Source organism: Pseudomonas sp. S3_B11 (genome assembly GCF_054667715.1).
This window is the reverse complement of record NZ_CP162749.1, coordinates 6,075,239-6,132,909: the sequence shown is the minus strand read 5'-3', so window position 1 is coordinate 6,132,909 and position 57,671 is coordinate 6,075,239. Positions and strand designations below refer to the sequence as shown.

The following is a 57,671-nucleotide window of genomic DNA, read 5'->3' as shown; positions in this document are numbered from 1 at the left end:
CGGCTCTTTCCACGTAGGCCTTCAACACATCATTTATCACTCAGAGATTGGCCGGCACGAAGTCAGGCCCGCCCAGCTTATCCCGAACGACCAGGGCGGTGCGCATCAGAGGCCCCCACAGGCCGTTCTGGCTGTTCCAGGTGCCGCCCGCCCACCGCGTGTCCTGAACAAGCTCAGCCTTGTTGAGCTCAAGCTGCTGCTGAAGGGCCAGCGCCACGGCGCCCATATCGATCTCGAACAGGTCGGCATAAAGCCCCTCGGGTTGTGCCTGCTTTTTGCTCAGGCAAAACCGGTAGTACCAGACCCACACCGCTGCGACATAAATCGCCCGATTGCGATCAGGGTAGGTTGCGAGAATCTTGAGCAAAGCCGCCACGAAGCGCCCAGGAAACTGAGGGTCGCGGGTCTGTTGCCAGTAACGCAGCACCAGCAAATCGAAAGCCGCGACGATGTTCTGCGGCTCTTCGTTATCGTTCTTGGCTTCTTGGAAGTAGAACGGCTCGCCGACAAGGAATTTATCCAGCTCGTCATTGGCCAGGGCCAGCAGCAATACATTATCTAGGTTGGCACTCATTGGACTCTCACTACATCCGGGTTCGCGAGCAGGAAATTGATGTCGTTATTGTGTGGGATGCCCACATTGTCCATGACCGCTTCGCGCATACCACCGGGGTGGGTCAAGCCGCCAGGACGCCACAGCGGGTTCGCCCCATATTCATTGCCGGTTGGCATGACCACCTTGGGGTTACTCAAGTCCATCATGTAGATCTCCTTGCCGGCCAGACTGCCCGGGTCATAGCCCAAGGCAGACTCCAACAGCGAAACGTCGCCGGTCTTTTTGAATTCAGCCACCACACCATGCAAATCTGACTTTGCCATGACGTATTTATTAGGGCTAAAAGTCTGGTACATAGGGTTGGCGATATCATCAGGCGTAAATAGAAACGCGCCGCCTTCATCCTGGAAAACTTTGAGATGCTTGTCGATATAGGACGCCTCGAGGTAATCGGCAGGATCCTTCGGGCGGCTGAACTTGGGCATCGAAGCGATATCGTCCGATGTGTGGCCCGGTTTGAAGGTCACCGAACGGGGCTTGGGCGCCGTACCGAGTTTCGCCATTTTCGGGCCCAGGCCCAAAAGCACCATCCCCGCCACGCCCTGGAGCAGGTCCCGGTAACCCGGCCCCAAGCGATCCCCTAAATCCCCCAGCAACGCCATGCCAGCCATCATCGTGCCGCCGATCACCACAAAACCGACCAAAGCGGCGACACCCGCCATGGCCGCGAGAATCGCGGCGCCCCCCATGGCCAATAATCCCAATGCTTCCAACCCGGTGTGCATCCAGCCTTCGATGTCCAGGACAAACGCCACCGAAACCGTCGGCCCCCCAATAAACGTATTCGGGCTGCCGGTCTTGATGTGAGCGCCGCACACCATTTTGCTGTGCAAGCGCGCCGCCGGCTTTCCGTTGATGAAGACCGTGGCGCTGCCTTCGGCGATCAGCACCGGGAAAGGCCAGATCGGGTGGTTCATCGGCAGCCCGGTGCAGGAAGACGAAACGTCTTCGCCCGCCCGCATGGCATTGCGGTCGTTGATGTAGACGTTGAAGCTGCCCATTATCAACGCCCCCGTGGTCGGCTCAGGCAGGTTGAAGATGGTGGAGAGGCCCTTGACGATCTGGAACATCGACAAGCCGCCAGCCGCAATCGAGCCGGCCATGATCGCCAGGGCCACGCCGCCCGTGGCGACAGTCGCGGCAACGACCGCAGCGCCGATCAAGGCACCGGCCACGGCTCCGGCGACCATCGCGGCCAACCCGAACCCGTGGGCTATTTCGTCACCCAGACGTGCCGCTGCCTGTGCATCCATTGCGCGCATCTACCTTACTGATTCGTATGACTGCTCAGTGGGACGTATCGATGCTCAGATGATCGGAGGCTGTGGCTTGAACGAATGCATCGCCACCTTCCAGGCCGGCTCATGGTAGGCGAAATCATTGGGTGTCGTGGTCAAGGTGGTGATCAGCACGGCTGGCTTACGCTCGATGAACACCTGGCGCAGCATCAGGTCGCGCCCCTCGCGTTGCCAGGTGTAATCCAGCAATGTGGCGGTATGCCCTTGCAGCACCGTGTCCCAGCGCTGGACCAGCTTGAAGCCCGGCAGTTGCTGCTCCGCGCTTTTGAGTTGGCGATCCACGTACTCGGCAAAAGGAGCGTCGCCCTGGCTGGCATCGCGGCTGATGACGAAACTGGCTTCTTTAGCGGGACCGACTGCCGGCAGCTTGAAAATATTGATGCTCTGGTCCTGCCAGGTATCGGGGATTTCGAGATCGGCTTCTTGAATGCGGTAAGAGGTCACAGTAATCGCTTTCCATGGACGTGAGGTGACGCGCGAAGGAGCAGATATTCAAGTAATGCCTGGTAACAATCAAGAACCGGGTTCCTCTGCCCCAAGTAACGAACTACATTATGCGATCAGCGTCACTACTCTAGCGATCAAGCGCCCCGTAGGAGCTGCCGAAGGCTGCGATCTTTTGATCTTTCGCTTTAGACTCAAGGGTCTGGGCAAAGATCGCAGCCTCGCGTTGCTCGACAGCTCCTACGGGAATGCAAGGCATCAACAAGGGATAATTGATGTTATTCAACCAAGCCTCACGCCTGGCCAAGATCACCAGCCCCCTCGGACCTGAGGTGCTGTTGCTCAAGGACATGGGCGGCGGTGAAGAATTGGGGCGGCTGTTCAACTACGAGTTGCAGCTGCACTCGCTGGACAACGCCATCGACTTGAATCAACTGCTCGGCAAGCCCATGTGCGTGAGCCTGCAGCTCGATGGCGGTGGCGAGCGCTACTTCCATGGCATCGTTGCCCGTTGCAGCCAGAACGTCGACCAGGGCCAGTTCGCCAGTTACCAGGCCACCCTGCGCCCGTGGTTTTGGCTGCTGACTCGTACCTCCGATTGCCGGATTTTCCAGAACCTCACCATCCCGCAGATCATCAAGCAGGTGTTCCGCGACTTGGGCTTTTCCGATTTCGAAGACGCCCTGAGCCGGCCTTATCGCGAGTGGGAATACTGCGTGCAGTATCGCGAGACCAGTTTCGACTTCGTCAGCCGCTTGATGGAGCAGGAAGGGATCTACTACTTCTTCCGCCATGAGCAAGGTCGACATGTGCTGGTGCTGGCCGACGCTTATGGAGCCCACACCACGGCGCCCGGCTACGGCTCGGTGCCCTACTACCCCAAGAACGAGCAGCAGCGCGAGCGTGACCACATACACGACTGGCACCTGGCCCAGGAAGTCCAGCCCGGCTCGCTGGAGCTCAACGACTACGACTTCCAACGCCCCAGCGCACGCATCGACGTACGCTCGGCCATGCCCCGCCCACACACTGCCGGCGACTATCCCCTGTACGACTACCCTGGCACCTACGTGCAGAGCCAGGACGGCGAACACTACGCCCGCACCCGCATCGAAGCCTTGCAGACCCAGCACGAACAGGTCGAACTGGCCGGCAACGCCCGCGGCTTGGGTTCGGGGCACCTGTTCAGCCTCACCGGCTTCAGCCGCCAGGACCAGAACCGCGAATACCTGATCGTCGGCGCCCGCTACTACCTCTCCCAGGAAAGCGGCGAAACCGGCGGCGGCGCGCCGACAGCACAGTTCGAAAGCAGCCTGACTTGCATCGACGCCCAACAGAGTTATCGCCCGCTGGCGACTACCCACCGCCCCATCGTCAAGGGGCCGCAGACCGCATTGGTGGTCGGCCCCAAAGGCGAGGAAATCTGGACCGACCAATTCGGCCGGGTAAAGGTGCATTTCTACTGGGACCGTCACGACCAATCCAACGAAAACAGCTCGTGCTGGATTCGTGTATCGCAGGCTTGGGCCGGCAAGAATTGGGGCTCGGTGCAGATCCCGCGCATTGGCCAAGAAGTGATCGTCAGCTTCCTTGAAGGCGACCCGGACCGGCCAATCGTCACCGGTCGCGTGTACAACGCCGAGCAGACCGTGCCTTACGACCTGCCTGAGAACGCGACCCAGAGCGGCATGAAAAGCCGTTCGAGCAAGGGCGGCACGCCAGCGAACTTCAACGAAATCCGCATGGAAGACAAGAAAGGCGCCGAGCAGCTGTACATCCACGCCGAGCGCAACCAGGACATCGTGGTCGAGGTGGACGAGAGCCATTCGGTGGGCCATGACCGCAACAAGAGCATCGGCCACAACGAAACGGTGACCATCGGCAACAACCGCCTGCGCATCGTCAAGCAGGAGGACATCCTCTCGGTGGGCCAGCGCAAGACCGACAGCATCAGCCAGAGCTACGTCATCGAAGTGGGCGAGAACCTGCGCCTGGTGTGCGGTGAAAGCATCCTGGAACTCAACGCCAGCGGCCAGATCAACCTGACCGGCGTGCAGATCAGCTTCTACGCCAGCGGCGACGCCGAGTTCAACACTGGCGGCGTGCTGCACCTGAACAACGGCGGCGGCCCCGGTGCCACGCCGGACGGCCAGGGCGTCAAGGGCAGCATCGACGCCAACATCAGCGCCGCGTTCCCCAAGGGCTAACTTCGAGATTTATGCGCCATGACTTACCGCCTCAATGAATTCCAGCTCCAACTGCCGCCAAGCGAGTTGCTGGACGCGACGATCAACATCCTCAAGTTCCCTGAGCTGGGCACCTCCTTGATCGTCAGCCGCAGCCTGCTGGCCGAGGGCGAGACCCTGCAAAGCAACCTCGACGACCAGCTCAAGCGCCTGGAAAAACAGGTCCAGCAACTGCGCTGCCAACCGGGCGCCACCGTGCGCGTGGGCGCCAGCCAGGAAGTCGAGGCCATCGAATTGCGCAGCCAGTTCAACAAGGGCAACGAAAAGGTCTTCCAATATCAGCTCGCACTGGTACTGCCCGGCACCCGCAAGATGCTTGCCCTGAGCTATGTGAAAGCCGAGAAGCTGGGCGATGCCGAAGCGGCGCATTGGGCGACGATCAAGGGGTCGCTGGTGTTCGACACCCAACCCTGACCCTTGCTCGCGATAGCAGTGGACCAGTCACTGATGAGGTTGACTGAAAGGGCCTCATCGCGAGCAAGCTCGCTCCCACAGGGGATTGGCGGCGGCCAGGGAGTTCGATCTCACCACTGATCAAATGTGGGAGCGAGCTTGCTCGCGATAGCGGTGGGTCAGCTTGCATGGATGCCGGATAACGATGATGCAGCCCCGGCTGCCGTCGACGTACAACCCTACCGACAACACACTGATTCCTTTGGCAGGTTTCAACATGGGACTGGAAGACGAATACGTGGGCGATGACGGTTGGCGAAGTTTTGTACGCTTGTATGAAGAGGATTATCTCGATGACAACGCGCGTACGTTGGCCAAGGTCATGGATGAGCACCTTGATTTGGCCGTCGTGCTTTATGGTAAAAGAGGGCTCAAAGAAGGGTTGTGGTGGATGGAGCAAAAAGTGCCCGCGCTAGGTGATCTACGCCCCACCGATTGTCTCAAGAAACCAAAGCTGATCAAGCGCCTGAAAATGGCATTAATGAGCATGCCATAACCCACAAGGACACCGGCGCAATGGAAGGCATCAAATTGCTTGAACCCACGGTCATCAGCCCCCCTACCCGCCTGAGCAACGTACATGTCTGACGCGCTCTGGGCCGCCCGCCTGGGCGATGCACTCAACCACACCTCGATGATGGCCGACATCCTTGGCGGCGTATTGGAGGTGGCGGCCAACATCGCGATCACCGCCCTGGCGACCGCCGCCGTGGTCGCGGCCACGGGCATCACCGTGGTTACCGGCGGCCTGGGTTGCTTCGTCCTGGGCCTGGTGGTGGGCACCATCGTCGGCCTGGCCATGAGCAAGACCGGGGCCGACAAAGGCCTGAGCAATTTATGCGAGGGCATCGGCAACGCCCTCTTTCCGCCCACGGTGCAGGCCAACATCCTCACCGGCTCCAAGGACACCTTCACCAACAACATCCCCTCGGCCCGCGCCGCCGGCGCTGTTGTTTCCCATGTCGCACCGGCCGGCACCGAACTGGAAATGCCCGAGCCGGAAGAAGAACCCAGTTACCTGGACATGGCCGGGAATTTCTTCTCGCAGATGTGGCGCCCCACTGTCGCCTCGCCCGCCCCCGGTACGGAGACCCGGCCGGAAGACCTGGTGATCTGCACCAAGCACCCACCCATGCCACCGCAGTTCATGGCCGAAGGTTCGGACAAGGTCACCATCAACGGCCAGCCCGCCGTGCGCAGCGGCGACCGCAGTACCTGCGATGCGACCGTGGTGTCGGCCGGGCTGATTTCCCCTGACGTGACCATTGGCGGCGGTTCGGTGGTGGTGCGCGAGATCCGCAGCGGCAAGACCCCGGGCGTAGGCCTGGCGGTCACCGCGCTGCTGATGCTCAAGGGCGGCAAGGGCAAATTTTTCAGCAAACTGCCGTGCATGCTGGTGGGCGGCGCGGTGTCCATGGCCGTCAGCAGCGCGGCGAACGCGGCCGCCAACGCCGCCCTGGGTTCGTCGAACCCGGTGCATGCCGCTACCGGGGCCAAGGTGCTAGGCGGTGACGAGGACCTGGATTTCGTCTTGCCCGGCATCCTGCCGATTGACTGGCAACGCGTGTACAACAGCCGCGACGAACGCCAAGACAGCCTGTTCGGCGCCGGCTGGAGCGTCGCCTACGAAGTCCAGGTAGAAATCCTGCCCCACCCCGAGGGCGGCGAAACCCTGGTCTACACCGACGAACAAGGCCGGCCCATCGACATGGGTTCCATCCCGTTGGGCGGCGCGGTGTTCAGCGCCGGCGAAGGCCTGGCCGTGCGCCGTCATGTGAACGGGCAATTGCTGATCGAAAGCGACGACGGCCTGTACCGCTTGTTCGAACCTTCACCAGCCAACCCTTCGCACCTGCGCCTGAGCCAACTGGGCGACCGCAACGACAACCGCATCCACCTCGACTACGACGACGCCGGACGCCTGGTGCGACTGCGCGACACCTTCGACCTGGTGCAAGTCGAGCTGATCCGCGCAGGCGAACGCGTCACCCACATCGAACGCCTCTACCCCGACCAATCGCGGGAAGTGCTGGTCAGCTACGCCCACGACGCGGCCAACACCCTCGCCGAAGTGCGCGACGCCACCGGCCAGGTGCAACGGCGCTTCAGCTACGACGCCGGGCAGCGGATGGTCGAGCACCAGTTGCCCAGCGGCCTGCACTGCTTCTACGAATGGGCCCTGATCGACGACCAGGAATGGCGCGTGGTCCGGCACTGGACCGACGAAGGCGACGCCTACCAGTTCGACTATGACCTCAAGGCGGGCATCACCCGCATCAGCGACAGCCTGCAACGCGTCAGCACCCGGCACTGGAACAGCCAGCACCAGATCACCCAGTTCACTGACAACCTCGGCCAGACCTGGCTGTTCGAATGGAACGATGAGCGCCAGTTGCTCAGCGCCACCGATCCACAGGGCGGCCAGTACCAATTCAGCTACGACGACGCCGGCAACCTGCTCAGCGAAACCGACCCGTTGGGCCGCAGCGAATCCACCCTCTGGCTCGAACACTGGGCCCTGCCGCTGGTAGACACCGACGCCGCCGGCCACAGCTGGAAATACCGCTACGATCAACGCGGCAACTGCACGGAGGAAACCGACCCACTGGGCCACATCACCCACTACCGCTACGACACCCACGGCCAGGTCGTGGAGATCATCGACGCCACCGGCAAAAGCAAAAAGCTGCGCTGGAACCCGTTCGGCCAATTGGTGGAGCACGTCGATTGCTCGGGTTACCCGACGCGCTTCAGCTACGACGCGCGCGGTTACCTGCAAATCATCACCGACGCCCTCGGCGAGCGCACCCAATTCCGCTACGACGCCCAGGGGCGTCTGCTCAGCAGCCAATTGCCGGACGGCCGCACCGAACACTACCAGCGCGACACCGCCGGCCAACTCACCGGCTACACCGACCCGGCCGGGCATACCACGCTCTACCAACACAACCGCCGCGGCCAGGTCCGCCAACGCACAGACGCCCAAGGCCGGCAGGTGCAGTTCGCCTACGACAGCTTCGGCCGACTGCAAGCGCTGACCAACGAGAATGGCGAGAGCTACCGGTTTGCTTGGGATATCGGGGATCGGTTGACCGAACAACAAGACCTGGATGGCAGCGCCAAGCGCTACGACTACGACCGCCTCGACAACGTCGCGGCGGTGACGGCGATGCCTGCGCCGTACGGCACGGGCCTGGCGCTCATTCCCGAAACACCGCCGGCGCCCATCGTCCATCGCCTGGAACGCGACGCCGTGGGCCGGCTGATCGCCAAAGTCACCGACGATGGCCGCACCGAATACAGCTACGACCCGCTGGACCAACTCACCGCCGTCACCTTCACCGACCTGCAAGGCAACGCCCAGACCCTGAGCTTCGCCTACGACGCCACCGGCCAGCTGCTCGCCGAAAACAGCGCCGCCGGCAGCCTGCAACACCACTACGACGAACTCGGCAACCTGATCCAGACCCAACTGCCCGATGGCCGCTGGGTCAACCGCCTGTACTACGGCAGCGGCCACCTGCACCAGATCAACCTCGACGGCCAGGTCATCAGCGACTTCGAACGCGACCGCCTGCACCGCGAAGTGCTGCGCACCCAAGGGCAGATCAGCACCCGCAGCGAATACGACCGCAGCGGCCGCCTGCGCGCACGGCAACGCCGTCACAGCAGCCAACCCTCGCTGTTGCCGGCGGCGGTGCAAAAACACTTCGAGTACGACCCCGCCGACAACCTCATCGGCAAACTCGACCAGCAACCCGCCGCGCAACAGCGCCAGCTCCTGCACTACGACGCCACCGGCCGCATCATCGCCAGCCAGGACAGCCTGCATGGCCAGCGCGAGACCTTCACCTACGACGCCGCCGCCAACCTGCTCGACGGCCCGGCCTCCGGCGCCGGGCTGGTGGTGCACAACAAACTGCTGACCTACCAGGACAAGCGCTACCGCTACGACGCCTTCGGTCGGATGATCGAAAAACGCAGCGCCAAACGCGGCGTGCAGCACTTCACCTACGACGCCGAAAGCCGCTTGATCGAGGTGCGCAACGACAACGGCAGCGTGGTGAAAATGGCCTACGACCCGCTGGGCCGGCGCATCGAAAAAACCGAACACGACAGCAATGGTTACCCGCTGGGCGAAACTCGCTTCACCTGGGATGGCCTGCGCCTGTTGCAGGAACACCGCCACCAGCAAACCAGCCTGTACCTCTACGAAGACGACGGCTACGAACCCCTGGCCCGCGTCGACGGCAGCGGCCCGCTGCAAAAGATCCGCTACTACCACAACGACCTCAACGGCCTGCCGGAACAACTCACCGAAGCCGACGGACACAACGTTTGGCAGGCTACGTATCGGGTGTGGGGCAATACGCTGGAAGAGGTGCGCGAGCCGTACTACATCGAAGAGCAGAATTTGCGGTTCCAGGGGCAGTACCTGGATCGGGAAACCGGGCTGCATTTCAATACGTTCAGGTTTTATGATCCGGATGTGGGGCGGTTTACTACGCCGGATCCGATTGGGTTGGCGGGGGGCATTAATTTCTACGCTTATGCGCCGAATCCTGCAGGGTATGCCGACCCACTGGGACTGAGCTGTACCTCGGCCAAAGGATTTGCCAGAAAAAATACGATAACCCAACGATGGACTGGAAAACTAACAGGGAAAAAACCTGCTGACGTCGACGGCTACCTGACATCGCGAGGATGGACCAAAACCTATCCACAAGCCGGCAGACCGGATGCGATTCAGCACGTCCAGTATGTGCGCAGTACAAAATCCGGAGCCACCTACAAGCTTGACTACCATCCAGGCGGCAGCCCTACCCAGCCCAACATCCATGGAAATGATTATTGGAAGGTCTATAAAGTCAATAAAGCCGGCGAAGATGTTGTATTCGGCAGGATTGGACATGGTGACTTTAAAAACTATGACCTTATAAAAGACTCCCCAGTTTACGTAAACGGTACGTTAATGAACGGTGGAATTTAAATGATTGATTTTGCAGCCGACATAAAATCCAAGCATTCAATTGCGAATATTTTATTGCAAGACAATATCTCGACCTATATGAATGAACTCTATGAAAACCATAAAGTCGAGATAAAAAACTACACATTACCTGACGGCGAGACAAGAACAGCGTACATAATCGATAGTACGCTCACCCTCTCGACCCTACCTGACGGAACAATTTTCTCAATAGGTTGTAACCCGCGCTACAAAGGGCTTTACCAAAATACGCTTTCCACAGGAATGCCTTTTGACCAGATAAAAAAACTAACCGAACGCCAACGCATATTTAATGGCGTCATAATCCTCAATGAGGATTTCGGCCTCTGCTATATCTTGCCAACACCTTATGACGAGATAGCTGACAGCATCGAAAACATACCGCCGACGCTAACGCTGGATGAAATTTACATATCCGACTTTTCTTCCTGGCGTCATAAACCGCAATAACATAAACCATCAAATTATCCGTCTGAATTCCAGCTAGAAAGAGGCAGAGCGGAACGCTGGCTGAGCACAAGATTTGAGGCGAAACGCAGATCCCGTGGCGAGGGAGCTTGCTCCCGCTGGGTGGCGAAGCCGCCCCAAAAGGAACGTCATATTGAAGATTTAGTGGAAAGTCAGATCACTTCAATGCAGAACAAAAGGAGCATCCAAATGCGGCTGACCCTCAAAGAATCCGAACGCGCCCTCTCTATGCAAGAACTGAATGAGTTCCAGGAAAAATTCAATGTGGAATTACCGACAGCCTTTAAGCAATTTTATCTAAAGCACAACGGCGGCGATTTGTCTGAGAGTAGTAGCGAGAATGATTTCTTGCTGGGTGGATTCACTCCGATCAAATACGGACAAGCCCCTATCGAAACGGTCTATCGCGACTTGACGGACGACGCTCCGTCACTAAAACAAATGATCCCCTTTGCGTACGATCACGGTGGCAATTCCTTCCTCTTATCCGTTAAGGAAGCTGACTTCGGGAATATTTACCTGTACTTGATGGATGAAGAGGATCTGGCTTTCGTATGCGAATCATTTGAAGAATTCCTCGCTGAACTCACAGGCCAATAGAGTCATGTGTCATCGCTGGACAGGCTTACCATGCTGCCTGGAAATAACCTACCCACGAGCCTGTGAAGCGATTGCCTCACGAGGCTCGCTCAGGTCTACGTATGAGTATTGGATTTCAAGAGGACGTTACGAATCCAGAGTCATCAAAAAGAGCCGGCCGGCCCAGTTGCTCGTTGGAAAGTCGAGATTTTGAGCGAAGAAACGCGAATCGACGCAGGCAGGAACTAGACCCAGCGAGGCATTCAAGACCATGATCTTAAAAGAAATCTACCTGTACCCCGACTTGGGCGAATTCAGCGACGAAATTATTCATCCGTTTCGCGACCAAAGCCGATCGATTTGCAATTTTCTTGAGCGCAGCCTGAGTGCAGAAAAATTCGAAACGCCCAACTTCAAGAAAATCTGCTTTGTCGGCACCCGCCAAGCCGTCAATGAGCCCTATGTAAACTCCAGCGGCGCGCTCATCGTCAATGTCAGCCTGGATACCGAACTGTATAAAAAATGCACATCGGTCAACGAGCTCAATGAGTTCTTTATACAACTGTTGCTGGAAGGCTTGGAAAAATGCCGCCCACACATGGCCTTGCCCCTTGATCTGCTGAAAAACGCAATGGATGAGTTCCGCCGCAACCACTATAAAAACGAGTGGACCTTCAAGCAGAAAAAAATAAAAGGGTCGGACTATGTCTGCGCCCTGGAGAGCCAGTTAACCATCGACTGCTTCCTCATGAACCTTAAGGTCTTGAGGAAAGACACACCGGTACTCGACAAAGAAATTCTGCGAACCGCACCCGACGAAATAGCGTTCGGTCCGTACCTCAAAGACCTCAAGGAAGAAGGCGGCAGGATAAAAGTCATCGACAAGTCGGGCGTGGCCTTCTACACCACCACGGTTTCTAGCCTGGACAAGCTTTGACAGCTATCCAAGGAGCGACGTGCCGTTGGCCGACGAGCGCAGGTTAAGCGCAAATACCGTGGCGAGGGAGCTTGCTCCCGCTGGGCGGCGAAGCCGCCCCAAAACGGCCGGCGCATTCCTACAGAAAAACCGCTGCGCAACCGAGCGGGAGCAAGCTCCCTCGCCACGGGTTGCGGCTTGCTGGCGGAAATCGAAACTCAAATGGCCTGACTCAGGTTATTCAATTACCTTGAAACTCTGGCATGACCTCCGGAGCAGCATTGATGACTCAGATTTTTCATCACCGTGACCTACGTACTGGAATGCATCGCCAAGCATCCGGTCAATCGGGCTAACGAACTGCGCCCCTGGAGCGTGTCTCTTACACTCACAAACACTGCGAGGCTGCCTGACCCATGGCTAAAACTGTTCGCTTGCCAAAGCCCGAGCGTGACTTGTTGCTACTGCATATCGAGCTGAAGTGGATGACTCCAACGATTTGGCGTCGGTTCGCAGTGCCTGAAAACATTACCCTGGGCAGGTTGCATCAGGTGATCCAGATCGTGATGGGTTGGAGCGATTACCATCTGCATGAGTTTGAAATTGCCGGTGAGAATTATGGCGTGCCCGATCCTGATGGCTGGGGGCCGGCGGTGAATCCGGAAGCTCGTAAAACCTTGATCAAGGCACTGAACGGAAAGCGGGCATTCAATTATCTCTATGACTTCGGTGATAGCTGGCATCACCGCATCAAGGTCGAAAAAACATTATCCGCTACTGCCTGCCCTCAAGTGCCGTACTGCATCGAGGGCGCCAATGCTTGCCCACCGGAAGACGTGGGTGGAGGGCCGGGTTACGAAGTGTTTTTAGAGGCCATGGCTAACCCTGAACATCCCGAGCATGACGCTATGGTGGAATGGTACGGGGAGACCTTCGACCCGACGATCTTTGATTGCGAACGCGTGAATCAGTGGTTTAAACAGATCAAGGTCTGAGTTGAAACAGGTGGGGTTCGGATACTTACCCTTCAGATGGGTATGTAACGTGCTACCGCCATCGCGAGCTCGCTCCCCGCAGCAGCCCCAAAAATGCCGGCGCATTCCTACAGAAAAACCGTTGCGCCACCGAGCGAGAGCACGCCATCTCGCCCCGAATCCTGGGCATTACGAAGGCTTGTTTATTCTCCCTCCACAACGCGTCCACCAAGCTACGCATCCTTGCGCCATTGCCTACAACTACGCCAGAATCCGCCAGCTTGTGCGCCTTGCCGTCGGGCTCTATCGTTTCCCTGCCACTGCCCATCAGTGGTCGGGCTTGGCGGCCCGGTACACGAAAGGCGCAACAGCCCCTCAATAGGATTGCGATGCCTCTGGCATTGGCATTCCTATGTTATGGCGGGTTGCGCAAGGATCCCTTCGGGGATGCCGGGTTCCTTTCGTTCCGGTCCGCCAACCTTGTGTAATCCGTCACCCTATCTGCTTGGCGGCAGACGGTGATGGTTCCTCTTACGAAAGGAGCTGCACCATGTTCAAAATTACACCGAATCCCCCCGAAGCAGATCGCACCTCTGCGCCCACTCAATCCAAAACGAAGAAACAAGACGAAGCAGAAAAGCGCGCCTTGGATTACTACCTGCTACCGAAACCGGAAAAGTCCGAAGATGCATCCAAACCGGACCAGCTCTTCACCGTGGCAAAAAACGCCGACAACGAATGCCTGCTCGCCAACCTCAGCGAAAACCTGGCATCAGCCGACGCGATGATCAGCAACCTGGCCTTCGACCTGGAAGGCCCCCGCCGCCACATCGCCCTCGGCATCCAGCAACTGATCGAACTGAGTTCAATGCTGGCCAGCCGTGTGTTGGATAACGTCGACCCACGATAGCCGCCACACCACCAACCCGTGGCGAGGGAGCTTGCTCCCGCTGGGTGGCGAAGCCGCCCCAAAACAGGCCGGCGCATTTCTCCGGAAAAACCGCATCAGCCGGTTTACGACGGCTGCGCCGCCGAGCGGGAGCAAGCTCCCTCGCCACGAACAGCAGTCGTAGCGATCAAAATAGGGACTAGGTTATGGCTCGTTTCACCATTCAAGAATGTCACCACCAAGACGACACACCGCTCAAGGCGTCACGCAATCGAGCTGCACTAATACGCCGCTGCCCCGGATCAAACGCCAGCGCCATCCGTAGCACCGCCCAGCAACGCCTGGGCAGGTTGCACGGTGCCTTGAGCGGGCGCTCCAACCGGGCATCGCGGGCCTGGGTGGAAGGTAACCGTCGGAACGGGTGTTGGCCGCTCGCCAGTTCATACAGCACGCAAGCCACAGCGTAGACATCGGCACCCGCTGAAAGGGGCTCACCTTCAAGCAGTTCAGGCGCCGCGTAACCAGGGGTCCAGGCGTTAAGGCGTTCACGGTTCAGGTTTGGCAGATGCTGCGAAGGCCCTTCTTCGGCCAGGCCCAAACCGAAATCGAACAGACGCAGGCCTTCTTCGCTCAACATGATGTTGCTTGGCTTCACGTCACCATGCAGTACGCCACGGCCGTGGGCGTACGCCAGGGCATCGAGCAGCGGCACGGCGATAGCCTTGAGTTCGGACCAAGGCAACCCGTGGGGCCGTTCGCAAAGCAGTTTGTCCATGGTCAGGCCACGCATCAGCTCCATGGTGATGAAGGCCCGTCGTTGGGCTGTGTCCACTTCGAAGGTGTAGGGGCGCAAAATATTCGGGTGGTGCAATCGCCGCGTCATGGAAAACTCGCTGTAGAGCAGCGCACTCGCATCGGGTGACGCGTCGAATGCCTCGCTGAGCATCTTCACGGCAAGGTACGGATCGGGATCAGCGAATTGTTCGTGCAACAAATCCCGCGCGCGGTACACAACACCCATGCCGCCCGCCCCAAGCAAGCGTTCAAGGCGATAGCGTCCTGCGAGGATGTCCGGTGTTTCGCTGACGCAATGCTGACTGGATGTCACAGTAGACACCGCGTTGGCGAAGGAGGAATACGTGGGGTGGCTACCCTCTTCATTCACGGGCAGACCACCACGGCCGTCAGGTTATCCCGCGCCGGGCCACGCAGAACGTCGTCGAAAAGATGCTCCAACACCACGCGTGGCGAAGCCAGGTCCAAGGCACTGCCAAGGGCTTGCGCGCCAAGGCCTTGGTACAGGCCGTCACTGCACAGCAAGAACGTATCGCCCGGGTGAACATCCAGCTCCAACACCTCCAGCGTCAACTCTGGGGCGGCACCGACCGCGCGGGTCAGTGCCTTGGCCGCAGGATGGGCACAGGCCTCATCGCGACTGATGTGTTGCGTGTCGATCAGTTGCTGTTGCAGTGAATGGTCCTTGGTCAGCTGGTACAGTCGTCGACCGCGCCACAGATAACAACGGCTGTCGCCCGCCCAGATGCAGACCCCGCGGTTTCCTTCCAATAACAGCGCCACCACAGTGCTGCCGATAATGCCGGGATGATCTTCGGTGACGGTAAGTTCCTGGCTCAGTCGTCGGTTGGTCCAGCGCAGGCATTGGCGCACCGCTTTCGAACGTTCAGCCAAGTCCCGGTACAGCGGCAGCTCCGTCAGGTTGGCAACGATCAGCTGGCTGGCAATGTCACCCCCCGAGTGGCCACCCATGCCGTCGGCCACTGCCCACATCCCCTGTTGCGGGCAATCGAGAAAAGCATCCTCATTACGTGGCCGGGTCTTGCCAGGGTCCGTGCGCGCGGCGCTGTACCAGGGACCAGCCTCCATCAAAGCTGCACCGGCAGGCGAAAGGTGCGCAGCACACTCATATCGAAAGGGTTCGGCGTACGTTGGCTCGTCAACAGATAGTTGGCGCGCAGGCCACCCAGGTCCGCCTTCAATACGCGGACATCGCGCCCGGTCCGGTATTCGCTCTGCATCAGGTCGAACAACCGAAACAGCGACCACGGCCCGGTATTTTTCTCGATGCCCACGCCTCGTCCAACCATCTTGTCCAGCACCAGAAAGGTTCGACCATTCTGTGCGTCGCTTGGCCAGGTAAATGCCACCGGCAGGATCGGACCGTGGCGGTATTCAAGCATCTGGTCACCGAAACGGAATTCAGCACGGCTTACCGCCGGGTCCAGGGTGTACGGTTCAAGCTTGAACTGTACTTGCGGCTCGGTCGGGTTTTCGGCGAAAAAGCTCCGGCGGATGGTGTGCGCGGTTGCCATTTGATCGAGATAGACCCGGGACATTGGCAAGCTCTGACCGTCGATGCTGCGCAGACGGTAGTGTCCCGCCGAGCCGCTGACGAAGGGCTGCATGTAATTTTCGAAGAATCGATCGACGATGCCCTGGTCCTTGAAGAACTCCCGGAAGTCATTGAGCGCGACGTCGCTGGCACTGTGAGCACTGAACGGGTAACGCTTGTTGATCGCCTTGCCGTAAAAGCTGTACAGCTCGCCCTGATAACGCTGGTTCAGGTAACGATAAGCATCATTGAGCACCAAGCGCCAGCTGTCCTCGGCCATCACGTTGAACCACGCACTGACCGGCTGCGGCAAGCGGGCAGACGCACCACGCAGGTGACTCAATGCATCGCGCTGGCCGCCCATGCGGTGCCTGGCCAGCTCGAACGCCGCTTGTTCCGGGGCACTGGCGCGAGCCAGGTTCGCCAGTTGCAATTGCACCTCATCAATGGCCCGCAAGGCCTGGACCAGATCAGCCGTCGGACCATTGTCCGGGTCCAGCAGGCGATGCAGCGGCTCGAAACGCCGTCGCAAGGATTTTTGCGCAGTGTCCGGCAGATTTTCGGCCAAGGACACAGAGGCTTTCCCAGCCACGGCAGCGAGTTTTGTAACGGCATGTCCACCGTTCCCTGCCGCTTGCGTCAGATCGTCGATTTGCTCGGCAACAGCCTGGATTCGAGTGTGTTCGCGCACTTGCACCAGCATCCGCAGAATCGGCGAGTGAGCCGAGGTCAGCCCCGCGAGTTGCTCGGCGCCCTCACCTGGATTACTGATGGTTTGCAGGGCGACCTGGCCAACCGCTTCGCTCCAGTGGTCGGCATAATCACGAAAATACAGCTGTTCGAGTTCGACCATCAGGCGACGCATGTCCGTGCCGCTGAGGCCCTCGCCTTCACCCAGGACCCAGTTGTCCCGCAGCAACTCGGAGACCAATGCCGCACCCTGGATCGAAAAGTAGCGTTCGTAACCCTGGCGGGTATAGAAACCGGGAATCACACGGTCGGTGCCGACCAACAACGCACCTTGCGAGCCCAGGTGTTGGCTGAGTCGGTATTGCGGCAGATGGCTGGCCTGTTCATGCAGCATTCTGTACACGACGGCTGCCAGGGACTCACGGCGCAAGGCTTTCCGGGCCTGGGCCACCAGCGGTTCGTTGAGCGCATGAATAAAGGGCAGCTCCAACAGGCGCTCGAGGTGGGCATTCAGGCCCTCCTGTAGCGCCGTGTTGCCAGGGTGACGAAGCGACCCATCGTTGGCCAGCCAATCCTTGAGCCAGGCAACATCGCGGCGCTCTTGCAGGCCCAGCATCAAGTAGGCGCGCAGGCTGTTGAGAAGTTGCTCACGGTCATTCCAGTTGTTGCGGACATGCGCTTCCAGCCTCTGCGCAACCTTCGGCAACAGTCGCGCCTGTAATTCACGCTCGTAGGCGTCGGTCACCGCAGGGTTGCTCGCCTCGCCCTGGTACAGGCCGACGCGTTCATGCAAAGGCACCGCCCTGTAGGGTGGGAAAACCCGGGTTGCCTCGAAACGGATATCCAGTGATTCGAGCATCGCGGTCCAGTCATCAGCATTCGCCAGGCCTGATTGCTGCTGGTCCCAGCGTTGTGCCAGCGTACGCAAGCTGTCCAGTCGCTCGTGGTTGGCCGAAAAACCGTGCGCCCACAACAGCCCACACAGGCCAATGACCGTCAGCGCTCCGAAATACAAAACTCGCTGCCCCCAATGGAGACGACGGCGCTCGCGCTGAACGAGGTCAGTCAGATCGGCTTCCGGAAAAATCACCCGGCTGATCAAGTGATGGATGAACCGCGAGCGCCCGCTGGACGTGGTATTGGTTCGGCCCGGCGGCGATGCGCTAGTCAGATAGAAACCACGCAACGTACCGACGCTGCCGGTAAACGCCTGCTCGACCAGCAGACACAGGCCGGCACCGAGGTGTCCAAGTTGGTAAGGGAAATCAAGCATGCAGCTACGGCGCAGCGGGTCGCGCTCCTGATGCATGCGCATGATCACCTGGCTGTTGAGGCGATGCAGCAGCGCCTCGAACTCGGCACGTAACACGGCCACATCACTGCCACGCTGGTCCCGACTGAAACTTGCACCCAATACCTGGTCGTTTTCTTCGCGAGTCAACGAATCAAAGAACTCATTGAAACCTGGCACGCCGTCCGCTTTGCTCAGGACCAGATAAACCGGGGCATCAACGTGCAGTCGCTGTTGCAGTTCCTGCAGACGGCCACGAATCTGGCGGGCCAGCGTAGTCACTTCGTCCTCGCTGCCCAGCAACAGGACCTCGGTCGGTACCGTCACCAGTACACCGCTCAACGGACGACCGCGGCGACGCTTGCGCAGCAGTTCAAGCAATACGGCCCAGGCGCTGCTGTCGACATCACTGTCCGTTTGGGTCAGGTAGCGCCCGGCAGTGTCGACCAGCACGGCGTGCTCGGCAAAATACCAATCGCAATAACGGGTACCCGACGTGTCGCCGATTGGCTTGCGCTCAAGCTTGTCGAGAGGGAACTCCAGGCCCGAGCAGTCCAGCAGACGGGTCTTGCCGCTGGCAGGCGGGCCGATCAGCAGATACCACGGCAGATCGTTGCGCCAGCGTTCGCTGCGGCCGGGATAAAGGCTCGAGGACCTTAGCGTGGATAATGCCTGCTTGAAGCGCGAGCGCACTTCGCGCCGCTCATCATCAATCCTGGCTTGATGCAGGGCCCGAGCCTGCTCGGGGGCGTTTTGCTGGGGATTCGCGCTTGAACCACCGCGCCCATTGACGAAAACCATGGCCAGGCCCCAGCCCAGCAGAAGCACGCTGACGGTCAGCAACCGCGCCGTCGGGCTTGCCCAGAACTTGTAGTCATTAACGGCCAGGAGTGGCCCGACGAACCACACCAGCAACGCGATACAAAGCACCGCCAGCAGCGTCCAAATCCACGTCTGGCGCACCCAGGCACCGGCTTTCCTGAAAAGCAATTTCATGACACGTCCCTGTTTACGGCAGCGGCTGAGCGGCGACCGGCTCTGACAGTTGATAAGGTTGCAGTACGCTTCGGCGTTGCTCGTCCAATACCCAGGCGAAACTCGAGTACATCACCCCCAGGCAGACCAGCGTAAAAACCGCCACCGTCCAGGCCGGGACAATGCGCACCGGGCTGCGTCGCGCGCCATCGAAGCCTTCCCAGCGAGGCGACAGTTCACGAGGGATGTCACCGCGTGTCTGACTGATCAGCCGATACAGGGCATCGCGCAGACTTTCGAGCTCGAGCATCCCACGGGTCTGGACCCGATACTTGCCCTCGAAGCCCAGGGACAGGCAGAGATACAACAACTCAAGCATCGACAGGTGTTTGATGGGGTTTTTCGACAAGCGCTCAAGCAATTGAAAGACCTTCTCGCCACCGAAGGTTTCGTTGTGAAAAGTGCTGAGCAGGCTTATCTGTGACCAACCACCTCCATGGCCCCACGGTGTAGTGACGATCGCCTCGTCGATCGCTGAGCAGAGCACGTAACGCGCCGCGATCAACTGACTGTTTTCAACACCGTCCTGCAAGGCACAGGCTTCGAACTGCTCCAGGCCTCGCTTCAGTTCCCCTTTAAGGGCTTGCAGGTCCTCGCGTTCGCGGCCGTGCTTGAGTTGCACCATCTGCGACAACAATCCGGACGCCGCCGCGACCAGCGGATTAAGGCTGACATTGAGGGCCTGGGACCGCGGTAGGTGCGCGGCGTAGATCATTCGCTCTTGCAACTGTTCGAAACGTGGCGGCGCAACAGCGTCGGTCAAGGGGCCAGAAGCAGGACGTTGTCCATGGTGGTCGAGCAGGACGGTTGTTTCGTCCTGGGGATTTTCCTTATCCATTTCGTTCAATTCCTGATGGCCCAAAAATTCAGTTCAAGCTCCGCGAAATCACCGCACACATGGAACGCGAAGCCTGCCGAGCGCTTCAGTTGCGCCAGGTCTTCGGAGCTGGGTTCCAGGATGAAATAAGTTTTGTTGGCATGGAATGCGATCTGCCGCGGAGCCACGGGCAGAGGCCTGATCTTGATACCGGGCAGATGCAGGTTGACCAACTGGCGGATGCGCTCCACCGAGCCAACCTTGAGGTTCGACGGCAGTCGATGGCGCAACTCTTCGCTGTCACAGTTGGCGCTAGCCGCCAGTACGAATGAAGCCGTATCCAGCAGGGTGAGGTCCTGCATCGGCGAGACGGTGATTCCATATTGGCGCGGCTGCAATTGCAGCTCGATAGCGTGCTGCTCGAGCACCATCGACAGCACCTGGCGGATCGCTTGCATCAGGCGTCGAAAACATGCGCCCTGGTCGCTGTGCTGGTAGCGGTTGGTGAGTGGCGGGCGCTTGCTGTCACTGGAGAACGTCGCCAGTTCACCCAACAGGGCCAGTAGCATTCGGTAGAGCGTTTCGGGATGTACTTGCTCCAGGTCCAGGTAATGACGCAGCAACAGTTCGCTACGGTTGATCAGTTGCAGCATCATGAAATCGCCCACTTGCGCACCACCTGCCTTGCCATTGAAACGGATCCGCTCGGCAAGGCTGTCACCTCGATGAGCAAGCATGCCGATGATCTCCTTGAGACACGACAGCAAATAATGGGATGAACGAGCCTGGATAAAGGTTGGCACAAAGTCCGGGTCGAGTCTGATCACCCCATCAGCGGTGGTATCGAGCACCTCACAAAGCTTGAGCTTCACAAACGCATGGTCGCTCTGTTGCTCGCCCAACAGCAGGCGCAGGTTCGGCCGCCCACAACTGATCTGGCTCCCGCCGGAATCGCCGGCGTTGGAGTCGCTCACCTGCGCGTCGTAGATGGTGTAGCGCGCCAGCACGTCAGATTGCTCCTGACGACGGGACTCGATGTGATTGCCGGTCACCAACGGCAACGCGAGGTAGATCGGTGTATTGCTGGTATTGGACGGTACTTCCAGGGCCAATGGCTCGGTGTTGCCACCGAGCTCGAACAGACTGCCGTCCGGCAGGACCCCGCTGGCCTGGCTGACCACCAGTTGGCCCATGTTGAGAAATTGCAGATCGATTTCCAGCGCCAGGAATCCCCAGGCGTAACTGGCCAGCAACCGGGTACGAACCTTCAACTGGTGATCGAAATAACGATCGTTGTGTTGCAGATGTTGTGGACGCAACAACATGCCTTCTTGCCAGATGACTTTATCGTGATTCATCGGTCATCTACCTTGGCCTGTCTTTCAAGCGTGTTGGCGATCCCATCCTGGTCGAGGATCAGGTTCGCTTCGGTCAACTGCGTCGCAGCCACTGGCAGTGTGTAGCGCCAGCGGGCGTGTGGCAGGTCTCGGTACGCCGCGAGTATGCCGACGTAACGGCCATTCCCAGTGATACCGAGCCTGAGTTCGACGGTTTCACCTGGACGCAATTCCAGCTCTTTGCTGGAAATCAGATCGGGGGCCAGGGTTTCCCTCGCGCGCTCATAGAGGCTGAAGAAGTCCGAGTTTTCAAAGGCTACCGGATGCCTGAGTTCGAACAACCGCACCACCACTGGCGATGGCCGCCCATTGAGGTCGGGGTTGAGCTGATCACTGGCCGTCAGGGTGAGGGTGAGCTTGGTCATCGTCGAGAAGGGCGACAACGTGGTGCAACCGCCCAACAGCAGGGTCATGGCCAGCGCCGCCAAAGTCTTGAATACGTGCATCGTGCAGTGCGACATGGACGTCATCCGTGGTGATCGATTTGCAGGCTGGCAATCAGACAAACCTGTTCTTCATAGGTCTGGGTCAGGCGCGGTTCGCCTTTCAACTCCGAGCGGGTGCGCAAGCTCTGCTGCAAACCATGGATGCTTTGCTTGAGCAGCAGCGCTGCATTGATCGCCAGGGTTTCGAGGGCCTCGCTATCCAGGCTTTCGAGATCCATGCCCAGGGCAATAGCGAAGCGCTCCAAAAAATTTTCGCGCGGGTGATCCATAGCGTTGGCGGGCGGGATGGGCGCAGGCCTTGGTTCAACGAGCTCTTCGACCAACTCCGGCACCAGCAGGCTTTCCATGTCGATACGCGCATAATCTGGGCGCCCAAGGGTGTCTGGTGGTACGGCAGTGGGATTTATCAGCTCATCGATGTCCAGCAAGACCCGCTCCTGTTGGTCCAGTGCTTTCAGCGGGTCGAGTTCCAGAAAGGCATCGTCCGGAATGAGACTGTCGACCGACGTTGAGCGACCGGCTTCGGCAACGCTGTTCGACGGCCCGATGACCAGCCGCGCCAGGACCTCGAATTCGCCCATGATGTAGGCGTCTCCGTCCTGTATCCGTACCGGCTCGCCCTTGCGTAGGCGTGCGCCGCTTTCGCGGTGGGTCGTACCGTTGCAACTGGTATCGGTCAGGAAAAACGCACCCTCACGGAAGCTGACATGCGCGTGACACTTGGACAGCAGGCGGTCGCGGTCGGGAATCATCCAGTGGCAACCCTCACCCCGACCAATCACTCCGCCAGCCGGCCCGAAGGTCTTGTGACACAGTCGTACAGGGACGAACTGGTTGGCGTTCAGCATTTCGAAAACAAGATCCATCTATTAAAGGTTCCTTGGGTCACTTACCGCGACTGACCGCTTGTGGATCACCCAGAGGGCGATAATCACTGTCGTTGAATTTGTAGTTGCCACTACAACCGCCGAGGACAAATGACACGAGAAGCGTCAGCAGGACGGCTCGCCAGGAAAAAACAGGCATCGAAATTTCTCCAGAAATGAAAAGGCCGGGCTGGAATGGCTACGAACAGGCAAGGATCAATCATTGAAATCACTACGCTGAACGTTCAGGCGCGTAAGGCGATAGACCAGCGTGCGTAGCGGCAAGCCAAGTTCACGGGCGGCACGCGCCTTGTTGCCCGAACTCTCGCGCAGCCCATCGATCAGCAGGCCACGTTCGATCTGCTCCATCCGTTCACGCAGGCTCACGCGGCCCCGTTCGGCTGGGGTCTGGATGTGTAGCGCAAGATGCTCGACAAGCAGTTCGCCGCCCTCGCACAAGAGCACGGCCCTTTCTACGATGCTCTTGAGTTCACGGACGTTTCCCGGGAAGTCATAGGCGGCCAGGTGATCGAGCGCTGCGTCTGACCAGCGCACCGGATCACGCTGCAGGAGTGTGCAAGCCTTGTCGGCAAAATGCCGCGCCAACTCAATGATGTCGCCGTCGCGCTGGCGCAACGCCGGTAGCGGAATTGGAAACTGCGCAAGGCGGTAATACAGGTCTTCGCGGAACTTGCCCTCCTCCATCAGTTGCTTCAGGTCGCGGTGGGTGGCGGCAATGATGCGCACGTCGACATGGTGAGTGACGTTGGACCCCAACGGCCGGATTTCGCCTTCTTGCAACACTCGCAACAACTTGGCCTGCAGGGATAACGGCATATCGCCGATTTCATCGAGCAACAGCGTGCCGCCGTTGGCCGCGTCGAACAGCCCGGCCCGGTCCCGGTCGGCACCGGTGAACGCCCCCTTGCGATAGCCGAAAAGCTCACTCTCCAGCAAGTTCTCGGGAACCGCTGCACAGTTCTGCACAATAAACGCCTTGGATCGGCGCGGGCCGTAATCATGGAGGACCCGGGCCACCACCTCCTTGCCGGTACCGGTCTCACCCCGCAGCAGGACGGTATAGGGGCAGTGCAGTACTTTACTGAGCAATGAGCAGGTCTTGCGCATGGCCATGCTCTTGCCAATCAGGCCGTAACTGACGGCGCTCGGCAGGCTTGTGGTATCAGGCTCTGACTCATCAACAGGACCGCGCAGGCGCTGTAACAGGTGCATCTGGCCAAGCGCGAAGGTCCCAAGATGTCCCAGGGACTCAGCGATCCCATGCAGGTCGAGGTGCTGATTGCTGGCGCATAGCAACAAGCCTCCGCTCTCATCCTGGGGATCGCCCAGGGGAACGCAAAGCAGCGACTGCCAGGGTGTGGCCCGCGGCGGCAGGAAACCGGTTTCGTGCACGCTGTCGCTTAACGCGTCGAGGCACACCACACGGTTCTGGCACAGGGAAAACTGCAACAATTGCTCAGCGTGGTAGTCGGAGGGCAGGCTTTGCGGGTCACGAAATTGCAACCGGCCTTCCAGGCACTCGGTGTTCATTTCCAGGCGGGTGCGAGTGGCATCGAGCAGGTACAACTGCACCAGTTCACAGCCACTGAGCCGCGCTACGCCCAGGATGAACGTCCCCACCAGCTCAGCGCCGTCCGCCAAGCGCGAAAGGTCGGAAAACTGCGCCAGAAGTGCTTCGGCATAGTCCAATGGTTGCGAGAGTTTCTTGAACATAGCGCCCACCTCAGGAGAACTCACACGCGAGTCTGGCGTCGCCGTTGAGCACGGCGTGTACATGCCGTAGCTGTTCGCCACCGGCCATGGCGACGAGCAACCGGTTGGCAACCAGCGGCATCAGGTGCAGGTCAAGCAGTTGGTCAATCAGTCGTGCGCCACGATCATTACGACTGCAACGCTCGACCAGGTGGTTCACAAGGTGCCCGCAATAACTGAAGCTCAATTGACGACGGTGCAGCCGCTCGCCCAGGCGGTCGAGTTTGACTTCCACCAGTTCACGTAACACCGGCCCGTTGACCGGGTAGTACGGCACCACGCACATACGCGCCAACAGCGCGGGTTTGAAATGTTGACTGAGTATTGGGCGAATGGACTCTTCAAGGCATTCGGCACTTGGTTTTGTGCCGTTTTCGCACAACTCGTTGATGCGTTCGCTGCCCAGGTTCGACGTCATCAGGATCAGCGTGTTGCGAAAATCAATTTCCCGCCCTTCTCCGTCGTTGGCCAAGCCCTTGTCGAAGATCTGGTAGAACAGATTCAACACATCCGGGTCGGCTTTTTCGACCTCATCGAGCAGTAGCACTGAATAGGGCTTTTGCCGCACGGCTTCGGTGAGCATGCCGCCTTCGCCAAACCCGACGTAGCCCGGCGGCGCGCCGATCAGCCGGGAAACCGTATGTTTTTCTTGGAATTCGGCCATGTTGAGCGTGGTGATAAAACGATCACCGCCATAGAGCAGGTCGGCCAGGGCATGCGCTGTCTCGGTCTTGCCGACGCCACTGGGCCCTACCAACAGAAACACGCCCACCGGAGCGTCGGGTTTGTTCAGGCCTGCGGCGGCGGCACGCATCGCACGATCAAGCGCCTGCACAGCCGACTCCTGACCACGAATACGAGCACGCAGGTCCGTCGCGAAACTGGCGACTTTCAAATTGTGCTCTCGCGCCAGTTGTGTCAGCGGCACACCGGTCCAGGCACTGATGACTTCGGCTACCAGTCGCGGGCAAACTTCGAAGTTGACCAGGCGCTCCTGGACTTGCGCAGCCACCAACGTGCCGTGTGTTTCATGCAACGCCGCTTCCAGTGTTTCGACACTGAGGGGGTGATCCACCGAGGCTTCCCGTGCCTTGGCCAATTGCTGGCGAAGCGACAACAGGCGTTCCGCAAGAATGCGTTGCTCGGTCCATTGGATTTCCAGCGTTCGGCACTCGTCTTCGATGGCCTCCAGGCGCACTTCCAGCGCTTCCAGCGCCTGAAGATCAATCGATAAGCCGGCCTGTGCATCACGACGCAGTGCTTGGCGCTGGCGCTCGCCTTCGGCCAACTCGCCGCGCAATCGCTCCAGGCTTTGCGGCGCAGCGGCCAGGCTGATGCGCACACGGGCGCAGGCAGTGTCCAGCACATCCACAGCCTTGTCTGGCAACTGACGACCAGCCAGGTAGCGAGCCGATAATTGCGCCGCCGCGACCACCGCATCATCACGCAGGTAAATGCCGTGGCTATTCTCGTAGACCCGAGCCAGTCCACGCAGGATGGTCACTGCCTCACTGACGGTCGGCTCGTGCAATTGCACCGGTTGGAAACGACGGGCCAGGGCCGGGTCTTTTTCAAAATATTTTTTGTACTCGGTCCAGGTGGTGGCCGCGATAGTACGCAGCTCACCCCGGGCCAAGGCCGGCTTGAGCAGGTTGGCCGCATCTGCGCTCCCGGCGTTGCCACCCGCGCCAATCAGGGTGTGAGCCTCATCGATGAACAGGATGATGGATTTTGGCGAAGTCTTGACCTCGTCGATCACCCCTTTGAGACGACGTTCGAATTCACCTTTTATGCTGGCGCCGGCCTGCAGGAGCCCCATATCCAGCGAAAGCAGCTCGACGCCTTCGAGCACGGAAGGTACTTCTCCGGCGGCGATGCGCAACGCCAGCCCCTCGACGATGGCGGTCTTGCCCACACCTGCTTCACCGACCACGATTGGATTGTTTTTGCGGCGACGAACAAGAATATCGATCATCTGCCTGATTTCACCGTCGCGACAAAGCACCGGATCGAGTTGACCCTCACGAGCCTGCCGGGTCAGGTCATGGGTAAAGCGCGCCAGTAGGGAATCGCCCGGCTTGGCGGAGTGATCGGCGACCGATTGAGTCTGTTGCGCCAAGGCGAAATCTTTCAACCGATCGACATTCAGTCGGGTGAGCAGCGCCTGGTAAGCACTCCCTGCATAGCGAAGCGGGTTGTGCAGCAACGCCAGGATCAACGCGGCTTGTCCGACCTGGCTGCAGCCCAGCTCGAGATTGGCCACCAGCAGTGCATCCTGCAACCATTGCACCAGCTCTGGGGCGAATACCGGATTGCGCGAAGCGCTGTGTCCCATCCGTGGTTGCAGCGCAGCGCTCAGTTCACCTGCGCTGACCTGGGCATCTTGCAAGGCTCGCGCGAGCAACCCCTGCGGACGTTCCAGCAAGCCCAGCATCAAGTCTTCCACCAGGACTTTGTCTGCGCCACGGGCGACGCATTGCTCGGCCGAGCGCTCCAGATCGCTTCTGGTTTCGGCGTCCAACGCCTGGATCAGTTGCTGAAGGTCTACGTTGATCATGTCATTCATTCCTAATGAATTTTGCTGCTGAGGGTCACCACGCCATCGGCGCGCTCGTGTCCCAACCAACTGGTCCATCCCAGGCGGCAGATGTTCTGCTCTCCGATGCACAGCTCACGAATGTCCTGCCGGCGCAGGACCAGGCGAATGTCATATTCGAGGGGATCACGCAGGGTGAAACGCACCAGCGAGCACAACGGCTGGTAACCGACGCCGATGGGCAGAAATTCGTGAAAACGCTGCCAGTCCAGTTCGCTGATATGGATCCGGAACTTGCCACTGCGGTCGCGCACCTGTTCACCCAGCACCAGGTCCTGGCTCAGCAGGCTATTGGCGCTCCCCAGGCGATTGCGTTGTTCGCCAAGGATGTCCACACGCCGCTCGATGCACTGCTCAAGATTCAGTTCGGCGTGCTTGAAGTAATAACGCAGCACGGCCTCGATCAGAGCTGCCGAATGAGCACGAAGACTCAGCAAGCCTAGATACGGCAGCAGACGCTTCCAGTTCAGTTGACTGGCCTTGCGAATGTCTTCGCCGCCCAGGCCGATCAGCGCAAACAACTGCTCGGAAAACGGGTCCCTGGCACCGCTCTGAAAACTTGCGCAGTAACGATACTTGCGCCAGATCGGCAGCATCAGTCGTTGAAGACGGTGGTGGAAGACGTCGAGGAAATCGCGCGTCGGATTGCCCTCCTCCTCCCCCAGGGCCTGCTCACCATAGAACGCCGGTAGCGGCGACCCTGCCCCTACCAGGCTGATCAGGTTCATGCCCAGGCGCGCTCGCACCTGGCCGTTTTCTTCGAAAAACTCCACACGATCGATGTCGCTGGCGGGGAACCCCAGGCTTGGGTTGGCCTGGAACTCCAGCCGGTCATACAGCGCCTCATCATCCAGGTCTGGGTGAGACTCGCGCAGCCGATCAACGACCAACAACACGGCCTGAAATAGCGAGTACTCGCGTATTCCTCGCGTCAGCCCGCTTATAGAAGCGGCTGCTGGCCCATGCGGGGTGTCCATTGATAGACCTCTCCTTGTGTGCTGTTCACCCGCAGTTCGTGGTACGAATTGAGGCTGGCATAAAGCGCGAAGAATTCGTTGAGCACCGAAGCGAAGACGAACAGGTCGCCCTCGCCGATGTAACCCTGGGGGTCGACGGTCAGTTCGGTGCGCAAGCCACGAACCGGCAAGCCTCGATGCAGGCGATCGACATGCTGGTGCCTGATCGACTTGAGCCCGTCCAGCAAACGCTTGCTGACCTTCTCTGTCTGCTCGTCGTGGTAGCGCGGAAAATCATAGGTTTCGAGAATCACCTTGAGCGCATTGACGTCCGCCAGCGACAGGTAGTTGAGTGACATGTTGCTGATCAGCTTCCAGAGGAAATCGCGATTGAGCGGGGGAGCGAAGCTCGAGGTGACCGGCCCGATATTGCGGAAACTCAGCGACTCGGGGCTTTTTTCGCCGGGCTGGTCGATGTCACCCGGCTTGAGCTGGCGCGGCAGGTTCTGGTTGGTGCACATCAACTCGATCGACAGGGTTTCATGAGGGTGATTGTGCCGGGCACCGAAGCCCAAGCAGGTGTCCAGGCCACCGTGCAGCAATGAAGGGCGCTGACGAACGCTGTAGTAGGGTCGGCTGTGGGGCACATCGAAGCTTGAATCGTGCTCAAAGGATTCGAACGGCACATAGGCCTGATAACCCAGGCCGCCGGGGTTCCAGCCAGTGACGCTTTCGACCGAGAACACACCGCAGTGCTCCTGGTCATAATCGGCGGGCAGCAACAGGTATTCATCCTGTTTGCTGTCCAGGCGGATTGGCTGGGCGTCATGCTTGAACAGATTGACGATCGGCGTGCAGTGAAGCTTTATGTTGTCCAGTGTCGGGCGCATCCGCTGGATACCGCTTTTGCCAATATCGAAGCGCAGTTCCAGGCCCCGCATCTGTTCGACGCTGCTGCGCGGAGCAGCGTTGATCACGTCCAGGCCATTGACGTCGACGAACAGGAACTTGTCCTGGAAGGCGAAGTATTCCTGCAGGTAGCGATAGCCGCGAAAGGTATTCAGTGGATACGGGATCAGCGCTTCCTCTTCGGCAAACCCTACCGGCTGGACACGATCGGCTGGGACCCTGAACATCATAGGGCTGCCATCTGCCGCCCGCAGGGCCTCGCCGGAACCGTCCAGCGGGATCAGCTCGATACCTTCAAGATTGCGCAACAGGCTGAGATAGAGCATCTGGCTGATGTAACGCTCGCCGGTCAAGTGCAGACGCAATTGGCTCAGTTGCAGTTCGCCCAAATGACCGTCGCAACACATCCCCAGGCGCAAGCTCAACAGCGACCCATCCCCTTTCACTGAATAACTCAGCCTGGTCAGATCAAGCGCCAGCACCTCGGTGGGGTAACATGTCAAGAAACGGCAACGCACCTGCTGCACAGGCTTGCTTTCGACCGGCGTATCACGTTCCACCCGCAGTGCGGGGCCGGACCGCTGCAGTGGATCGAACTGCAAGATGCTGAAGGCCGGCAACGGCCGCATGTAGTTCGGCCACAACAGCTGCATCAGCGAATGGCTCAGCTCCGGCAATTGGTCATCGAGCTTCTGGCGCAGCCGCCCGGTCAGGAATGCAAACCCCTCCAGCAGCCGCTCCACATCCGGATCCCGTCCGGCCTGTCCCAGAAAGGGGGCCAACGCCGGGTTACGCTCGGAGAAACGTCGACCCAACTGGCGGAGCGCCGTCAGTTCGCTCTGGTAGTAATGATTGAACGACATGTATGGCTATCCTTGTCTGACCTTGACCTGACCGCTGCCGTCCAGGCACGCGGAAAAACTGACCTGTCGCCTGACTCCCTCCACATCCAGCAAAGCGTCGATGCTGAAGGACAGGCGAAGCGGATCGGCATGGCTTGGTATTGAAACGACACAGACATTCCTGAGGCGTGGCTCGTAGGCCTTGATGAACGCCTCGATCGCCTTGCGGGCCTGGCTCCCTGCGTCGTGCAGGCTCAAGCGCATGTCATTGAGATCCGGTAGCCCATAATCGGATAGCGTCTGCACGCTACCTGCCCGGGTGCTGAGCATCTTGGCCAGATGCGCAGCCACCGATGTCACGACACACACCTCACGGCTCAAACCCGCACGCTTTTCTGAATCACCGGCCAAGCGCTCGAAAAGGCTGCCATACATCATGAGCGCGCCTACGCCTTGTCCAGCTTGCCAACCAACGACAGCGTGAAATCGGCCCCCATGTACTTGAAGTGAGGCCGTACGTTCAGGCCTACGCGATACCAACCTGGCTCACCTTCAACGTCGCTGACAATGATCTTCGCTGCGCGCAGCGGACGGCGGCCACGAACTTCGGCGCTAGGATTCTCCTGGTCGGCAACGTATTGGCGAATCCAGTTGTTGAGTTCACGCTCCAGATCCGTGCGCTCCTTCCATGACCCCAATTGCTCGCGCTGCAGAACCTTCAAGTAGTGAGCTAGTCGATTGACGATCATCATGTAGGGCAATTGAGTGCCAAGCTTGTAGTTCAGCTCGGCATGCTTGTCCTCGGCGCCGTTACCAAAGAATTTCGGCTTCTGCACGGAACTGGCGGAGAAGAACGCGGCGTTGTCACTGCCTTTGCGCATGGTCAGGGAGATGAAGCCTTCCTCGGCCAATTCGTATTCGCGCCGGTCGGACACCAGCACTTCGGTCGGAATCTTGGTTTCGATCTCACCCATGCTTTCGAAGTGGTGCAACGGCAGGTCTTCAACCGCGCCGCCGCTTTGAGGACCAACGATATTCGGGCACCAGCGGAATTTGGCAAAGCTGTCGGTCAGCCGTGTACCGAATGCGTATGCCGTATTGCCCCACAGGTAGTGCTCGTGGCTGTTGGCAACGGTTTCCTTGTAGACGAATGATTTGACCGGGTTCTCTTGCGGATCATAAGGGTTGCGCAACAAGAAACGCGGTACGGTCAGACCAAAATAGCGAGCATCTTCCGATTGACGGAAACTCTGCCACTTGGCGAATTGCGGACCTTCGAAGTGGTCCTTCAGGTCCTTGAGGTCTGGCAGGCCAGTAAAGCTTTCCAGACCAAAGAATTTCGGACCGGCCGCGGCGATGAACGGCGCATGGGACATGCAGGCGACACTGGACACGTACTGCATCAACTTCACGTCCGGCGAGCTTGGCGACATGAAGTAGTTCGCGATGACCGCACCCACCGGCTGCCCACCGAACTGACCGTATTCAGCGGTGTAGATATGCTTGTACAGGCCTGACTGCATGACTTCTGGTGAATCCTCGAAGTCGTCCAGCAAATCGTCCTTGGAGACGTTGAGCATTTCTATCTTGATGTTTTCGCGGAAGTTGGTGCGGTCCACCAGCAACTGCAAACCGCGCCATGCCGATTCCAAGGCCTGGAATTGTGGGTGGTGGAGGATTTCGTCCACCTGGCGACTGAGCTTGGCGTCGATCTCGGCGATCATGCGATCGACCATGGCCTTCTTGACCGGCTCGCCGCTGTTTTGCGGCTTGAGCAACTCTTCGATGAACGCAGACACGCCTCGCCTGGCAATGTCGTAGGCGTCATCGTCCGGGGTCAGGCGAGTCTGGGCGATGATGCTCTCAAGAATGCTGTAATCAGCGTTGTCCTGGCTTTGCTGCTGTACGGCATGGGTACTCATGTTTCGGCTTCCTTGGCTGAAAGAATCAAGCGTTCTTCGCTGTGGTGTTCAGACCCAGCTCATCCAGTACGCGGCGGCGGGAATCGTCATTGCCGAGTACGCCTTCGATGGCCTTGCGGAACGCTGGCGCGTTACCCAATGGCCCTTTGAGCGCCACCAGGGCGTCGCGCAGCTCCATCAGTTTGCTGAGCTCCGGCACTTGCTCGACCAGGCTCGCCGGGTTGAAATCCTTCATCGAGTTCACACGCAGCTGTACAGCCAACTCTTCAGTTTCGCTTTCTTCCTGGAGACGGTTTGGTACGCTCAATGTCAGGTTCAGCTCTTGCTTGGCCAACACCTCGTCGAAGGTCATCTTGTCGATGCCAATCGGCTTGCGATCCTCGATCTTGCGTTCATCCCCGCGGTGGGTGTAATCACCGATCGCCAATAGTTTCAACGGCAGCTCAATTTCTTCCTGGGCACCGCCGGTGGCAGGTTTGAAGGTGACGTTGATGCGTTCCTTAGGGGCGATCGAGCCTTCTTTGGCCATGACTTTCTCCTTACAATTTTGGACCCGGAGGCCTATTCAATGACCCGTTCCAGGTCGAGGTGACACAACCTGCGATAGGTCTCTTCCTTGCACTCGCGTATGACGTGGTTCTGAGGCAATAACTCGCAGCAGCTATGCAGCAAATGCAGTACCTGTAGCTCCAGGGTGGGCTCCCAGGTATTCAGGCCGGCGTGTTGCAGTGTCTGGTCGAGGACCTCCAGCTGGACTTTGGCGAGTTCGTATTTCCTCGCCGAGAAGCACAAGCGAGCCATCGCGAACCGCCAGAGGAAACACTCGCGTGCCCCAAGAGCGTTTTGCATGCCTTGCCTGAGTAACTGGACGGCGGGTTTGAGGCCATCCCTGGACAGGATCGACTGGGCCTCTTCCAGCGTCAGTTCCCAAGGCGCATCGTTGTGATTGATATCGATTTCGGGAGCGGCGCCGGGGTTTTGCAGGTGAGGCATGACCTGGGACGCGATCCACGCCCGCGTGGCGGGATCGGCGAACGGCGAACCGTCATGCCAACGCAATTCGATAACGCCCGGCAGGCGCTGGATGAATAGCGCGAAATGGACCTCCACTTCACCCATGGCCAACTCGGCGTTCAACCCTTGCAGGCACTCCCAGGCAAGCCGCTGGCCATCGAGCCAGAAAGGAGCCTTCGCCAGGCTGGCCTCGATCTCCACCAGTAGGTTCGCGTAATCGCCTTGGTGGAGACTGTCCTGATAAGCCTTGAGTTTGTCCGCCGGCACCCCACGCAACTGGGTGATCTGCTCGGCGTTGCGCTCGGGCATGGTGTCAATGGTCAGCCAGGTCAAAGTACGGTTCAGGCGCAGGGCCCGAACGTCGGTTGCTTTTTGTTTGAGCCACCAGATGCATAACGGCCCTGCGCTTTCCTGCTGGGCGCGCAGGGCCTTGTGGGCTTCTTTTTCGTTTTCGATCGGAGCGCCAGGCGTGAGCAGTTGGGTAGCAACTTGCTTCACCTGAGCCACTACCGTCTCAATGGCACCCGCCTGCGGCAGGTTGTCTGTGGCACGCTGGATCATCGTGTTGAGGCGCCGACACAACGGGAGCAGCAGAGGCGCGTCATCACCCAAGTGGGCGGTGCAAGCGGTATCGAGTCCTTCAAGTTGCTCTGTCAGATGGCGGAACAGCGGCACCTGCTCCTTGATCGCAACGTCATCGCCCAACGCCTGTTCCAGGCGAGGCAGCAACCAACTGATGGCGGCGGCACGGGTTCGATTTTTGGCCGGATGAATGTCAGGCCAATGGTCTTTACACAAGTGGTGCAAAAGGCAGAGACCTGCCAGCAACCCGTGGAAAGACTCACGCTGATACAGCGCCCAAACCAGCCAGGCCGCCACCCGCAAGTCCTTCGACTGGGTACGCAACAGCGCTTCACTTCCTTCACGGATCTTCAGCCAGTCTACCTGGCCGCTTTCGTGCATCGACTGGGCTTTGCCCAGCTCGCCTTCCAACGTCTCGTATTCATTCGAAAAACGCACGTCTGCACCCGCAAAACCCTCTTTGGAGATGGGCGTTTTGGCGAGAGCCAGATAATGGGCGGACAGTTTTCCGGAATACGACATTCACGACCCTGCTAAGAAAATTCAGTTTGTGACATGGGCAGTTTTGGCGGCATGGTTATTCAAGGTAAATATTCGGCTTTGCTTGTAGGAAGTTTCACCAAATACAATTCGGCACACTCCAGAACTCAGACCATCCCCAACCAGTGGAACGCAGCGAAGAATGCCAAAATTTTAATAATAAAAAAGTAGGACCTTTCCTTTTTTCAAAAAATTTACCCCTTCCGAAACTCCCAATGCAGATTCCTTCCTGTCAAGGTCGGACCACGATCGAGCCAACTAAAAATCACTTCAAATCATTTCATTCTCAGTTCCTACTTGCTGCAAAGAGAACTCTTACATCCTTTTCTTTTTTTACGGGTCTCTGCGCGCGCGCCCCCTCAAGACTGCTTCAATGTGATCAGGAGTCAGCGCCAACGCCCAAGGAGCCGCGAATGTTCCACACCCCTGATTTGCGCAACTTTCATCTCATAATTCCTGACATCGAACATGACCTCCAAGTGATGGCCTTCGAGGGCTGCGAAGCCATCAGCATGCCTTATTCGTTCGATATCGAGCTCGTCAGCGAACAAAGCGATATGGATTTGGAATACTTGTTAAACCAGCAGGCATTTCTTGCATTCAACAAACAGGGAAGCGGTGTTCACGGGCTGATTTATCGTGTTGTACAAGGCGACACTGGCAAACGCTTGACGCATTACAAGATAAGACTGGTTCCACGATTGGCTTACTTGGAACACCGCACCAACCAGCGCATTTTTCAACACGTCAGCGTCCCACAGATCATTACATCGGTCCTCAAGGAGCAAGGTATTCTCACTGACGCCCATTGCTTCCAGTTGAGTGCAAGTTATTCGCCTCGTGACTACTGCGTGCAGTATCGCGAATCCGACTTGCACTTCATCGAGCGCCTGTGTCACGAAGAAGGCCTGCATTATCACTTCCAGCACAGTGAGTCGGGCCATCACCTGGTATTTGGTGATGACCAGAGCGTATTTCCCCGGCTTGAGCACCGCACTGCTTATAAACACGGCAGCGGCATGGTTGACGACGAGCCGGTTATCCATCGATTTGGCCTGCGACTGGAGACCCGGACCAGCCGCGTCACACGCCGTGATTACGATTTCAAGAAGTCGACATTCCTACTGGAGAGCAGCTGTCAGCCCGGCGTCGAAAAGATCCAACCAGACTTGGAGGCCTATGATTATCCAGGCGACTTTACCCAGGAAAAACGCGGCAGGTTATTGAGCCGGCGAGCCCTGGAACGTCATCGCGCCGACTACCGCCAGGCCGAAGGAAAGAGTGATCAGCCGGCACTGACGACGGGGCACTTCCTGACATTGAGCGGGCACCCTCGCCAGGAATGGAATGATCTATGGCTCCTGACCGAAGTGCATCACGAAGGCAAACAGCCGCAGGTGCTGGAGGAAATTACCCCCAGCGACACTGGCAAGGCTGAAGAGCACTTCAATCAGGGCTATCGCAATCACTTCGTTGCCACGCCTTGGGATGCGATCTTTCGTTCGCAACGGGTTTACCAAAAACCACATGTATGGGGCAGCCAGACGGCAATCGTCACGGGGCCCAAGGGCGAAGAGATCCACTGCGACCCGTATGGCCGGGTAAAGGTCAGGTTTTTCTGGGATCGGGCGGGGCACCTCGACGATGACAGCAGCTGTTGGTTGCGAGTCGCCTCCAATTGGGCGGGCAACAGCTACGGGGGCGTCACGATCCCGCGGGTGGGCATGGAGGTGTTGGTGACCTTCATGGAAGGCGATCCCGACAAGCCCCTGATCAGCGGATGCCTGACCAACAGCGCCAACGCTCGGCCCTACTCGCTGCCTGCGCACAAGACCCGCACCGTGTTTCGTTCTTGCAGCTCGCCAGGCAACAACGGCTTCAACGAGCTGCACCTGGAAGACCGCGCTGGTCAGGAGCTGATCTATCTGCGGGCCCAGCGTGACATGGAACAGAGGATCGAAAACGACAGCCGACTGGAGATTGGCAACGAGCGGCGGGAGACCATCAAGGGCAACAGCATCACCGTCCTGCACGCCGAGGAACATCGGACCACCGCCGCCGACCGTATAGTCCAGGTCGAAGGCAATGACTACCTGCGCGTCGCCAACCGCCATACCCGTGTCGATCAGACACTGGCCGTCGAGGCCGGGCAGCAAATACATATCAAGGCCGGCGCTCATGTGGTCCTTGAAGCAGGTGCATCCCTCAGTTTGAAAGCCGGGGGCCAGCACATCGTGATCGACCACAGTGGTATCTACAGCAGCAGTGAAATCCAGCTCGGCGGCGTCCCCATGACCGGCGCTGCCGCCTCATCATTCACGCCTGGCTTGACGGATCCCTTGGCGGCTCCAGCTCCGGTGTTCGCCCCCACTCAATGCGCTCTGATAACGGCCAGCAAAGCAGCGGGATTGGACTTTTGTCCGATCTGCGAGGCCTGCCGCGAGGGTCTCTGCCCAATGGAAATCGCCGCCGCATGACTCGCTCACTTCCCCATCAATGGTTGATCGAACAGCAACGCCTCGGCCACACCCTGTGTGTCGTCCTGGACTCAGAATATGAGCACCACACGCGCCAGGCATTGCTCAAGAACAGTCGTCCCGACCAGTACCTGAGCGTGTACGGCCAAACCCAGGTCGCTGACCTTGCTGACGCGGGGCCCTTTGTCTTCACCTTCGATCGGCCCGGCGACGAACACATCAATGAATTGCTCGACCGACCGGACAACCACTGGGGATGGCTTGCCAGCCTGCCCAAAGGGGGTCTGCCAACGCTGGTGGAACACTGGCGTGAACGGCTGATCATCGGAAAGCGCCCGCATCAGGCGCTGTACCGCTTCCATGACAACCGTGTCTTGGCCCGGGCGCTCAAGCACCTGCCCGTTGAAGCCTATCCGGCCTACCTCGGGCCAGCGATCAGCGTCTGCTACTGGCAGGGCACTCGCTGGGCAAGTACCTATAACCCGGCTCCGGGGACATATCCGGTGCCCGATTCGCCTCTTTGGCAGCAGGTGCCTGTGACCCCGCAGCAAGCGATGCAGACTGGCCTCCTCAATGCCCGCCGCTTTCTATTGGCTGAGCATGTCCAGGCCTTCGCCACACTGGCCGAACAACAGGACCCGGAGGCGTGGTTACGTGCCACCCTCGACCAGGCCGAGGCCTGGCACTGGCAGGCGCCCGAACAGTTGGAGTTTTTACTGACCCAGCGCCTGCGAACACCCGCCCATGCGCTGGCTTCGTACTGGCAAGTACGTTCAGCAGAAAGCCCCGACGAGCATTTTGAACGGGTGCGCCTGATGGCAGCGTTTTGGCAGGGAGATACGCCGCCATGAAACAGGCTTTGTGCATTGCAAGTTTGAGCGGTCTGGCGATGACGGCAGGTTGTGCCAACACACAGCCGAACACGTTTACTTTTACGGCAGATTTGCCGCCTGATTTTGCCTACCAGGCTGTTGCGGTGTACGTGCCCGCCAAAGGGCAGACCTGCACCGTACCGGGAGGCAGAAATACAGAGGTCGGGTACAACTTGGAATGGCGGAAAAGTTACCAGCCGAATTCAGAAATAGCCCTGTACAGAACCGTCAGTGGCTGCCCGTTGGTGATCTATCGCGTCAAGCTCGAAATCAACTCGGCGTATGGCAAGGATTGGAGCGATATAAGTGGAGACTCAGCAGGTATCGCTATACGTGATGAATTAGAGCCCCAGTACAAGGGCACGTTCAGCGAAGCAGATGAAAGCGTCTTCTACGGCCAATGCCAATGGTTATTCCGCACCTCAGGCAAGCCCCGCATTCTCAGAAAAATCCTCGACTGCAAAAAAACCAACCCACAGGGCGAGCTTGGGCGTGGGCGTCCTTTCGCGGCGTACACCCTCGATCAGCTACCGGGCAAAACTGTAAGAATGAACATCAAGTTAGCCCCTGAGGAAGAGCCCTACTTCACAGGTAAATGGGTGAAGTTCAAAAATGGATATAAACGCTGTATGGGTAAAAGCTTCGAGGATCAACATGCATTCTGTTACGGAAATTTTAGAGACTTCAGTACATTTCAGATGCCTGATGGCCGAATTTGCTCCATCTACCCAGGATGCATCGAGTAAGGAAAAACTTCATGGCAATTTCAGATGACGAATTTAGCTCTGCTTTGAACAGGCGAATACTTACCTGCCCTCGTCAAGGCAAATGGACCAGCTTTCAACTTACTGACGAATACGGCTCAGGCGAACCTTACGCTGGACTGGCCTACACAGTAATTGATTGCGAAGGGCTTATATATAACGGCCAACTGGACATCGACGGTTTAGGCAAAGTCACTAACCATTACGCTGGGCCAATTGCCCTTGCGTTTACTGAGCTGTACCAAGGAGGCAATGACGATTACAACGAACTGATAAGCAGGAAGCACTACCCCCTCCAAATCACCGAACTACAAGTCCGCGCCGAGCAAACCCGCTACCTGAACCCAAACGCCACACGCACCCGGGAAAATCCCGCACAAGCCTGCGCAGGCGATTTCTTCCAAGTGGAAGTACGGCACCTGGTCAAGCACATCGCGCATTTGCCACCCGAGGTGTACCGCCATTACCCACTCCCGGCTGGGCCGGCACGGCTGATGGGCGAGCATGGCAAACTCGGTGTGGTCCTGATGCCGCAAAAACACACAGTGCTGGAAGTTCGCCCATTGCGCGCCTTGCGGCCTATGCTGTCCACCGCCCCCGAATTCTGTGCGCTCAACTTGTATCAATTGGCGATCATGTCGACCTTGACCTACTGCCCCTTCGGCCAGACACCTGACAAGGCTCCGATAAAAACGCCGCTGAGCTTCACCAAGCAACCAAGCGTGGGCAACTGGCTCGCGGATGCATTGGCCAAGTTCGAGGAGCTCGGTAAGTTCTATCCAGAGCAAACGAAACCCTACTACCCGTTGTATGAAGACGTGCCCTATTCCAAACGCCTGGAGATCGTGCCGTTCGACCCCCTCCTTTACACCGTCAATGATCCGGAGTTAGGCGAAGATCAGGAACACCCCGCCAAAGTCCATTTCCTCGATGACAGCAAAACCGGGGCGCAAGCCACGGATACCCAGGCCTACATCACCCACAACGACGAACTGATCCTGATAGCAGTACGTGGCACCCAGCAAACCGCCGACTTCCTGCGCGACGCCGATGCACTCCAAGTGCCGTTTGAAGAAGGTGTCGGCCAAGTGCATCGAGGGTTCTATGGCGCCGCTAAAAAAACTGCGGCCTTCGTGACGAGCTATCTGGACAGGTTTTACGCAGGGCAAAAACTGCTGATCTGCGGTCACAGCCTGGGAGGTGCGGTGGCGTTATTACTTTCAGAGATGCTGCGGCGTAGACCGGAAGGCTACACCCTCCAGCTCTACACCTACGGCGCACCCCGCGCCGCCGACGCCACCTTCACAAAAAATGCCGAAGCCCTGGTGCACTACCGAATGGTCAACCACAACGACCCGATACCCAGCGTGCCCGGCAGTTGGGTGAATACCAAGAGTGGTGTTTATGGCACAGGGTTGGCCCTTACGTTCGCCAACGTACCGGTCGGCCTTTCCGTGTTCGTGGCGGGCATCACTAACCTGACGGGCGAGCCCTACGAACACCACGGCATCTTGCGGCACTTCCTGCCGGTGGAGTTCGATCGCAAGGAGCGCTCGTCGATCCTGTGGATGCCTCATTGCGACACCATCACTCAACACGCCGCCTGCGAGGTGGCCCTTGAGCATAAATATGGCCTGCCGGACCGCCCGGCATTGCTGACCCAACTCATCCAGACCGGTGATCACTTCATGGTCCCCAGCTACATTCCCGCATGCTGGGCGACTTTGCGGCGCTGGCAGAACGCGCAGATCGACGGAAGCACGCTGGCGACAAAACGCGAATATGAATGGATCGACAATGCACTGGCTCGGATTACCCAACAGTTGCGCAATGAAGAACGCTACCTGGCGGGACGGGGCGCGCCCAATGGGCGTAGTGAGAGCTCCATCAACATCGCGCTCATCCGTGAGGTCGACAAGATGCACAACACCCGCGCTCGCCTGGCCACGCTGCGCACCGTGTCGGTGAGCGAAAAAGACGTCTATGGGAGCTTGGCGGAACAACCCGAGCAACTGGCACACAACCTGGCCCGCTGGCAGGCACACCCGGAGAACAGGGTGGCTGAGCAACTGGCGATGGCGCCGGCCATGGATGACGATAGTGAGTTGATCCGTGGTGCTCATGGGTATGCCATTGGTAAACCCTACACGCTGGATCTTGATTCCATCATCTGATCGGTAGTTGCTCCGCCGAGCGCGAGCAAGCTTCCTTGTCATGGACTGCGTACGCCTTCAGGCCGGGGATGTACGTGCTGCCGCCTTCGCGAGCAAGCTCGCTCCCACAGAGGTTGGCGGTGGGTGTCCATTCTGTGCTCTCCTCGGGATGGTTAGCGATTGGTCTTTTGCGCTGGGTGGCTTCGTACAGACCTGCGTGCCTGGGGATAGGGCATGTCCCAAACGCGTGAGATTCGCCAGCGCACAAAAAGAACCATATAAAATAATCTGAACCAATGTTGACGATTTGGTTTCTTTAGGCGAATATGGTTTTGCCTCCTCGACTTCCGAGGAGCGTTACCGGAGTCATTCCCATGACTGATGCTGAGAAGGCCGAAACGGTCTCCTACACGCTGCGCAATTTGAGCAGCAGCTTGGACAAGACCATCGCCGCCGTCGCCAATACGCTTGGCAAATCGAAAAACACCTTGATCCTGGAGACCTTGGAGCGGGAGTTTTACAACTACATCTCCACCTATGCCCGGTCGAATTTGCTGGTTTCGGCGATGGATGCCGAGCTGGCAAAAAAATTCGGAATCGAGATTCTTTCGGAGTGGTATGAAAGCGAGCACACCATCCAGTACGACCGCTACCTCAGCACCAAACTGAAGCTGGATAGCATCGATAAAGTGGATGCCGTATTTAAAGGGAACCTCCCATTGCTTGAACTGCGCGCCCAGCAGCTTGTAAATAAGGGTTACATGCGACTGCCACGGGGCATCTCCTTGACGTTTGCCCTGTTCATTGAGATCGCCAAGCAAAAGGACGAAGCTCTGATTCACGAGATTCGCAAAGGGCTGTTCGGAATCTCCAAGGACTTCTACGAGTCCTTGAACGAAATTCGTGCTGCCCTCTCGCTGCCCGCCATCCAGCCCCAATGATTGAAAAGATGCACTGAATGGCCGGTCTCTCCAGGGGGGGCCGGTCATTCATTTACTCTTCTCCTTTCCCCTAGAGCACGCTTGTTCGCTGCGACTTTTCCAAACCTCTCAAGCCAACTGCCCGTATGCCCCAACCCCGCGCACACCCGCGCCAACAAGGGGCGATTTACGGTCAAACTTATTGGCCATTCCGATCCCCTTTTGGCCTCTCCTGCCGTTCTCTGAAACACCGCGCGCCGCAAGACTGTGTTCATACCGATCAGCCTTGCGGAGAACAAAAATGCTGACGATCTATTCGGACGATCACCACCTGCACCACGGGCGCTGCGAGTTGATGGACGGGCAGTTGATGCCCTGCTTCGAGATGCCGTCCCGGGCCGATCATGTATTGGAGCGGGTCAAGACGCAGGGGCTGGGGCCGGTGGAGGCGCCGCAGGATTTTGGTTTGGGGCCGATCCAGCGTATCCACAGCGCGGCGTACCTGGAATTTTTCAAAGGCGCCTGGGACCGCTGGGCCAAGTACAACCGCGACGGCGATTTGTTGCCCTACACCTGGCCGGCGCGGACCTTTCGCACGGTCATCCCCACCAGCCTGCACGGCCAATTGGGTTATTACAGTTTCGACGCCGGCGCACCGATTACCGCCGGCACTTGGCAGGCAGCCTACAGCGCCGCGCAAGTCGCCCTCACCGCCCAGGCGGACATCCAGCGTGGCGCGCGCAGTGCCTTTGCGTTGTGCCGCCCACCGGGGCACCACGCCGCCGGGGACTTGATGGGCGGTTATTGCTACCTCAACAACGCGGCCATCGCCGCCCAGGCCTTTCTCGACCAGGGTCAGAAGAAGGTCGCGATCCTCGATGTGGATTACCACCACGGCAACGGCACCCAATCGATTTTCTATGAGCGCAGCGACGTGTTGTTCGCGTCGATCCACGGCCATCCGGAGGCGGAGTTTCCGTTCTTCCTGGGTTATGCCGACGAGCGTGGCGAGGGCGCCGGTGAGGGCTTCAACTTCAACTACCCTTTGCCGGCCGGCTCAGGCTGGGACACCTGGAGCGCGGCGCTGGAGCAGGCCTGCGGGCAAGTCCGGGGGTACGACGCCGATGTCATCGTCGTGTCCCTGGGCGTGGACACTTTCAAGGACGACCCCATCTCGCAATTCAAGCTCGACAGCCCGGACTACCTGGCGATGGGCAAGCGCATCGCGGCGCTCGGCAAACCCACGCTGTTCGTGATGGAAGGCGGCTACGCGGTGGCAGAAATCGGCATCAATGCCGTGAACGTTCTTGAAGGTTTCCAAAGCGCCCCATGAGGAATAACAGCATGAACAGACTCAAGCGTTTAATGGCTCCAGCCGTGTGCGCCGCGCTGCTTTGCGGCGCTGTCCAGGCCGAGGAGCGCACCTTGCGCGTCTACAATTGGTTCGACTACATCACGCCCAAGGCCTTGGAGGACTTCAAGGCGCAGAACAGCCAGGTCAAGCTGGTCTACGACATCTTCGACACCAACGAGGCCCTGGAGGCCAAGCTGCTGACGGGCAACTCCGGCTATGACGTGGTGGTGCCGTCCAACGTGTTCCTGGCCAAGCAGATCGAAGCCGGGGTGTTCCAGCCGCTGGACCGCAGCAAGCTGCCGAACTGGAACCACCTCGATCCCAAGCTGATGAAGCTGATCGAAGCCAACGATCCGGGCAACAAGTTCGCCGTGCCCTACATGTACGGCACCATCCTGATCGGTTTCAACCCGGACAAGATCAAGGCCGCCCTCGGCGACAACGCACCAGTGGACAGCTGGGACCTGATCTTCAAGGAAGAGAACATCAGCAAGCTCAAGCAGTGCGGCGTGGCGCTGCTCGATTCGCCGTCGGAGATCCTGCCCCTGGCCTTGCAGCACCTGGGCCTGGACCCCAACAGCAAGAAGCCGGCGGACTATGCCAAGGCTGAAGCGCTGATGATGAAGGTGCGCCCGTACATCACTTACTTCCACTCGTCCAAGTACATGGCCGACATCGCCAACGGTGAGATCTGCGTGGCGGTGGGTTACTCCGGCAGCTTCTCCCAGGCCGCCAACCGTGCCAAGGAAGCCAAGAACGGCGTGACCGTGGATATGCGCCTGCCCAAGGAGGGCGCGCCGATCTGGTTCGACATGCTCGCCATCCCCAAAGGCGCGAAAAACCCGGACGACGCCTACACCTTCATCAACTACTTGCTGCAACCGCAGGTGATTGCACCGGTCAGCGATTTTGTCGGCTACCCGAACCCGAACAAGGACGCCACCGAGATGGTCGACCCGGCTATCCGCGGCAACCCCAACCTGTACCCGACCGCTGCGGCCATGACCACGCTCTACACCCTGCAACCCTTGCCCCGGGATGCCGAGCGCGCGCGCACACGAGCCTGGACCCGGATCAAATCCGGCCAGTAAAAGCCGTTGTGGGATAACGGCCATGGTGGGAGTAAGACCATTGTGGGAGCAAGGCTTGCCCGCGATGAAGGCCCTGCGGTCTGCCAAGGACCGAGGCGCTTGTTTCGCGAGCAAGCTTTGCTCCCACCCGGTGTTGGCTGCGTATACATAGTTACCACCTGCCCCGTCCCTTGCCTCTCTAGCATGGAAACCCCGAAGCGTTCGGCTTCGGGGTTTTCATCCATCTCGAGACAGGGACAACTCAGATGACATCAGACCCTACCGGCACCGCCCCGGCGTTCAACGCGAGTATCCGGAGCACGCTGGTCAACCAACTGCTCGCAGGCCCCACCTACCCGGAAGTGGCGGCCATGCTGCTGCGCAACGCCCTCAAGAAGCTCTACCCCTCACTGGATCTCGACCCGCATACCACCGTCATCGGCGAACCGGCCTGGGACATCGTTGGCGGCGAGATCGTGGCGCGTCCCACCCGCTATGAATCGCTCAGCGATTTGCTGGCCTCGCGGGTGGACCAGAGCAAACCCACGTTGTTGATCGAAGGGCTGCACTTCCTGACCCAACTGCCGATCACCGCGCCCGAGGTGCATTTGCCGGTGCGCATCGACCAGATCGGCCGTTTGATCAACGAGCTGGTGCCGGCCATGGTGCCGGCCAGCCAGGAGCAGCAACTGGCGTACTGGAACATGCCGTTCGGCAATTACGGCCCACGCTGGCATGAACTCTCCCACACGCTGCGCAAGCTCTGGGACGTCAAGCAGATCGAGGGCTGGACGGCGACTGAATGCGACATGGCCCGGCAACTGTTCCTGTACCCCGACCCGCAAGACCGTAACGACAGCTACGACAGCCACGCGTATCTGGTCGACATCGAGGAGGTCGACGGCGACGAGATCAACCGCGTGAATGAAAACTCGCTGGTGGTGCTGATCGGCCTGATCGACAACAAGGAGGTCATCCTTGTGCACTCGTTGCTCAACGGTTATGAGAAGTTCGCTTCACGGCACGCGTTGGGACAAGCCCTTCCAGAACACCTGGGCACCTTGGTCCACCCGACGAAAATTCGCTGGCGGCTCTATGAACCCAGCGGCAATATTTTCGACAGCAAGGCCTGCGGGATCATCGCCGTGCAGGTCAAGATCCTTGGCATCCCCAGCATCAGTCTGAATCCGGGCTATGCAGAAGACGAACCACCGGCCCCCAGCGGAGTGGACGTAGGGCCTGGCGAAAGCTGGTTCCAAAAACAGTTACCCGAATGGCTGCAGGCCGCGTCGATTTCCGACCAGATCCTGTTCGCCCAATACATGAAGAATCTTTCGGCGATGAGCAGCTCCCACGCTGGCAAAACCTACCTGGACGACATTCCCCCCTCAAAACGTATGCGGCGCAGGCGCTGAAAACGCAGATGCAATCCGACCACGACGACGCTTCGACGCTGGACCCGGAAAAAATCGAGATCGAGATAAAAAGCCCGGTTGTCTGGGGTACCTTCGTGGTGCCCTTCAAATTCGATACCACGCGGTTCAACCTCGTCGACCTGGCCTTGCAAAACCTGATTGCCCTGCCCCCGGGCAACAAGACGGTGAGGTCTCTCGACACGACCGTGTTGCCCGCGTGGTTGACGGTGGACTACGTCGAGAAGCTCATCACCCAAGTCGATATCGGTCGTGTTTATCCCGACCTGATCAAGCGCAAACTGCTGAATGACCCGGCGGAGTCGTTCCGCCGCGAAAACCTGTACACCTCGCAGTTGCGCATACAGCTGCCCATGCTTGCGCTGGAGGGCAAACTGCGTGGGCGGGGCAATATCGATGAGCGCGGTTGTCGTTATGTCGCGGCGCTGATGGAGCCCCAGGAAGACGACCGCAAGGTAGACGGGCAAACCATCGTCCTGCGCAAACTGGCTTTCGTGCCCGAGCTGCAGTTGGGGCTTTCAGAGGACATCGTCGCCAACATGTTCGTGATCGGCCCGCAGACGCCAAGTGCCGGCCCCTGCCTGCTTTATCGACCGTTGCTTGAACCGCAGCTGTGGCAGTTCCCGTCGTTCAGCAACTTGCTGTACACCATCAGGCAAAACGCTCCCTTGCGCCAATCGGTACTGGCGTGGCTGCCCGATGAGGTACGCGAAACCTATGGCCGCGATGTCTTTCCAGGCGCCCTGCCCTCGCCCTGGACCATCGTGGAGTTCGTGGCAGCCCCGCTGGAGACGTTGTCCAATAATGGTCCTGTCAGCCTTGGCGACGAGACCTTGGGCGCCGACTTCCTGCCACTGTTGTTCCGGGCCAACGCCAATGCCTTGGTCACGCTCGCCGATCATCAGTCGGTCTCCAATCGCGAAAGCCGTTGGGAGTCTTTCAAGCAGGCCGGTTGGCTGATTTTCAATTTGGCGCTGCCCTACCTCGGCACCACGGTGGCCACCACGACCTGGCTCTGGCAGATCCTGAACGACCTTGAAGAGCTGACGCAGAGTGACGAAGAAACCAGTAGCCAGGCCAAGTGGGCGCTCTTTGTCGATGTGTTGTTGAACGTCTCCTTGGGGATCATCCATTACGTGATAGACCGCACCAGGGCGAGCAAAGGTAGCCGTCCGACAGAGGCCCCGGAGATTGCTCCTCCAGAAATCCCGCCAGTGCTCAAACCCAAGCTCATTATCGAAACGCTCGCGCCGCTCACCAAGACAGAGCTGCCACAAGAGCACTACGAGGTCATTCATACCAGCGGTGCCTTGATCGGCAGGTCGAGCAAGCGCGCCAATCTGCTCGATAGCTTCAGCATCGCCGCCCCCGACTCACCTGGGCAACCCAGGGCCGAAGGCGCGCTCAGGGGCCTCTATGCGAAGGGTAGGAAGTGGTACGCGAAGATGGCGGGGAAATGGTTCGAAGTCACCGTAGAGGGCGATCTGGTCTGCATGATTGACGGAGTCCGCACCGGCCCTCCGCTGATCCATGATGTACGCGGCCAGTGGCAGATCGATACCCGCTTGCGCTTACGCGGTGGCGGCTCGAAAGGCGCCCGACAAAGGGTCGTCGCCGAGGCACGACGCCGCAACGTGGAGCTGCTGGCCGAACTCAACCAGTTTGAAGAACAGAAACCGGCGAACCAGAAGTTGCTGACCATGGACGCGCAGGAAATGAACCAGGCGTCCGGCGCGGCCCGGGAAACCAAGCGTGTGGCGTATCTGACGACCCTGGAAGCCCAGCGAGAAAACTACGAAAAAGCGCTGAAGACCCTGATTGAATGGCCGGTCTTCCAGTCACGCCCCGATTACCCTCGCGTCAGCCTTGGCTACCTGAACGCACAAGTGAATTTCACCTTCGCGGAAATGGATGTATTGCGAGAGCGCTTTACGCCGGCCCTGACCGATGCCATGGGCATGATCACGTCCGAGGTCAAGGCGCTGGAGCAACAACACATCGATGCTGCCAACACGATGATCAACGCCGGTGACGACATGATCGAGCGCCTGGACTACATGGAGACACGTTTTTCCAGGCTCAAGGAAATGGGACGCGAAGGCTTTGAGTTTGTCCGCCAGTACCGCGCAAAGATGCCGGTCTACAAAAGTGACGATCTGCGACTTATCCAGCTGGATATGTACCGCCACCTCTGCCTGTCTCTTGAAAGCGTCGAGACGATGCCTGAAGGCTGGGTGGAAATTAACCGTATTGTCGACAATGCCACGGTGGCCTTCCAGAGCCTGCGCGACGCCATGGATGAGCGAAGCATGATCCGGCTGGATGAACAAATCGATGCGCTCGGCAGCCTGACGGAACAGTTCGCCGCCATCGAAGAACATCTCGACTACATGGGCACCGAATACCGAGGCAGCACCAGCCCCGTACAACTCACTCGGCTGGTCAGGCAGATGGGCGATTGTAGAAGACGAACGTTGGAGCAGTTGGCGCAAGCCCTTGATGAGCGAAGCAACCGGCGAAGGTCAGGCAGCCCTCATGAGCCACGTCCGCGGGCCAGGAAAAAATTCATCAGGGCACGCTTCTGGGGCGTCATCAGCGGCGAGCCTCGCTTATCGCAACTGCACGAGGAAACGGATTGGGTCGATGTGAAGAATCCGTTCTCGGAGGAAATCATCGTCTCGTTCCACCGCAAGGAAACCGGCGAATGGGCGCCCCACGTGATGGCCGACCCGCCTCCCCTGGCAGTCCCTGCGCTGGACACGAGCGTTCGCAAAGGCCAAGCCCTGATCGACGGGCTGACCGCGTTCAAGGCGCAAATTGAACAAGACTTGAAAAAGCCAGGCCGCACACCGGCCGGTGTGGCAATGATCCTCAATGCCCATGCCAGCCGGATGGAGAAGGTCGGCGTCGCGATCAGGAAGGCACTCGACCAGGCACAAGGCGTTGCCACCAACGAAACGATTGAAATATCAGAGGCGCAGCAGCGCTCGGCCGAATCCTTGCGATTGCGCCTCAAGAGAGAATCGAAGTCGCTCTATGAACAGGAATTCGAAACCGTACTGAACATCATCAAGCAGAGCCCTCCGACCATGAGTGGCGTGATCTGGCTGAAAGACCGAAACCGTATTTCCATCACCAAACGGATAAACCGCCAACGCATCAAGGGCCGCATACATGGTTACCTCGACAGGTATGAAATCAAGGACAAGAAAACCAACAAGACGCTCTGGTTCGCCGACTTTCACTACTCCACGAACTGGGTGCCTGCCCGTACGTTCCTTTCGGCACGCCTGAAAACAGTGGAGCAGGTGGTTCTGGGGATAGCCAACGTCTCTACAAAAGGCTTTAGCCAGCGTCAGTTGATCAATCATTACCGTAGCGAAATTGCCGTGGACCAGGCCCAGCAGGTGTTTTTTCCAAAGGAGCGGCCATAAAACCAGGGCCGCCGCCGATGCCCCGGCGGCGCGCCCTCAGGGTTTCCAGGCCTTCGACAGGTTCGCCAGCGCGGTGCCAATCGCCGCTGGCGGGACCGCCGCAAACCCGAGCACCAGCCCGGCGCGCACTTGCGACGGGGTGGTGGGCAACCAATAACTGCTCAGGCCATTGATTTCCACACCCACATTCGTCGCTTGGGCGATCAGTTCGCGCTCGCGCTCGATGCTCTCCACTGGGACCGTGAGATGCAGCCCGGCCACGACAGTGGGCAGGGCTCCGACACCCGCAACCGCCGTGGGCCAGCCCGCCAGCAACGCATCGCGCCGAACCAGGGCGGCCCTGCGCATACGCCGGATATGCCGCTGGAAATGCCCGGCGGCCATGAACTCGGCCATCACCGCCTGGGTGCTGACTTCGGAGTGGCGCACGTCCACGGCGCGCCGTCGGGCGAAGGCGTTGACCAGGCCCGGCGGCAGCACCAGGTAGCCCAGGCGCAGGGCCGGGAACGCCACTTTGCCGAACGTGCCGACGTAAAGCACCCGCCCCTGGCGATCCAGTGCCGCCAAGGGTGCCAGTGGCGCGCCGCTGTAGCGGTACTCGCCATCGTAGTCATCCTCGACGATCCAGCCGTCGTTGCGCTCGGCCCAGGCCAACAGTTCCAGCCGCCGTGGCAGGCTCATGACCACCCCGGTCGGGTATTGATGGGACGGTGTGACATAGGCCAGCCGACAGTGGCTCAACCCGCCCAGCGCAGCACAATCCAAGCCGTCGTCATCCACCGGCACGCCTCTGACGTCGGCACCGGCAACAGCGAACGCATGCCCGGCCGCGCGATAGCCGGGATTTTCCACCGCCACGACGTCGCCCGGGTCGACCAACAGCTGTGCACAAAGGCTGATGCCCTGCTGTGCGCCACTGGTGATCACAATTTGTTCAGCCGTGCAGTGCAGCCCCCGGGAGCTGCGCAAGTACGCGGCGATCAGACCGCGCAAGCGCGCATCGCCCTGGGAATCGCCATAACACAGCTGCTGCAGATCCGGCTTGCGCCAGAAAGCCGCATTCAGCTTGGCCCAGACGTCGAAAGGGAACAGATCGAAAGCCGGTACACCGACCCGAAACGCTCGCGGCGGGCCGCTGGGCGGTTGGGCCAAATGGTGTTTTTCGACGCGGTTCAGCGCCTCGCTGTGGATAACTTTACTGGATGGACCCACAGGTAAATCGAGCCAATCTGTGGATAAGGCTGTGGGTAAGCCTGTTGAAAACCCTGTGGATACTTTTGTGGATATGTTTTTCAGCGGCAACGTCGTCGAGGACAGTTTCGCCACATATGTACCGTCACCGACCCGCCCTTCGATGAAACCCTCGGCGTAGAGCTGGTCATAGGCCCGCACCACGCTGTTACGGGAAATCGACAAGGCCGCCGCCAGGTCGCGGCTGGCCGGCAGGCGCGTGCCGCTGGCCAGGCGCCCATCGAGCACCCGGGTACGCAATGCCTGGTAAAGCTGGCGGCTGAGCCCCTGGCGGCGGTCCAGCTCAATGCCTGCCGGGTTGAACGACAATGGCGGCGTGGCGTTGTGCATGGCAGCCCTCACGAATGGACCTATTGAATTGGCCGGAAGTGGCTCTTACAACAGACCAATAGCCTGCCTAGGATGCTCGCATTCGCCAAGGAAAATTATCATGTACAACCCTAAAGCCTTTGCCGTCGAAGACCTGCCCGAACTGCACCAGATGATCGGCGATTGCCGCCTGGCCGTATTGGTCACCCAGGGTGAACAGGGTTTGCAGGCCAGTCATCTGCCGCTGTTGCTGGACACGCAACAAGGGCCGAACGGAAGCCTCTACGGCCATATGGCCCGGGCCAATCCACAATGGCGTGACCTGGAAGCCGGCGCCGAAGCCCTGGTGATATTCGCCGGGGCCGATGCCTACGTCAGCCCAGGGTTGTACGCCAGCAAGGCCGAACACGGCAAAGTCGTGCCGACCTGGAACTACGTGGCCGTACACGCCTATGGCAGCGCCGAGGTGTTCAGCGACGCTCATCGCCTGCGCAACCTGGTGCGCGCCCTCACCGACCGCCACGAAACCGGTCGCGAGCAGCCGTGGAAGATCGATGATGCGCCGCCCGAGTACATCGACAGCATGCTCAAGGCCATCGTCGGCTTCGCCCTGCCCATCCAGCGCCTGGAAGGCAAGCGCAAGCTCAGCCAGAACCGTAGCCCCGCGGATGTCGCCGGCGTACGCAACGGCCTCGCCGCCAGCCCCGACCCGCAGGACCGGGCGCTCGCCCACCTGATGCCTGAACAATCGTCCAAGGAGTGAACATGAGCCAACCTGAAGTCCGCCTCGTCAGCGCCGACGATCACGCCGCCTGGCTGCCGCTGTGGCAGGCCTACCTGCGGTTCTATAAAACCGAATTGCCGGACGCCGTGAGCCAAAGCACCTGGCAGCGCTTGCTCGATGAGCGTGAACCGACCCATGCTGCCCTCGCTTGGAATGGCGACACGGCGGTAGGCCTGGTGCACTTCATCTATCACCGTTCGAACTGGAGCATCGAGAATTCCTGCTACCTGCAAGACCTGCTGGTAACGGAACAGAGCCGTGGCACCGGGGTGGGCCGCCAGCTCATTGAATTCGTCTATGCCACCGCCAAGGCCGATGGTTGCTGCAAGGTGCACTGGTTGACCCACGAAACCAACGCCACGGCGATCCAGCTGTACGAGCGCATCGCCGAGCGCCCAGGCTTCATTCAATTTCGCAAAGCCCTTTAAGGAGCGCAGCATGTCGACTTCACTCGCCGATTGGAAAGGTGTCCCGGCGCCCTCTGCACAGGTGCTCGAAGGGCGTTTCATCCGCCTGGAAAAACTCGATCCGGCGCGGCATGCCGATGGCCTCTGGCAAGCCCTCGAAGGCCCCGGCGCCGACCCGAAACTCTGGGATTACTTGCCCTATGGCCCGTTCACGGATCGCGTCGCGTTCGATGCCTGGTTGAACAACCATGCGGCCAATACCGACCCGTATTTCTTCAGCGTGATCGACCGCGCCAGTGGCGAGGTGCAGGGCATTCTCAGCCTGATGTCCATCGTCCCGGCCCAGGGCCGCATCGAGATCGGCCACGTGACCTTCGGCGCGCCGATGCAGCGTTCGCCGAAAAGCACCGAGGCGGTCTATCTGCTGGCCAAGGAGTCTTTCGCCCTGGGTTATCGCCGGCTGGAGTGGAAGTGCAACAACGGCAATGCCCGCTCCAAATATGCGGCCGAACGGCTGGGGTTCAAGTTTGAAGGGGTGTTTCGCCAGCACATGGTGGTCAAGGGCCAGAACCGCGACACCGCGTGGTACTCGATACTGGACTCGGAATGGCCGGCAATCGCCGCAGGCTTCGAGCGCTGGTTGAGTGAGGACAATCAGCGCGAGGGTGGGCAGGTGCGTGGGTTGGTGGAGTGTCGGGCATAGCTATCGGTGCCTGACGCTCCGCCATCGCGAGCAAGCTCGCTCCCACAGTGGATCTGTTGTGGACCTGGATTAAGTGATCATCACAGATTGACTGTGGGAGCGAGCTTGCTCGCGATGGCGATTAATAGGCAATGAACTCATTGGCTGCCAACCGCCCGATCACTCCGGTTTCGGTTTCATCTCTCCAAAAGTCTTGAGCGATTCGGGTGTCACCCCTCTCTTCAGGTACTGCCAGGCCCAGTCCGGTACGGCCATGTGGCTTTCCAGATACGTCACGAAGTCCAAAAGGCTGTGCCCCAAGCGATTGACCGGGAAATCAAAATTGTACAGATACTGTTGGGCGCGGTTTTGGTCAACGCTGAACAGCTCCCTGACAATCCGGTTCGCACGAAGATTGCCTCTTAATGCGAGCACAAAATCCAGCGCGGAACGAAGCACGCCGGGGCGCTCGAGCGTGAATTGAATCACGGAGTCGCTAAATTGAGATCCAGTCAGATCGTCCCAGATCTGCACGGCGTGATGCCTGGGGAGACGTTGCAGCGAGCTCCATAGATTTGGGGTATTGAACAAAATGCTCACCCGGGTATTGGAGGGCAATTGCCCCGGTGCACTGAATAACCGGATAACAGGCGCCTGGTTGGCCTCGCCAGCCTTCACCGGCGGCCTTTCCAGGTAATCCCAAAACGCCGTCAGTACCCGTTGATGGGTGACGATATTCTGCAGATTGCTGTCATCGAACAATCGCATCCAGCGGATATCGATATCGCCGTGCCTCACCACTTCTTTGTAACGCGTATCGGCATATTCAGAGATGACTCGCAGTCGCCGCTCGGAGAGCGCCGGATTGCGCAGCCATCTTGCAACTACGTTCACAGGCAACATGCCGTCCAGGTTGGATGAAATAACCGCAGACCTCAGGAGGAGATTCGCCCGCCTCAACAAATCGGGGAAACGTTCGAGGGAAGCGATGAGCAGATCACGGGTGTTTTCAGCCCGGTCGTAATAAATGTACTGCTCCATCAGTTCTGAGTCGTCATCGATTACCCGGCCCGTTTCACGCTCGAATCTCAACTTCACCTGATCCAGGTCGTCGCGGTCCACCAGGTAGGCACCGTCGAGCAATTGTTCAAGCTGGTTATCATCAAGATGACCATGCCTGGCCTGGTCGAACTTGACGTAGGCCAATTGATTCCTGGGGTGATGGTCGGTCAGTTGCCGGGCCCTGACTCCGTATTCCAGCATGATATGGATCACGCCTTGAGACAGCCGGAGGAATTCATTATTGAGCAGTTCGGTGAGGTGCAAATCCTCGACAGGACCCAGCAGGGTATCTTGGAAAAACTGCCGCAGGGTCTGGTTCTCCCGGGTGTAATACGGTGCGCTGCCGGGCATCAGTTGCTCTGGGGAACGGGGCGATAAGTAACGCCCGATTTGCTGCAGCACCTCCGGTGGCAGGTCGGCCTCTCGCGCCGCAAACAGCGTCCGGCGACCGACGCTGTTTGCGTACAGCCTCAGGTAATCCTGGGTCGGTTGAAACAAGCGATACGGGTTGGGGGCCCCATAGATGATCCGGCTGAGATCGGACAATGCCTCCTCGTCCAGCAGGTTTTCCAGCCAGGGGGCATTTTCAAAGAGCGCTTGTCGGACCCCGGAGGCTCGCGACACCATGTACTGATTCAATTCCGGATGTTGATCGACATAGTCGGCCGCTGCATTACGCAGCCCCTGCATCGAGAAAGTCTCCTGCGCTTGCCCTTCATTCAGCCCACGGGCAACGGCATCGAAAAAACAATCACCGTCGCCAGGGATCTCCTCGACACGGTCTCCCAGCACCAGGCTGTAATGGTTCTGGGCCGTTCGTCTCAAGACAATATCGGTGCTCGACTGTCCTGGGTGGTTGCTCATCGGATAGACACTTTCCACCGCGCCCGGGGTAAAGCGCACAGACCAACTACGCTCTGCCGTGATCTCATCGATGATCAGCAAGCTACGGTTTTGCGGCCAGCTCGCAAGGCGCGTGATGATGGCCGGGACCAGCTCCATGACTTGAGTATTCCAGACGCCTGGCGTACGGATCAAACCGGAAACAGACGCCGACGACGGAGCAGGCACCTTGGGTTTCGAGGGACCCGGTTCAGCCGGTGCCGGACGCTTCCCACCACCCCGACCAAACCCTATAGCGCGCCACTCGCCATCGGGCATCCGCGCCACGGTACTTCTCATCACGCCACTGGAACGGATACTCAACCCGGTAGCAGGGTCGACAAGGGTGGCCTCGGTCGCCGTCAACTTCGTATGGTCGTGCACCCGGAACACCGTCCCATCGGGTTGTCGCACGTAAACCGGACGTGTGGCGCTGTTATTGAGCGTGGGGCGATAGAAGCCCCGGGCATCTGCGGCCAGCCCTTGTAGCAACGAGGTATCCGTCACGGCATAACGGCGGTAAAGCGCGTCTTCCAAAGGCAGGCCTGCCAATGTTTCGCCCTGGCTCTGGCGGGCCGTCACGGCCAGGAAAGAGGACTGTCCCCGCACCGGAACGCTCACGCCACCCGCCAACCCTCGTCCGCCATAATTGGCCACTCTGTGGACAAAGGCCAAGGTGCTCAGGTTCGCTGGAACAGCGCCGGTCCTGACCATCAACCAGCCGGTCTTGATGGCGCTCTTGAGCAGTTGGAAGCCGGGAACCAGGAAGATGCCGGCCAGGTCCATGAACGTTTCCATCGCCATCATCACCAGCCTGGCAGACGTCTGGCGATGAACATCCCGGTTGCTGTTGGAGCGGTGATCGGCATAAGCACTATGAAAATTGACGTGCGCGCGATGGAGGGCCTCGAGAAGATTGCCAGGGATCAACTCGCCGCGGATCAACGGTCGGCCACGTTGTTGCCCCAACGTGCGCTTTATCTCTTCGGGATCAAGGGTGCAAATGCGTGAGCGGAAATATCCCTGCCATTGCTCTTGCTGCAACAGCCCCGCCACCCCTTCGCCCAGACTGGAAAACTCATGGAAGTCATCACCCTCGGGGCTGTCCGGAAAATAGACCCCCACGGTTCCCTTGATGTCCGGCCCGTCCTGATCGGAAAAAACCAGCACGCCATCAATGCTGCTCGCATTGCCCATCGTCCCATGCTGTTCGCCAGCCCCGACACTTCCACCCAGCACAAGCGCATAGACCTGCACCCTTCGTCCCTGGACCAGCGCACGTGTCTCGGCAACGGACGATTGCAGAACAGCCTGCAGCCAGAGAGCAATCAACTTCTTGGGCTTCGGTGGATGGAAGGCCCTATCGAGCACGGTGGTCTTGAAGGCGTCATCGCCCCTGAGCCCGGCCTCATGGCCTTTGAATTTCATATTGGCCAGGTAGGCCGCCTGCCAGGCTGCTTTGTAGTCAGGTTTATTCATTTCCTTCCGGAGCAGGGTTTCATAACGGCCGCCGGCATCAATGTGCGTCGCCATCCTGGCAAGCTCACCGCCCGTCAACGTGATCAGGAAGCCATTGGCCGGATGCCGGATACGCTGGCCATCTTGATCGGCAAGGTAGACGGCCAGCACTTCTCTCATCGCGTTCGGGTATTGAGTCGGGCGCAGGTTATCGAGCATCAACTCGGTCAGGCTGGCGATACGTGACTGCCTTGGGTTGGCACCTTTGCCATAGGAAAGCGTGACCAAGGTCTTGTCCGGGTCGGGATCCATGCCGGGGTGCACCGTGTGTTGCAGGTACTGCTTGATCTTCTGGCGGGTGAACTGCAACAACGTCGGGATATCGCTACCCGCCAGTGTGTAGGCGGCTTCCAATACCTGCGTTTCCAGGCTGCGGTAGTTCGATTTTTCCGCACGTGTTGCGGTTGTATAAAAATCGGCTCGGTTGTTTTCAACCAAAGTTTCCCGGCGCGCCGCCAGCGGCCCGGCCAGCGACAACATGGGCAACCCCAGCGCATCTTCAGCCTTCAGCGCATAAGCCGCCAAAGTAAGTGTCTCGTTGCCCGAGGCATTCAGGACCGCCTCCAGCGCGGCGCCTTGGTGCCGCAGCAGGTCGTCCGCCGCCACGGCAAAAACAGACTCGGACAGTTCAGAAGCAATATCCCGGATCCCACGCTTCTGTCCCGCGTAGGTCGGGCTGACGTGATTGACCAGGTCCTGGAAAGAGCGAAAGCGCTGTACTCCCCCTTCCAGGGAGTACAGGAACAGCGAAGACTGATCCGTGCGCTTGATCACCATCGCAGCGGGCCATTTCCGTGGCTTCGCGGTGCCCATGTCGAGCATGACGGCATAGACATGGGGAATGGACGTGCGCAGCAAACGGCTTCTGTTCGCCATCGAAGGGTGAGTGGTGATGAGGTCCAGCAGGCGATCTTCTTCATCCTGCAGGGTTCGCGCACTTTGGGTTAACGGGGTGGCCGGATCCCGGTCGACTTTGTACAAGTCGAAGAGATGCAGGAATCGTCGGCACAGCAGATGAGCAAGTGCCGCTTCAGTGGTCGACGTATCGAACGCATCTGCACCGTTTCTGTCGTGGCGAAAGGCGCTGAGATCGTCACGGAACTGCTGCTTCAAGCTGTCATTGGTTACGGGGTCGGCGATATAGAACACGGACTCCATGATCGCTGGAATTTTCGCGTCCAGCGGGCTGACGAATACGCTGTCGACCTCTTCCACCGAATCCGGACGGGTGTAGAAGCCCACACCACCGCGCGAGTAAGTGGGCGGTGTATCCGTCGCTAAACAGCCCAACATCACGTCGGTAAAGCACTGTGAGGCGATCAATGAACGACCACCGAGCGAGTCCACATCAAAGTGGTTCACATACCAGTGATCCGGGTCGATGCCCTGGAGCAGTGAGGCGCGGAATTTCCGCTCAGGGATCTTTGCCTTGATGCGGCTGACCAGCAGACGCTTGAGCACGGTGTCGAACGTTGGCAAAGCGGCGAACAGACGCGCCAGTTTCACCTGATTGGCATCCAGGTGCCCCAGTTGCCTGATCTGTTCTTTTTCACGGGGGCTGAGCAGATTGCCTTGGGCGTCCACCTCAGTAATGACGGGCTGCCCAATGCCCTGGTAGCCGGGCGCAATGCCGGCGTGCAATTGCTGCAAAACGTCTGCTGAAAGGCCTTTACCGTTGACCCGCAGTGAGGGGAAGCCCAGGGACATATGACTTCGGTGGGGATAAACCCAACCCTCGCGCGCAGAAGGCTCAGCGGTCGCCCTGCTTTGATGGGCAATCAAAAAACCTCGTGTCACAGCGTCACGCAGAGGCACCCATGAGGTTTTTCTTTGAGCGGCCGAATCGACTGTCTCGACCTCTTGATAAGTGACCTGTACCCGCGTATCGCCAATAAGGCCCCATTGATTTAGCCATTGATCGGCGAATTCATGGGGTTGAAATCGAATACCGTGGGGTAACAGGCTGATGGGTCTGAGCAGTACGCCGGCAGCATGCGGCGTTACGCCAGGTGCATTTTCAGGGAAGACAGTCATTCAGGTGTCCCGGTGATGAGTAGGGCTGGGACCCTATCGCGCCGTTTCAGCGGGAATGACGTACATATATATATAGGTGTGGCTACGGGCTTTGGAGAAAAGCGTAAGCCGATGTTTGCGGCGGCGGGGTTGCACGCTTGAAAGGACGTGGCGGCTGAGCGTTAGCCATCGCGAGCAAGCTCGCTCCCACAGGTTCTGCATTATTGTGGGAGCGAGCTTGCTCGCGATGGCGGTCGAACAGCCAATGTATTTATTACCCTCCGACCGCCAACCCCTTAGACCAGCTTTTGCGCCAACACCGCAATATGCTCCGGCCCGATCCCGCAGCAGCCGCCCAGGTGGCTG

General features: G+C 59.0%; 43 protein-coding genes and 1 pseudogene (2 of these 44 running past the window's edge). 21 read left to right on the top strand and 23 right to left on the bottom strand.

Translation table 11 applies throughout. The features are described 5' to 3' along the window. The 4 genes in view from AB4O22_RS27385 to AB4O22_RS27370 are tightly spaced (at most 54 nt apart) and all read right to left on the bottom strand, a layout consistent with a single transcriptional unit that may run on beyond the window. Positions 1–28 carry the beginning of a hypothetical protein gene (locus AB4O22_RS27385; RefSeq protein ID WP_460097587.1) on the bottom strand. The gene continues 293 nt to the left of window position 1, outside the view, so only the first 28 of its 321 coding nucleotides appear in the window; the start codon lies at positions 26–28; its stop codon lies beyond the left edge, outside the window. A 12-nt stretch (positions 29–40) separates the two neighbouring features. Beyond that, a complete protein-coding gene (locus tag AB4O22_RS27380; RefSeq protein WP_460097585.1) occupies positions 41–574 on the bottom strand; it encodes a hypothetical protein in 534 nt (177 codons plus the stop codon). Then, entirely contained in the window at positions 571–1,869 is a 1,299-nt protein-coding gene (locus tag AB4O22_RS27375) for a PAAR domain-containing protein (protein ID WP_460097584.1), read from the bottom strand. The genes AB4O22_RS27380 and AB4O22_RS27375 overlap by 4 nt, the downstream gene beginning before the upstream one ends. 54 nt (positions 1,870–1,923) lie before the next feature. Continuing rightward, positions 1,924–2,358: a DUF1795 domain-containing protein gene (locus tag AB4O22_RS27370; protein ID WP_367860873.1), complete on the bottom strand. Its 435-nt coding sequence runs from the start codon at positions 2,356–2,358 to the stop codon at positions 1,924–1,926. A 275-nt stretch (positions 2,359–2,633) separates the two neighbouring features. Here AB4O22_RS27370 and AB4O22_RS27365 point away from each other — a divergent pair, with 275 nt between their 5' ends. From AB4O22_RS27365 to AB4O22_RS27325, 9 genes are all read left to right on the top strand, one after another. Further along, on the top strand, positions 2,634–4,565 hold the full coding sequence (locus AB4O22_RS27365) for a type VI secretion system Vgr family protein (RefSeq protein WP_460097583.1): 1,932 nt from the start codon (positions 2,634–2,636) through the stop codon (positions 4,563–4,565). An 18-nt stretch (positions 4,566–4,583) separates the two neighbouring features. Then, on the top strand, positions 4,584–5,018 hold the full coding sequence (locus AB4O22_RS27360) for a DcrB-related protein (RefSeq protein WP_092330986.1): 435 nt from the start codon (positions 4,584–4,586) through the stop codon (positions 5,016–5,018). Between the two features lie 184 nt (positions 5,019–5,202). Beyond that, entirely contained in the window at positions 5,203–5,553 is a 351-nt protein-coding gene (locus AB4O22_RS27355) for a hypothetical protein (protein WP_236712346.1), read from the top strand. A gap of 84 nt (positions 5,554–5,637) precedes the next feature. Then, a complete protein-coding gene (locus AB4O22_RS27350) occupies positions 5,638–10,047 on the top strand; it encodes an RHS repeat-associated core domain-containing protein (RefSeq protein WP_436131992.1) in 4,410 nt (1,469 codons plus the stop codon). Further along, positions 10,048–10,518: a hypothetical protein gene (locus AB4O22_RS27345; RefSeq protein ID WP_028237770.1), complete on the top strand. Its 471-nt coding sequence runs from the start codon at positions 10,048–10,050 to the stop codon at positions 10,516–10,518. It begins immediately after the preceding gene. A gap of 207 nt (positions 10,519–10,725) precedes the next feature. Continuing rightward, positions 10,726–11,136, top strand: coding sequence for an SMI1/KNR4 family protein (locus tag AB4O22_RS27340; RefSeq protein WP_028237769.1), 411 nt, complete (start codon positions 10,726–10,728; stop codon positions 11,134–11,136). 250 nt (positions 11,137–11,386) lie between these two features. Beyond that, positions 11,387–12,052: a hypothetical protein gene (locus tag AB4O22_RS27335; protein ID WP_460097576.1), complete on the top strand. Its 666-nt coding sequence runs from the start codon at positions 11,387–11,389 to the stop codon at positions 12,050–12,052. 395 nt (positions 12,053–12,447) lie between these two features. Beyond that, positions 12,448–13,026 (top strand): plasmid pRiA4b ORF-3 family protein, encoded by a 579-nt coding sequence (locus AB4O22_RS27330; protein WP_460097575.1) that lies wholly within the window; start codon positions 12,448–12,450, stop codon positions 13,024–13,026. A 529-nt stretch (positions 13,027–13,555) separates the two neighbouring features. After that, positions 13,556–13,915, top strand: a complete 360-nt coding sequence (locus tag AB4O22_RS27325) for a DUF6124 family protein (protein ID WP_460088627.1) — start codon at positions 13,556–13,558, stop codon at positions 13,913–13,915. A gap of 211 nt (positions 13,916–14,126) precedes the next feature. On the opposite strand, the gene AB4O22_RS27320 is transcribed toward AB4O22_RS27325, so the two are convergent. The 16 genes and pseudogenes from AB4O22_RS27320 to tssA all read right to left on the bottom strand — a co-directional run bounded on the left by AB4O22_RS27320 (position 14,127) and on the right by tssA (position 33,902). Next, entirely contained in the window at positions 14,127–15,011 is an 885-nt protein-coding gene (locus tag AB4O22_RS27320) for a serine/threonine-protein kinase (RefSeq protein ID WP_460097762.1), read from the bottom strand. A 44-nt stretch (positions 15,012–15,055) separates the two neighbouring features. Then, positions 15,056–15,781 carry a PP2C family protein-serine/threonine phosphatase gene (locus tag AB4O22_RS27315; protein ID WP_027912823.1) on the bottom strand — a complete coding sequence of 242 codons (726 nt, stop codon included), beginning with the start codon at positions 15,779–15,781 and terminating at the stop codon, positions 15,056–15,058. Then, the gene (gene tssM / locus AB4O22_RS27310; RefSeq protein ID WP_460097573.1) at positions 15,778–19,221 is read right to left on the bottom strand and encodes a type VI secretion system membrane subunit TssM; all 3,444 of its coding nucleotides are present in this window, start codon (positions 19,219–19,221) and stop codon (positions 15,778–15,780) included. Before tssM ends, AB4O22_RS27315 begins: the two co-directional genes overlap by 4 nt. A gap of 13 nt (positions 19,222–19,234) precedes the next feature. Continuing rightward, positions 19,235–20,098: a type IVB secretion system protein IcmH/DotU gene (icmH, locus tag AB4O22_RS27305; protein WP_027912825.1), complete on the bottom strand. Its 864-nt coding sequence runs from the start codon at positions 20,096–20,098 to the stop codon at positions 19,235–19,237. Between the two features lie 5 nt (positions 20,099–20,103). After that, positions 20,104–21,435: a type VI secretion system baseplate subunit TssK gene (gene tssK / locus AB4O22_RS27300; protein ID WP_027912826.1), complete on the bottom strand. Its 1,332-nt coding sequence runs from the start codon at positions 21,433–21,435 to the stop codon at positions 20,104–20,106. After that, complete coding sequence (gene tssJ, locus AB4O22_RS27295) at positions 21,432–21,935, bottom strand: type VI secretion system lipoprotein TssJ (RefSeq protein WP_460097572.1); 504 nt, start codon at positions 21,933–21,935, stop codon at positions 21,432–21,434. Before tssJ ends, tssK begins: the two co-directional genes overlap by 4 nt. A gap of 59 nt (positions 21,936–21,994) precedes the next feature. After that, positions 21,995–22,786 (bottom strand): annotated as a pseudogene (tagH, locus tag AB4O22_RS27290) (type VI secretion system-associated FHA domain protein TagH); the annotation flags it as partial. 19 nt (positions 22,787–22,805) lie between these two features. Further along, positions 22,806–22,946, bottom strand: coding sequence for a type VI secretion protein (locus AB4O22_RS27285; RefSeq protein WP_080587873.1), 141 nt, complete (start codon positions 22,944–22,946; stop codon positions 22,806–22,808). A gap of 56 nt (positions 22,947–23,002) precedes the next feature. Continuing rightward, on the bottom strand, positions 23,003–24,520 hold the full coding sequence (locus AB4O22_RS27280; protein ID WP_460052899.1) for a sigma-54 interaction domain-containing protein: 1,518 nt from the start codon (positions 24,518–24,520) through the stop codon (positions 23,003–23,005). Positions 24,521–24,530: 10 nt separating this feature from the next. Further along, positions 24,531–27,116: a type VI secretion system ATPase TssH gene (gene tssH, locus AB4O22_RS27275; RefSeq protein ID WP_460097570.1), complete on the bottom strand. Its 2,586-nt coding sequence runs from the start codon at positions 27,114–27,116 to the stop codon at positions 24,531–24,533. Between the two features lie 11 nt (positions 27,117–27,127). Then, positions 27,128–28,132: a type VI secretion system baseplate subunit TssG gene (tssG, locus tag AB4O22_RS27270; RefSeq protein ID WP_027912830.1), complete on the bottom strand. Its 1,005-nt coding sequence runs from the start codon at positions 28,130–28,132 to the stop codon at positions 27,128–27,130. Then, positions 28,096–29,883, bottom strand: a complete 1,788-nt coding sequence (tssF, locus tag AB4O22_RS27265; RefSeq protein ID WP_027912831.1) for a type VI secretion system baseplate subunit TssF — start codon at positions 29,881–29,883, stop codon at positions 28,096–28,098. The genes tssG and tssF overlap by 37 nt, the downstream gene beginning before the upstream one ends. Positions 29,884–29,889: 6 nt before the next feature. After that, positions 29,890–30,300: a type VI secretion system baseplate subunit TssE gene (gene tssE, locus AB4O22_RS27260; RefSeq protein WP_027912832.1), complete on the bottom strand. Its 411-nt coding sequence runs from the start codon at positions 30,298–30,300 to the stop codon at positions 29,890–29,892. Positions 30,301–30,308: 8 nt separating this feature from the next. Beyond that, positions 30,309–31,784 carry a type VI secretion system contractile sheath large subunit gene (tssC, locus tag AB4O22_RS27255; protein ID WP_077507065.1) on the bottom strand — a complete coding sequence of 492 codons (1,476 nt, stop codon included), beginning with the start codon at positions 31,782–31,784 and terminating at the stop codon, positions 30,309–30,311. 25 nt (positions 31,785–31,809) lie between these two features. Next, positions 31,810–32,313 (bottom strand): type VI secretion system contractile sheath small subunit, encoded by a 504-nt coding sequence (gene tssB / locus AB4O22_RS27250; protein WP_053163654.1) that lies wholly within the window; start codon positions 32,311–32,313, stop codon positions 31,810–31,812. Between the two features lie 32 nt (positions 32,314–32,345). Next, positions 32,346–33,902, bottom strand: coding sequence for a type VI secretion system protein TssA (gene tssA, locus AB4O22_RS27245; RefSeq protein WP_038858860.1), 1,557 nt, complete (start codon positions 33,900–33,902; stop codon positions 32,346–32,348). Between the two features lie 431 nt (positions 33,903–34,333). Here tssA and AB4O22_RS27240 point away from each other — a divergent pair, with 431 nt between their 5' ends. The 9 genes from AB4O22_RS27240 to AB4O22_RS27200 all read left to right on the top strand — a co-directional run bounded on the left by AB4O22_RS27240 (position 34,334) and on the right by AB4O22_RS27200 (position 48,397). Continuing rightward, positions 34,334–36,397 (top strand): type VI secretion system Vgr family protein, encoded by a 2,064-nt coding sequence (locus AB4O22_RS27240; protein WP_460097567.1) that lies wholly within the window; start codon positions 34,334–34,336, stop codon positions 36,395–36,397. Further along, on the top strand, positions 36,394–37,248 hold the full coding sequence (locus AB4O22_RS27235; RefSeq protein WP_460097566.1) for a DUF4123 domain-containing protein: 855 nt from the start codon (positions 36,394–36,396) through the stop codon (positions 37,246–37,248). The genes AB4O22_RS27240 and AB4O22_RS27235 overlap by 4 nt, the downstream gene beginning before the upstream one ends. Continuing rightward, a complete protein-coding gene (locus AB4O22_RS27230) occupies positions 37,245–38,015 on the top strand; it encodes a hypothetical protein (protein ID WP_460097565.1) in 771 nt (256 codons plus the stop codon). The genes AB4O22_RS27235 and AB4O22_RS27230 overlap by 4 nt, the downstream gene beginning before the upstream one ends. An 11-nt stretch (positions 38,016–38,026) precedes the next feature. Continuing rightward, positions 38,027–40,207, top strand: coding sequence for a lipase family protein (locus tag AB4O22_RS27225; protein ID WP_460097563.1), 2,181 nt, complete (start codon positions 38,027–38,029; stop codon positions 40,205–40,207). A 353-nt stretch (positions 40,208–40,560) separates the two neighbouring features. After that, entirely contained in the window at positions 40,561–41,127 is a 567-nt protein-coding gene (locus AB4O22_RS27220; protein WP_223471309.1) for a hypothetical protein, read from the top strand. A 280-nt stretch (positions 41,128–41,407) separates the two neighbouring features. Further along, positions 41,408–42,439, top strand: coding sequence for a histone deacetylase family protein (locus AB4O22_RS27215; RefSeq protein WP_460097561.1), 1,032 nt, complete (start codon positions 41,408–41,410; stop codon positions 42,437–42,439). An 11-nt stretch (positions 42,440–42,450) separates the two neighbouring features. Continuing rightward, positions 42,451–43,551: a polyamine ABC transporter substrate-binding protein gene (locus AB4O22_RS27210; protein ID WP_013694590.1), complete on the top strand. Its 1,101-nt coding sequence runs from the start codon at positions 42,451–42,453 to the stop codon at positions 43,549–43,551. A gap of 245 nt (positions 43,552–43,796) precedes the next feature. After that, positions 43,797–44,945, top strand: coding sequence for a hypothetical protein (locus AB4O22_RS27205; protein WP_460097560.1), 1,149 nt, complete (start codon positions 43,797–43,799; stop codon positions 44,943–44,945). 8 nt (positions 44,946–44,953) lie between these two features. After that, a complete protein-coding gene (locus AB4O22_RS27200; RefSeq protein ID WP_460097558.1) occupies positions 44,954–48,397 on the top strand; it encodes a dermonecrotic toxin domain-containing protein in 3,444 nt (1,147 codons plus the stop codon). Positions 48,398–48,433: 36 nt separating this feature from the next. Here the strand turns inward: AB4O22_RS27200 and pdxR are convergent, their stop codons facing one another. Next, entirely contained in the window at positions 48,434–49,978 is a 1,545-nt protein-coding gene (gene pdxR / locus AB4O22_RS27195) for a MocR-like pyridoxine biosynthesis transcription factor PdxR (RefSeq protein ID WP_460097557.1), read from the bottom strand. A gap of 100 nt (positions 49,979–50,078) precedes the next feature. Here pdxR and AB4O22_RS27190 point away from each other — a divergent pair, with 100 nt between their 5' ends. From AB4O22_RS27190 to AB4O22_RS27180, 3 genes are read left to right on the top strand one after another with little or no spacing between them, the layout of a single operon-like run. Then, positions 50,079–50,720 carry an FMN-binding negative transcriptional regulator gene (locus AB4O22_RS27190; RefSeq protein ID WP_223471300.1) on the top strand — a complete coding sequence of 214 codons (642 nt, stop codon included), beginning with the start codon at positions 50,079–50,081 and terminating at the stop codon, positions 50,718–50,720. Between the two features lie 2 nt (positions 50,721–50,722). Then, positions 50,723–51,169 carry a GNAT family N-acetyltransferase gene (locus tag AB4O22_RS27185; protein WP_013694592.1) on the top strand — a complete coding sequence of 149 codons (447 nt, stop codon included), beginning with the start codon at positions 50,723–50,725 and terminating at the stop codon, positions 51,167–51,169. 10 nt (positions 51,170–51,179) lie between these two features. Continuing rightward, positions 51,180–51,851, top strand: coding sequence for a GNAT family N-acetyltransferase (locus AB4O22_RS27180; RefSeq protein WP_223471299.1), 672 nt, complete (start codon positions 51,180–51,182; stop codon positions 51,849–51,851). Positions 51,852–52,010: 159 nt separating this feature from the next. Here AB4O22_RS27180 and AB4O22_RS27175 read toward each other — a convergent pair whose 3' ends face one another. Then, positions 52,011–57,326, bottom strand: a complete 5,316-nt coding sequence (locus AB4O22_RS27175; protein ID WP_460097555.1) for a hypothetical protein — start codon at positions 57,324–57,326, stop codon at positions 52,011–52,013. 275 nt (positions 57,327–57,601) lie between these two features. Beyond that, positions 57,602–57,671, bottom strand: partial view of a homocysteine S-methyltransferase family protein gene (locus tag AB4O22_RS27170; RefSeq protein ID WP_003206973.1) — the end only. It continues 830 nt past the right edge of the window; 70 of the gene's 900 nt are visible here — the last part of the coding sequence; its start codon lies off the right edge, out of view; it ends in the stop codon at positions 57,602–57,604.

What these genes read in the sequence shown, in the direction of transcription:
- AB4O22_RS27380 (WP_460097585.1), bottom strand. Translation starts at nt 574, where the DNA reads ATGAGTGCCAACCTAGATAATGTATTGCTGCTGGCCCTGGCCAATGAC.
- AB4O22_RS27375 (WP_460097584.1), bottom strand. Translation starts at nt 1,869, where the DNA reads ATGGATGCACAGGCAGCGGCACGTCTGGGTGACGAAATAGCCCACGGG.
- AB4O22_RS27365 (WP_460097583.1), top strand. Translation starts at nt 2,634, where the DNA reads ATGTTATTCAACCAAGCCTCACGCCTGGCCAAGATCACCAGCCCCCTC.
- AB4O22_RS27360 (WP_092330986.1), top strand. Translation starts at nt 4,584, where the DNA reads ATGACTTACCGCCTCAATGAATTCCAGCTCCAACTGCCGCCAAGCGAG.
- AB4O22_RS27355 (WP_236712346.1), top strand. Translation starts at nt 5,203, where the DNA reads ATGATGCAGCCCCGGCTGCCGTCGACGTACAACCCTACCGACAACACA.
- AB4O22_RS27350 (WP_436131992.1), top strand. Translation starts at nt 5,638, where the DNA reads ATGTCTGACGCGCTCTGGGCCGCCCGCCTGGGCGATGCACTCAACCAC.
- AB4O22_RS27345 (WP_028237770.1), top strand. Translation starts at nt 10,048, where the DNA reads ATGATTGATTTTGCAGCCGACATAAAATCCAAGCATTCAATTGCGAAT.
- AB4O22_RS27340 (WP_028237769.1), top strand. Translation starts at nt 10,726, where the DNA reads ATGCGGCTGACCCTCAAAGAATCCGAACGCGCCCTCTCTATGCAAGAA.
- AB4O22_RS27335 (WP_460097576.1), top strand. Translation starts at nt 11,387, where the DNA reads ATGATCTTAAAAGAAATCTACCTGTACCCCGACTTGGGCGAATTCAGC.
- AB4O22_RS27330 (WP_460097575.1), top strand. Translation starts at nt 12,448, where the DNA reads ATGGCTAAAACTGTTCGCTTGCCAAAGCCCGAGCGTGACTTGTTGCTA.
- AB4O22_RS27325 (WP_460088627.1), top strand. Translation starts at nt 13,556, where the DNA reads ATGTTCAAAATTACACCGAATCCCCCCGAAGCAGATCGCACCTCTGCG.
- tssM (WP_460097573.1), bottom strand. Translation starts at nt 19,221, where the DNA reads ATGAAATTGCTTTTCAGGAAAGCCGGTGCCTGGGTGCGCCAGACGTGG.
- icmH (WP_027912825.1), bottom strand. Translation starts at nt 20,098, where the DNA reads ATGGATAAGGAAAATCCCCAGGACGAAACAACCGTCCTGCTCGACCAC.
- tssK (WP_027912826.1), bottom strand. Translation starts at nt 21,435, where the DNA reads ATGAATCACGATAAAGTCATCTGGCAAGAAGGCATGTTGTTGCGTCCA.
- tssJ (WP_460097572.1), bottom strand. Translation starts at nt 21,935, where the DNA reads ATGTCGCACTGCACGATGCACGTATTCAAGACTTTGGCGGCGCTGGCC.
- AB4O22_RS27285 (WP_080587873.1), bottom strand. Translation starts at nt 22,946, where the DNA reads ATGCCTGTTTTTTCCTGGCGAGCCGTCCTGCTGACGCTTCTCGTGTCA.
- AB4O22_RS27280 (WP_460052899.1), bottom strand. Translation starts at nt 24,520, where the DNA reads ATGTTCAAGAAACTCTCGCAACCATTGGACTATGCCGAAGCACTTCTG.
- tssH (WP_460097570.1), bottom strand. Translation starts at nt 27,116, where the DNA reads ATGATCAACGTAGACCTTCAGCAACTGATCCAGGCGTTGGACGCCGAA.
- tssG (WP_027912830.1), bottom strand. Translation starts at nt 28,132, where the DNA reads ATGGACACCCCGCATGGGCCAGCAGCCGCTTCTATAAGCGGGCTGACG.
- tssF (WP_027912831.1), bottom strand. Translation starts at nt 29,883, where the DNA reads ATGTCGTTCAATCATTACTACCAGAGCGAACTGACGGCGCTCCGCCAG.
- tssE (WP_027912832.1), bottom strand. Translation starts at nt 30,300, where the DNA reads ATGATGTATGGCAGCCTTTTCGAGCGCTTGGCCGGTGATTCAGAAAAG.
- tssC (WP_077507065.1), bottom strand. Translation starts at nt 31,784, where the DNA reads ATGAGTACCCATGCCGTACAGCAGCAAAGCCAGGACAACGCTGATTAC.
- tssB (WP_053163654.1), bottom strand. Translation starts at nt 32,313, where the DNA reads ATGGCCAAAGAAGGCTCGATCGCCCCTAAGGAACGCATCAACGTCACC.
- tssA (WP_038858860.1), bottom strand. Translation starts at nt 33,902, where the DNA reads ATGTCGTATTCCGGAAAACTGTCCGCCCATTATCTGGCTCTCGCCAAA.
- AB4O22_RS27240 (WP_460097567.1), top strand. Translation starts at nt 34,334, where the DNA reads ATGTTCCACACCCCTGATTTGCGCAACTTTCATCTCATAATTCCTGAC.
- AB4O22_RS27235 (WP_460097566.1), top strand. Translation starts at nt 36,394, where the DNA reads ATGACTCGCTCACTTCCCCATCAATGGTTGATCGAACAGCAACGCCTC.
- AB4O22_RS27230 (WP_460097565.1), top strand. Translation starts at nt 37,245, where the DNA reads ATGAAACAGGCTTTGTGCATTGCAAGTTTGAGCGGTCTGGCGATGACG.
- AB4O22_RS27225 (WP_460097563.1), top strand. Translation starts at nt 38,027, where the DNA reads ATGGCAATTTCAGATGACGAATTTAGCTCTGCTTTGAACAGGCGAATA.
- AB4O22_RS27220 (WP_223471309.1), top strand. Translation starts at nt 40,561, where the DNA reads ATGACTGATGCTGAGAAGGCCGAAACGGTCTCCTACACGCTGCGCAAT.
- AB4O22_RS27215 (WP_460097561.1), top strand. Translation starts at nt 41,408, where the DNA reads ATGCTGACGATCTATTCGGACGATCACCACCTGCACCACGGGCGCTGC.
- AB4O22_RS27210 (WP_013694590.1), top strand. Translation starts at nt 42,451, where the DNA reads ATGAACAGACTCAAGCGTTTAATGGCTCCAGCCGTGTGCGCCGCGCTG.
- AB4O22_RS27205 (WP_460097560.1), top strand. Translation starts at nt 43,797, where the DNA reads ATGACATCAGACCCTACCGGCACCGCCCCGGCGTTCAACGCGAGTATC.
- AB4O22_RS27200 (WP_460097558.1), top strand. Translation starts at nt 44,954, where the DNA reads ATGCAATCCGACCACGACGACGCTTCGACGCTGGACCCGGAAAAAATC.
- pdxR (WP_460097557.1), bottom strand. Translation starts at nt 49,978, where the DNA reads ATGCACAACGCCACGCCGCCATTGTCGTTCAACCCGGCAGGCATTGAG.
- AB4O22_RS27190 (WP_223471300.1), top strand. Translation starts at nt 50,079, where the DNA reads ATGTACAACCCTAAAGCCTTTGCCGTCGAAGACCTGCCCGAACTGCAC.
- AB4O22_RS27185 (WP_013694592.1), top strand. Translation starts at nt 50,723, where the DNA reads ATGAGCCAACCTGAAGTCCGCCTCGTCAGCGCCGACGATCACGCCGCC.
- AB4O22_RS27180 (WP_223471299.1), top strand. Translation starts at nt 51,180, where the DNA reads ATGTCGACTTCACTCGCCGATTGGAAAGGTGTCCCGGCGCCCTCTGCA.
- AB4O22_RS27175 (WP_460097555.1), bottom strand. Translation starts at nt 57,326, where the DNA reads ATGACTGTCTTCCCTGAAAATGCACCTGGCGTAACGCCGCATGCTGCC.